The organism is Bradyrhizobium sp. AZCC 2176, from assembly GCF_036924645.1.
Classification (GTDB): Bacteria; Pseudomonadota; Alphaproteobacteria; order Rhizobiales; family Xanthobacteraceae; genus Bradyrhizobium.
On sequence record NZ_JAZHRX010000001.1, the window covers coordinates 5,538,715 to 5,595,134 of the forward strand.

A 56,420-nucleotide genomic window follows, 5' to 3' on the forward strand; every position below is an offset into this window, starting at 1 on the left:
TGGCGGTGACGACCAATCTCAACATCAATTTCCTGCGCAAGGGCCTGCCGGGCCAGGACGTGCTGGCCGCGGCGCGTCTCCTGAAGCTCGGCAAGCGGCTGGCGGTCGGCGAGGTCAATCTGCTGTCGGGCTCGTCGCCCGATCCGATCGCTCATGTGACGGCGACCTACTCCATTCCAAATACATAGGGTTTTGAACGGTATTATTGCACCATATTTTTAAACTATTGTTTTTGCTAGATTAATTTACGCGAATTGGCGTTGACGGAAACGGCGTCGTTCTCTAGAAACCCGCCAGTTCGGCGCATCTGGCGCCGATTTCCATTTTCACGGATTCCTCATATGAAAACCTATTCGGCAAAGCCCGCCGAGGTGACGAAGAAGTGGGTGCTGATCGACGCCAAGGGTCTGGTCGTCGGCCGGCTCGCCACCCTGGTCGCCATGCGCCTGCGCGGCAAACACCTTCCGACCTACACGCCCCATGTCGATTGCGGCGATAACGTCGTCATCATCAACGCGGCGCATGTCGTGCTGACCGGTCGCAAGCGCGACAACAAGGTCTACTACAAGCACACCGGCTTCATCGGCGGCATCAAGGAACGCACCGCGAAGTCGATCCTCGAGGGTCGTTTCCCGGAGCGTGTGGTCGAGAAGGCCATCGAGCGCATGATCCCGCGCGGTCCGCTCGGCCGTGTGCAGATGGGCAATCTGCGCGTCTACCCCGGTCCCGACCATCCGCATGAAGCCCAGCAGCCCGAGAAGGTTGATATCGCTTCGATGAATCGCAAGAACATGAGGGCCGCATAAGATGTCGGATACCATGCAGTCGCTCGACCAGTTGGCGTCGCTGAAGACGGCCGCTCCGGAAGCGCCGAAATACGTCAAGAAGGTCGACAAATACGGCCGCGCCTATGCCACCGGCAAGCGCAAGGACGCGGTCGCCCGCGTCTGGATCAAGCCGGGCGCCGGCAAGATCGTGGTCAACACCCGCGAAGTCGAAGTCTATTTCGCCCGTCCGGTGCTGCGGATGCTGATCCAGCAGCCGCTGGTCGCGGCCGCACGCGCCGGCCAGTACGACGTCATCTGCACGGTCGCCGGCGGCGGTCTGTCGGGGCAGGCGGGTGCGGTGCGTCACGGCATCTCCAAGGCTTTGACGAACTTCGAGCCGGATCTGCGCGGCGTCCTCAAGAAGGGCGGCTTCCTGACCCGCGACTCCCGCACCGTGGAGCGCAAGAAGTACGGCCGGGCGAAGGCGCGCAAGTCGTTCCAGTTCTCGAAACGCTAATCGCTTCACTAAAATTGCAGCGGATTGCTGCATCAACAGACGAGAAAAGGGGCGCCGGTGGCGTCCCTTTTTGCTTACTATTTAGTGATGGGTTACCACGGATTTTCGTGAAAACTTGCTTACCCGCGCAAACGGAATTGGAACACGGCACTTCTAGTGTCCATTTTGGAATGGCGCGAAATTGCATTTCAGTGTGCGCCGAACAAGTTGCATCACACGCGTTCGGGTGAGCCCATGTCGTTTGATACTTCCACGTTATATCTGTTTGCCACCATGGTCGCAGGCATGCTCGGGGCCATGCTGGTGCTGTTCGGCAGGCAGGAAAACATTCCAGCCTTGAAGTGGTGGGGGACGGCCTATCTGCTTGGCGCATCGTCGGTAGCAGTCTGGACTATCGGCGGCGCCACACTCGGCGAGCCGCTGTTGCTGGCGCTGCATGCGCTCGGCTTCGTGGCCTGCGGCATGGTCTGGAGCGCTTCGCGCGTATTCCACGGCCGCAAGCCCAATCTGCCGGGGCTGTCCTTTGGCGCGATCGTCTGGGTCGGCACGGTGCTGGCTCTGCCATCGTTGAATCCCGCCATGCGGCTGATCGCCGGTGCGGCGATCGTCGCAATCTATGCGGGGCTGACGGCTTCGGAATTGTGGAGCGAACGGCGGCGGACGATGCACAAGCGCTGGCCGACGATTGCGGTGCCCGTGATGCATGGTTGCGTGCTGGCGCTGCCGATCCTGCTCGGCAGCCTCCTGCGCCCGCATGACGAAACCTTCACCAGCAGCATCTGGGTGACGGCGTTCTCGATCGAGTTGATTTTGTACGCGATCGGCACGGTGTTCGTCATCTTCATGCTGGTGTCGGACCGCGCCGTGACGGTGCACAAGACCGCGGCGTCCGTCGATCCCCTGAGCGGAATGCTGAACCGCCGCGGTTTTTCGGAAGCCTGCAATCGGGTGATCGAACGCGAGGCGGTCGCAGGGCGGCCTGTCACGGTGATGATTTTCGACATCGATCATTTCAAGAGCATCAACGACCGCTTCGGCCATCCCGCGGGCGACGAGATCCTCAAACTGTTCTCCACCGTCGTGGTCAGCAATTTGCGCATCAGCGACCTGTCGGGGCGGATCGGCGGCGAGGAGTTCGCGGCGTTGTTGGCGTGTTCGCTCGACGAGGGCGTGATCGTGGCCGAGCGCGTGCGCGAGGCGTTCGAGGCGTCCAATATTGTCTGCGAGCAAGGTCCGGTCGACACCACCGTCAGCATCGGCGTCGCCGGCGGTCCGGCCGGCACGGAGCTCGACGTGTTGCTGGCGGCGGCCGATACCGCGCTCTATCAGGCCAAGCGCGGTGGCCGTAACCGGGTCGAGGCCGCCGAAGAGCTGCCGCTGTCGCTGGAGAACTGGCGGCGCAAGACTGCGGGCCGCGCGGCGTCGCCGCGCCAGGTGACGGCTGCGACCTGAACGCTTCGACCGAACAAGGCGATATCTGCGGAGCTTGATCTGTCGCTTTCGGCGGCGATCACAGCGGAAACGACGCGCGGTAACCTCCCGTTTACCATTCCGTCCATATCATCTGCGGCATGGATTCCACACGCAGACGAAACCCGCAGGCTGCCCTGATGTCGCTCGAAGCGGCCGCAGCCTCCGCCCGTGGCGGTTTTGCCTGCCGGTTCTCGACCTCGGAAGAATTCGAGATGGCGCTCATCACGGAGCGCCGTGCGCAGGGGCGTTATGATCAGCGCAGAATGCGCTGGCCTGCCATCATGTTCATCGGCTGTGCACTGATGGTAGCCGGCGCGGTGCTGCTGTTCGGCTAGCTGCTGATCCTTTATTTCGCCAACGGATCGGGGCGTATCTGAATATGCACCGCCCGCGGCTTTGAGCCCTTGCCGCCTTCCATCAGCCAGGGTGTGCGGTCGCCGCTCGAACTCCACAGCCCGCGGCCTTTCCAGCCCGCGCCCGGATCGTCGATGCGCCCGTCGAGGCCCTTGGCGAAAAAGCCGAGCGGATAGGGGATGCGCAGCATCACCATCTGGCCGTCCTTGAAGGCAACGAAGCCGTCGTTGAGGTTGGCGGTAGAGATCGGGATGTTTTCACCGAGGCCGACCGTGTTGTGGTGATCGACCCAGGTATAGTAGCTGGCCTCCGCGCTCGAGCTCTCGAACCCTTCGAAGCCGGGGCCAGGATATTTGAAATAGGAGAAGCCCTCCGGGCAGTGGTTGCCGGTCGCGTTCGGTCCGTTCAGCGGGTTCTTGCACTTGCTACGATCGAAGCGGATCAGGCTGCCGTTCGAGCCCGAGCCCCAGAGCACGCCGTTCTTGTCGATGTCTCCGCCGCGGACGCCGATGCCTTCCTTCGGAATGGCGTAGAATTCCGAGAGTTTGGTCTTGGGATCGAAGCGCATGAAGCCGGGTTGGCCGACGAACACGTTGACGGTGTACCAGACCGAGCCGTCGGTCGGATGCGGCATCACGGCGTAGGGGCCCGAGCCCGCGATCCGCATGTCCTTGTCTGCCTCTGCCGGCTTGCCCGGCTCGGTGTATTCGTCGACCTTGCCGTTGCCGTTGGTATCGAGAACGAACGGCGCCCAGCCCTGCGCCTTGATGGCGTCGCCGGTTTCGTCCCATAGCCTGGTGTTGATCCAGCCGGCGACCGGTCCGGTCCCCGACGTCCAAAGCGTGTCATCGGCATCGTAGCCGAACTGCGGGTGATGGGTGCCGAAGCAGGTATCGATGAAGCTGTACTTCTGGGTCTTGGGATCGAACACCGTCACTTGCCGTCCCGATCGTTCGAGCGGAAACGCCTTGGCCGACGGGTGGTCCGAACCCTTCCGGCAGTAAGCCGGATTTTCGATGCCGCGCACCGCCGCCGCCAGCCAGACGCGGCCCTTCTTGTCGAGCATGCTGTTGTGATTGTTGGCCCGCTGGCTCCAGATCTTCTCTTCGCCCCAATAGGCCGAGGGGCTGACCGGATTGAGCACCGCGGTGCCATGGAGCGGCGGGCCGAACGATTCCGGCGCATTGGGATCGGCGACCGGCATCTTTGAGAACGTCACCTTGTGCGTCTTCGGATCGAGGATCGGCATGTCGTCGGACGAGTATTCGTTCGCGCCGTAAAGCGGGCCGTAGGCGTTGACCGTCGGATTGCGCCGGTCCGAGGAAATCAGATCGTGGACGAAATGTTTCTCGGTCGCCCATTCCCACGACGAGATGACGACGTTGCGCTCGATGCCTGTCGGCCGCGGCGGTTTGGACTTCGGCAGTTCGCCCTTGGCGACCCGGTCGGTCCAGTCGCCGAAATACTTGAACGGCACGCCGCCAAGCTGGCCCGCCAGCCGGTTCACCATCCATTCCCCGGTCTGGCCCGAGGAGACGCGGCGCATCCAGGCTTCCTCGCCCGATTTGATTTCGCCGAACGCGCCCGGGATCGTGCGCGTGGATTCCTGGCCGAGCTGATGGCAGCCGATGCAGTCGACATTGTTCATCCGCTGGCGCCAGATGTCCTGCGTGATCTCTTTCGGGATGTCGGTCGTCCCGCCGAAATCCTTTGCCGGCGGAATCTTCATCATCGTGTACCAGTAGATCGCCGAGTAATAATGGGCCGCTGCCGCCTCGTTCGGCGCCGGGACTGCCGCAAGATTGACCTGCTGGCCGGGCTTGGCGCGCAGCTTGGGCGAATCCACCAGCCCGTAGCCGCGCACCCAGACGGCGTAGTTGACGTTCGGCGGCAGGTCCGGGATCACATAGCGGCCCTGGTCGTCGGTGACGACGATCTTGGCGAATTTTGTCGGCAACTCATTCGTTTCCGCAATCACCCAGACGCCTGCCTCCGGCCCGTTCGGTCCGAGCACCACGCCGCCGATATCGTCACTGTCGATGGCGACGGCCGCCGGCTGTTGCGCATGCGATGGCGCTTTCATCGAGCCGAGCACACTAATCGCCGCAGCCAGGGTGAAGGAGAACAGGATCCGACCGAGATTCATGGTTTCTCTCCCCGTGACCGTGAGCTTGTCGCTCGTTGTTTGGCGCAAGCCTACACCAGACCAGGTTGCGGCGGGAGCATGTCACTCGCGCGATTTCCTCACGCTTACGGCATCGAACGCCGCCACCCTGCATCGCAGCAACGCATATGCATCTGTCTTTTGCTTTTTGGGCGGCTGGGTTAGACACGGCAACTCTCATGGGAAGGCGTAATCCGAATGATCACCGAAATCGCACAAATCGACGTCAAGCCGGGCACCGAGAAGGATTTTGAAGCGGCCGTCGCCAAGGCCCGCCCGCTGTTCCTGCGCGCCAGGGGCGGCAAGGGGTTCGAGCTGCACAAATCGATCGAGAAGCCGCAGCGTTACCGGCTGATGGCGCAATGGGAGACGCTGGAAAACCACACCGTGGATTTTCGCGGCTCCGAAGACTTCACCGCCTGGCGCGCTTTGGTCGGGCAGTATTTTGCTGCTCCTCCCGAGGTCGAGCACACCGAGACGGTGTTGACCACGGCGGACTGAAGCCATCAGCCGGCCGTGATCGCGGCAGGCATCGCTTCCGCCTTGAAATGGTCGATCATCACCTTGGTGATCGCCATCAGCGGCAGCGCGAGCGCCAGCCCCCAGATCCCGAACACGACGCCGAGCAGGATCTGGAACGCAAACAGCGTCGCGGGTGGAATGTCCAGCGCCTGGCGCTGGATGATCGGCGTCAGCACGTAGCTTTCCAGCGCGTGCACGCCGAGAAACAGGATGAAGGCGGAGAGAGCAGCGACCCATCCCGAGGCAAGACTCGCCAGCACCACGATCAGGCCGCCGAGGATGGCGCCCACCGTCGGGATAAAGGCGAGAAGCCCTGCCTGAATGCCCAGGATGAACGAGCTCTGGATGCCGATGATCGAAAGTCCGATCCAGGTCACCAGAAACACCGCGACCATGGTGATGATCTGCGCGATCAGCCAGCGCTCCAGCGTCTCCCCGATCCGGTCGACGATCGCGACGGCGCTCGTGCGGTGTCTGGCCGGCGCCATGAACAGCAGTCCGTCGCGGTAGACGCCAGGCTGGGTCGCGAAGGCTATTCCCAGAAACAGCACGATGAAAAAGTTTCCGACTGCGCTGGCGGTACCCAGGATCAGTTTCAGGCTCTGGCTGAAGATCGCCCCGCCGCTGGCCGCAATCGTGCCGGCGCTGGGAAGCGCGTGGGGCGTTGGCGTTGCGCTCGAGGCTGCTGGCGCCGCGCTTGAGGTCGCCGGTGCGGCATCATCCGATTGCGAGGACAGGGTGCCGAAGTCGAAGAAACTCGTGTCGATGCCGTTCCTTTCCAGAAAGCCCTTGACGTTGACGAGTTGCGATTTGAGCGTGTTGCTCAACGCGGTGGTCTGCTGGGCGATCGTGGTGCCGCCGAGAAAGACGATGCCCGACAGCATGCCCGCGACCATCAGGCAGACGACCGTCAGCCGCAGCGCATGCGGCAGCCGCACGACGCGCCCGAGCAGGTTGCTCATGGCATTGAGGGCGACGCCGAGCAGGACGCCGGAAAATATCAGAAACAGCGTCGCGGCGAAGTGCCAGGTGAACGCGAGCAGGGCGGTGAACAGCACGACGCCGATGCCGCCGACCGATATCGCCCACGCCAGATCGCCGCGGGCCTGAAGGCGATTGTCACCTGTCACGTTGATTCCTTCTCGCGAGACATTGCCCGGGCAGTCTTTGGCCAAAACATCGCCGGGATCAAGCGGGCGCGCACGCGCTGGTTTGACGCTGCCGCACCCGGTATGCCAAGCGGTGAGTGAATCTGATATGGCGGGCCGGTGAGGACGAGATGAATTTCAAATGGTTCGGCCCGCTTGCGCTCCTGGCGGCGCTCGTGATCGGCGACCAGATCAGGATCAACCGGCCGGCCCACAAATATCGCCTGACGGTCGAGGTCGAAACGCCGCTGGGGCAGCGATCGGCCTCCGGCGTGATGGCCGTCCATCCCGATCGCAGCTACACCCGCCGCGGCCAGACCCGCACCCTCGGCGAGGCCGTTTTCGTCGAGCTCGGGCTGGGCAAGAACCTCGTCGCGCTGCTCGCGCATGTCGACAACAAGCTCGTCCTTGACGACATGAATTACGTGGCCCTGCGCGCCTACAACGCGGCCGCCGGCAAGCGCGTGCCGTTCAGCGAGATGAGCCGGTTGACTGGAATCGTGCCGGTCAAGGGCGAACTGGTCCCGGTGCTTGTCAGCTTTGCCGATCCGGCCGCGCCCGGCACCGCACGGGTAGTGCCGCCCGACGATGTCGAAACGGTGCTCGGCAAGGGCTATCGTCTCCACGCGATCACCGCCGAAGTCGTGCCGAACGGATACTGGCCGCTCGATTTCGGCGGCATGCTGGGCGAGCCGGCGACGCGCGGAATCCAGGCGAAATTGCCGTGGCTCAGTGGCGCCGGCGATTCGGCGGCTGCGGCGCTGCGGGCGGCGGGTTTGCCCGGGGTCGAGGCGATCGACGCCGGGGAGGCTTTCACGCGAAAATAGCAGGGCAGCTCCGCTGAAGCTCTGCGGATATTGATCCGCAGCCGCGCCGCAGGCATTATCCTGCGCAATCATGGCCCAACCCGGAATATCCTTGCACAGGACGATGACAGCGGATTTTTTCCGATGAGACGGCCCGTGGTCGGGGTGATCGGGAACGCCTATCGCGTCGAAAATCGTTTCCAGACCCAGATGGTCGGAGAGCGCAATTTGCGCGCGGTCACTGACGTGGCGGGGGCGCTGCCGCTGATGTTTGCAGGCTCGCCCGAAATTACCGACATCGGTGCGCTGCTCGATGTCGTCGACGGAGTGATCCTGACCGGCGCTCGCGCCAATGTTCATCCCACCCGCTTCAAGACCGAACCGCATGAGAAGCACGAGCCCTACGACATCCACCGCGACGACGTCGCGCTGGCGCTGGCGGAGGCCTGCGTCGCCCGCGGCGTGCCGATCTTCGGCATCTGCCGCGGCCTGCAGGAGATGAACGTCGCCTTCGGCGGCTCGCTGCACCCGGAAATCCGCGAGATCCCCGGCCGCATGAACCACCGCATGCCGCGGCTGGAGAACGGCGAAATCCATCCCGACCCGACAGTCGTATTCGCCGACCGCCACGACGTCCACCTGACGCCCGGCGGCACGTTTGCAAACCTGCTCGGCTGCGAGACCATTCGGGTGAATTCGCTGCACGGGCAGGGCATCCTCGAACCCGGCCAGCGCATCGTCATCGAAGGCATCGCCGAAGACGGCACCATCGAAGCGATCCGGATCGCAGACGCGGCGAGCTTTGCGCTCGGTGTCCAGTGGCACGCCGAGTACGACCCGCAGCGCAACCCGATCAACCGAAAGCTGTTCGAAGCGTTCGGTGCGGCGCTCAAGGCGCACAAGCGGGCGGCGTAGGCACCGTGAACGATCATGTTTGTCGTCCACCATAAATGTGAGTTGTTGAAGAAAAGCCGTCGACCAGCCTTCCAAGACGACATCCGCCGCGGCGTATGAGTCCCCGACGTGCAATTGCACATCTGAGATCGCGCTTCGCTTGTCCGGGACGACGGGATGGAAGTAGCGCGCCTCAATTTTCAAACTACCAACTGACATGATTACGCGATCTCGCGGCGCATTGCGTCCGAGGTTTGCACTTGAACTGTACCCTCTCGTTCAGAGGGCGCAGGGAAGACCGGGTGCTTGCTGCACCCGCGGTCTCGCGTGCGATTTGCGCAAACAAAACTGCACACGAGCATACAGGGCAGCGGGAGCATTCCGGCCTTCCCTGCGCAATGGCTTTACGGCTTACTTCGTGCTCTTCCCGGAGAACGGCTCTGTTGCCTCCGTCGCCAGCGGGACACTTCCCGCCAACTTAACGCCAGCACCGCGGCGCCCGAACCACACGACTTCGCCGTACGCCTCCGGCGCGTACGTCTAGCGCGCCATCAGCGTCCATCGCATCTCACCGCACGTTCGTGACGATCGCGAGCCGCCCCTCAATCGGGTGAGACGGGCGGAGTTATGCGGCTGATTTGGGTGAGAACGAAAGCAGAATATTTTTGCGCAAAGGGCTGGACAGACTTTTGGTGATTTGCCCGACAAGTGAAAACAGGCCGGATCACGAACTATCCACGTCATGCGAGCCAACGGGTCGCGCGAATGCGCGCCCGATGACAGCCTCCGCGAAGCAATGCATCCTTCCTTCGCGGCGAGATGGATTGTTTCGGTCGCTTCGCCCCCTTGCGCAAACGCTTGGCGTTTGTCGCAGGCAATGACGGTGGATATAGTTTCGCATTCTCACGACGTGATAGTTGAAGCGCGCCCTGTCATTTCTGCTATCGTCTTGCACAACAGCATGGCCGGTCAACGGCCTCAGTACCGGGAGGATGCGATGCGGGACCGCCATTGGTCGAGACGCGACCTGCTGAAGGCATCGACGGCTTCCGCTGCAAGCCTCCTATTGGCCGCGCCGCTGAAGGCCGCGGCGCCGTCGGCGGAGGACGTGACGCCGGCCCTGATCGAGGCCGCTGCGAAGGAGGGCAAGCTTTCGTTTTATTCGGCGCTTGAACTTAATACCGCCGAACGTCTGGCGCGGACTTTTGAGGCGAAATATCCTGGCATTGCCGTGCGGGTCGAGCGCTCCGGCGCGGAGCGGATTTTTCAGCGCATCGGGCAAGAGCAGGGCAGCGGCATCAAGGCCGTCGACGTCGCCAACTCGACCGATCCCGCGCATTATCTCGAATGGAAGAAGAACGACTGGCTGGCGCCTTACCTTCCGCGCGAGGTGGCGCAGCATTTTCCGGCCGATCATATCGACCCGGACGGCATGTACGCGACGTCCTGTGCCTGGACCGAAGCGATCGGCTACAACACCAATCTCGTCAAGCGCGAGGAGGCGCCGAAAAGCTATGCCGACCTGCTCGACCCGAAATGGACGGGCAAGATGGTCAAGGCCCATCCCGGCTATAGCGGCGCCATCCTGACCGCGACCTTCCTGCTGGCGCGCGACCTCGGCTGGCCGTATCTGGAAAAACTGGCACGGCAAAAGATCATGCAAGTACAGTCGGCCGCCGATCCGCCCAAGAAGATCCTGCTCGGTGAGCGCGCCGTCATGGCCGATGGTAACGACTATAACCTGGTGCTCCTGAAGGATCAGGGCAAACCGGTCGAGGTGGTGTATCCTGCCGAAGGTTCGCCGCTGATCATCGTTCCCTCGGGGATTTTCCGCAGCGCGCCAAATCCGAATGCGGCAAGGCTTTTCCAGAGCTTCTTCTTCAGCGCCGAGGCACAGCAGATGCTGGTCGATGTCTTCGCGCACCGCTCGTTCCATGGGCAGGTCAAGGAGAAGGGCGAGCACGTTCCGCTTTCCAGCCTGAAACTGCTCAAGGCCGACCCCGCCCAGGTGCAGGCGCAAAGCGAGGAGATCAAGGCGCGCTATGCGAAGACCTTTGGCGTTTGAGAAGATCTGCGGCGTCTGAGCTGGCGCAGGCCCGGAATCCATTTCACCACCTGGTCTGCGGCTCGATGGATTCCGGGCTGGCGCTTCGGGCGCCCTCAGGTGCGCAATTGCGCACTGGGGAATGACAACTGAATATGCGTTCGCGCTCTCGCGACATGTACTGCCCGAGGTTTGCCTAAAATTTCCCGCCCATCTTGTTCAGAGGGGCGCGGGGAAGACCGGGTGCGCGCTGCAGCCGCGATCTCGCGTGCCATTTGCGCATAAGAAAACGCACACGAGCAGGTTCAGCGGAAACACTCCGGCCTTCCCTGCGCAATGGCTTTACGGCCTGCTTCGTGCGCTCCCCGGTGAACGGCTCTTTTGCCACCGTCGCTGCGCAAAGATGAATCTGCGCAACTTGACGCCAGCACCGCAGGAAAATCAAATGCAGCGCGTACTCTCTCGATATCGTCCCTGATGTCGCTGCGCACACCCGGGCTTGTATGGGGTAGTAGTTGTCAAGGGGATTGATCGATCAGGGCATGGCTTTGCCTTTGGCATGTTCGGTGGAGGGCGATGCGCCCTTTGATCCCGATGGATAGCCGCTGCGCCGGACGCAGCCACCGTCAAGGTTGGCCGCAGGCCACCGCCGGAGGCGGCGCGGAGCGGCCTTGACGGTGGCGAGGCCGGAGCAAAGCTTTCGGATCGGGACGTTTCGAGGCGCGCGATTGACGGCTTGACGTGATGTCCGGGACTGGGCCGTGACGTCGTTATGCGGCCAACACCGCATCAACTTGTATCCGGTCGGGTGTGGTGGCCCGAACCCTGATCTTTCATGCACGGGTGAAGGTAAGGCCCAGAAGAGACGGGACCCATCTACGAAAGCGGAATCCGAAGACCCAAGCCCGGGTTCGGTCACACGTCTGTCCTGGGTCACGTCGGTCGTCATTGGCGCACCGGCGTTGCTTAAAAGCTCGGACGCATGACGGCGCCACTCGGCACGAGGCCGGTCTCCAGATAGCGCCAGAAGGCCACCATCAGCTTGCGCGCCAGCGCCACGATGGCGATCTTGCGGATGCGGCCCTTGAGGTTACCAACCCGCTCGCGGAACCAGCGGCTCAGCTCGGTGTCGGGCTGATGCCTCAGCCACAGCCAGGCGAGCTCGATTGCGGTGGTTCGCGCACGGCGGTTGCCAGCTTTGCTGATGCCCTGTTGTCGACGGCGGGCGCCGCTGTCGTAGGGCACGTCGGTTAGTCCGACGCAGCTGCCGAGCTGACGGCGGTTCTTAAAGTCACGGTAGAAGACCTCGTTGGCCAGGAGCTGGGCGATGTGCGGGCCAATCGCCTTGAGTTGGGCAAGCTGAACCGCCTTCGCCTCTGCCGAGTCCTTTGCCGGGGTCCGATGCGCGGCCGCATTCGCTGCCTCGAGCCCCGTGATCTGCTTGTGCACCAATACCAGCCGCTCATGCTCGCGACGGATCTCGTCCTTCAGCCGTGGCGGCAGAACGCGGCCATCGCCGGTACGCATCGCATCCAGACTCGCCAAGAAGCCCGGCTTCAGGGGCATGACATCGCGGATGCCCTGGCCATGCAGCAGCCCCTTGATCCGGTTGCTGTGCCCGGTGCGCTCCTGCAGCAGCCGCTCGCGCTCGCGCGTACGCCGCTTGCGATCCTCGTCCTCAGGCGTGGGAACCCGAACCATGCTGCAAACCCGCGGTTCGCCGCGCAGGTAAGCCAGAAACGAGCGCATCAACTGCGCCAAGTCGATCCGATCGGTCTTGGCCCGCCGTGCCCGCCGGTTCACCTCGATGCTCGACGCATCGATCTCGTGATTGAGCACCTCGTTGTCGGCCAGCCAGCGGTGCAGCCAATGACCGTCGAGACCGGCTTCATAGCACGACAGAATACGAACCAGCTTCCCCGTCTGCTCCGCCTTCGATCGAGCCTTGACCAGCAAAGCTGCCAACGCCGCCAAGTCGCCACCGTCAATCCGGTAACGGCTCATCTTCTCGGTACCGGGCAGCATGATGCCTAGCTGCCATTTCGCCTTGCTCAGTTCGAAAGCAACGTAAACTGTGGCATACTTGCAGCCGGCGGGTGTGTCAGCGTGATCTGTGCACATCGTGGATCCTCTGGGTGAGTGGGTGGTCGCAAACTCAACTTACCCCCTGACCACCTGCCACCCCATAGGATCTACGCTTGCTGCATCGCAGGCCGTGGCGAAGCGCGATTGCTTTGACGCTGCATTAACGCAAACCCAGGCTTTGCAGGAGCGACGGTGTCTGGGCATTTTGCGCTGACGGCGCCTGTGTTCGGGCGTCCGGTACGGCCGGGACCTCGACCCGTGCATTTTGCTCTTCCTGGACCCTTGCTCGATGATTTCGCTGGGTTCGGCTCTCTGCTCGCGCATTGTGCACGGACCGGGCCCGTCGATGTTTTTTCGTTGGCTGGGCCTGAACTGGGGCATCTTGCGCAACCTGCACTGGGGCAGCTTGCGCGGGCTGTACGGGCGCGACCTGTGCCCGTGAATCTTCCTTGGCCGCCCAGGCTTCGAATTCCTTCAACAAGGCTTCGGCTGGCGGCTGACCGATCTCGGTTTGTTTCTGATCGGCAGGTTCAAAAGCTGCAGCAATTTCGTCGCGCGCCGGCGCGTCGTCGCTTGTCGTCGTCGGCAAATCCTGAGTGCCGGCGATCGATTGAATTGCTGGCACCGACGGAGCGGCGTCAGGCTGAGGCGCGGGTTTTTCGACCCACGTAGCCGTGACGTTCTCAACGAGCGCGACTGGATCTCCCACCGACAGGATCGCGATGCCGATCGCTGTCGCCGTTACAGCCCAAATGCTCGTCTTCAAGATTCGCGACGAGATAACCCCTATGTCCCAAGTCTTCCCGATATCCAGCGGCTCGGTTTTTTCCGCATACTCGGAGAGAAAGATAGGAGAACGATCTGGCTGGAAACCGTCTTTTGTCGCCATTGGGGGATGCCGCCTCTTATTGTTCTCATGGACCGGTACCCGGCTAGCGAGGTCTAAAAGCGACAATCGCCGCCACGATTTGGGAGAAGTCTTGGTTTCAATGGGATTTGGGAACCGCAAGATCACGCGGAAGCCCAATTTGCTTTGAGCAAGAGCAGAAATGACCGCCACAAAAGCAAAAGGCGCCCCACAAGGAGCGCCTTTCGCATTTGTCGGCCAGTGTGCCGGTGGAAAATCCGCCGGCGATCACGGCGAACAATACATCTCAGACTCGACCAGGTGCGGGGTCATCTCAAAGCGCTCGACTTCGGTCATCTTCAGTTTCGATGAAGTCGTCGTCGAACACGCCGCCATGCTTGAGGAAGGCGCGGTCCTTGTCGAGATTTTCCACTGGTTCACCAGCGATGATGTCGTCACCGGGCACGACGTGCGGGCGCAGCGGCCGGCCGCAGCTCCAGTGTGGATACGCCTGCCGCAATATTCACGCCCGTCTGCCCCTGCACGGATGCCGGCTGCATGATGACCCTGCGGTCCGGGCCTCCAACCAGGACGTTGGCACTCGCTCCGGCGCCGACCGTGCCGCCGGCGGTCGCACCCGTATGGGTTCCCGCCAATGCCCCCCGGCCCAACGTGGTCGGCGCAAAAACCGCCCAGGCCATCTGGCCGCCGGTCGTGGCACCGATGTCGAGGCCAAGCGTGCTGACGGTGCCCTCATAAGCGTCGCGCGCCCTGCCTCTCGCCGAGGCATAGATGCAGCTCAGTTGCCGCTGTCCCCCGACAACGAGGCCGACACCGGGCGCTATGTTGCAGGTGAGCGTGCCGACCCTCGTCCGCCCGGTGTCCTGAGCGGTGGCCGGCGCCATGGCGAGGGCGAGCGCCAGGGCGGCGCATGTGGTTGCGAGACTATTCAATGCTGTTCTATTCAGGGTTGCTTTGTTCATGGGCGTCCCTCCGTCGACGCATTCTGGTGGACCCCCTCAACGCGCATGGCGAGGTTCCTGTTCCAGGTCGCGTCCCGGGCCATGAGGGCCTTACAGGCGGGTAAAACAGGTTTCCGGGCCATATGAGCAGAATTCGCGGCGGCATTTCGGCCGTATGAGCACGCGAACAGGGCGGCCGAAACGCCTGACTTTCCTTCGCAAAAACAAAAGGCGCCCCCCGCAAGGAGCGCCTTTCGCTTGTTCGACGGTGAACCGGGCGGCGCGAGCGCCGCGCGAGATCACTGCGAATAATACATCTCGAACTCGACCGGGTGCGGGGTCATCTCAAAACGCTCGACTTCGGTCATCTTGAGCTCGATGAAGCTGTCGATGAAGTCATCGTCGAACACGCCGCCGTTCTTGAGGAAGGCGCGGTCCTTGTCGAGATTTTCCAGCGCCTCGCGGAGTGAGCCGCACACCGTCGGGATCTGCTTCAGCTCTTCCTTCGGCAGGTCGTAGAGGTCCTTGTCCATCGCAGGACCCGGATCGATCTTGTTCTTGATGCCGTCAAGGCCGGCCATCAGCATCGCGGCGAAGCCGAGATAGGGGTTGGCCATCGGGTCGGGGAAGCGGACTTCGACGCGCTTGGCCTTCGGGTTTGCCGTGTAGGGAATGCGGCAGGAGGCCGAGCGGTTGCGCGCGGAGTAGGCGAGCAGCACGGGGGCTTCATAGCCCGGGACCAGGCGCTTGTAGGAATTGGTCGACGGGTTGGTGAAGGCGTTGATCGCTTTCGCGTGCTTGATGATGCCGCCAATGTAGTGCAGGCAGATCTCGGAGAGGTCGGCGTATTTGTTGCCGGCGAACACCGGCTTGCCGTCCTTCCAGATCGACTGGTGGCAGTGCATGCCCGAGCCGTTGTCGCCATAGACCGGCTTCGGCATGAAGGTGGCGGTCTTGCCGTAGATGTGGGCGACCTGGTGGATGCAGTATTTGTAGATCTGCATCTGGTCGGCCATCAGCGTCATGGTGTCGAACTTCATGCCGAGCTCGTGCTGGGCGGAAGCGACCTCGTGGTGATGCTTTTCGACCTTGACGCCCATCTTGGCCATCGCGCCGAGCATTTCCGAGCGCATGTCCTGCACCGAGTCCTGCGGCGGCACGGGGAAGTAGCCGGCCTTGGTGCGGATGCGGTGACCGAGGTTGCCGCCTTCATATTCGGTGTCCGAATTGATCGGCAGTTCCGAGGAGTCGAGCTTGAAGCCGGTGTTGTAGGGCGTGGTCTGGTAGCGCACGTCGTCGAACACGAAGAACTCGGCCTCGGGGCCGAAGAACACGGTGTCGCCGACACCAGACGATTTCACCATCGCCTCGGCCTTCTTGGCGATGCCGCGGGGGTCGCGGTTGTAGGGCTCGCCGGTGGTCGGTTCCAGCACGTCGCAGACGATGACCATGGTGGTCTCGGCGAAGAACGGGTCGATCGTCGCGGTCACGGGGTCGGGCATCAGGCACATGTCGGATTCATTGATCGCCTTCCAGCCGGCGATCGAGGAACCGTCGAACATCTGGCCTTCAGCAAAGGTATCTTCTTCGATCATGCTGACGTCGAAGGTCACGTGCTGCCACTTGCCGCGCGGATCGGTGAAGCGCAGGTCGACGTATTTTACGTCGTTGTCCTTGATCGATTTCAGGACGTCTTTGGCGGTCTTCATGAATACCTCTTTTGGCTGCGGGACGGTTTCCAGGAATCTAGCGACAACGAGACTTCGCAGACGATCGGTTGAGGTATCGCGAACGAAATCGGGCCGCCGAGGCAGCCCTTTTCTTGTTTTTCAGTCGCAAAATTCGGATAGCACCCGGCTTAGATAGCGTCCAGCCCGGATTCTCCGGTTCTGATCCGGATCGCTTCCTCGATGTTGGAGACGAAGATTTTGCCGTCGCCGATGCGCCCGGTCTGGGCGGCGCGGCGGATTGCATCGATCGCCTTCTCGACCAGTTCGTCCGAAATCACGATCTCGATTTTCACCTTGGGCAGGAAGTCGACGATGTATTCCGCACCGCGATAGAGTTCGGCGTGTCCCTTCTGCCGGCCGAAACCCTTGGCTTCGGTGACCGTGATACCCTGCAGTCCGACCTCCTGAAGCGCCTCTTTCACCTCGTCGAGCTTGAACGGCTTGATGATGGCTTCAATCTTCTTCACTGAGCGCCTCCCGGGCATTTCCAAATTGCAGTAGCTTCGATGTCGCGCGAGGCGCCGTCTGGTTTGATCCTTGCTTCCGGCAAAAGCCGGATTGCTCATAATTGCCGCGAACTGCGACGATCGTGAGCTCGGTTTTCCAACCGGCTTCCTCAAAAGCAGGGTCTATGCCAAGTTGTTAATGCGGCTGATTTCGGAACGTTATCAGACTTTTAACAGGCAGGTGAAAGAGGTTGCGCCGGACGCGGCATGATACCGAAGCCCGTAAAATAGGCAAACAGATCAATTTGTGGGCAGGAGAGGTGGCGCGGGCCGAGGGGGCAACGGCGATATGCCTCCAGAAAAGGCTGACGGATCGAGGATTCGGCATGGAAGTTTTGACCACGACTGAGATGGAACGTGCCGACCGGCTGACGATCGCGGCCGGCACGCCCGGCTTCGCGCTGATGATGAGTGCAGGGCAGGCCGTGGCGGAGGCCGCGATGGATCTCGTCGAGGAAGGCCCGATCGTGGTGGTCGCCGGCCGTGGCAACAATGGCGGCGATGGTTTCGTGGCGGCCGCCGAACTCGCCGCGCGCGGCCGTGACGTCTCGGTCATCCTGCTATGTGAGCGCGACAGCCTGCAGGGCGATGCCGCACTCGCTGCGCGCGGCTGGAAATATCCGGTGCTGCCGTTCAACCCGCAGGCGATCGGCAAACCCGCGCTGATCATTGATGCGCTGTTCGGCGCCGGCCTCAATCGGCCCATCAAGGGCGATCCGCTTGAGGTGATCGAGGCGGTCAACGCCAACGGCGCGCCGGTGCTCGCGGTTGACCTGCCGAGCGGGATCAACGGCACCTCCGGCGCCGTGATGGGCGCTGCGATCAACGCCGTGGAGACCGTGACCTTCTTCCGCCGCAAGCCGGCGCATCTGTTGATGCCGGGGCGCAAGCACTGCGGCCGGGTCCGCGTCGCCGATATCGGCATCGATCCGGGCGTGCTCGAGGAAATCCGGCCGCAGACGTTCGAGACCGTTCCGCAGAGCTGGCAGAAATCCTTCCCCGTGCCTGACATCGACGGCCACAAATATGCTCGCGGCCATACCGTCGTGCTGTCGGGGGAACTGGCATCGACCGGGGCGGCGCGGCTTGCGGCGCGCGGTGCGCTGCGGGCGGGTGCCGGGCTGGTGACCGTAGCCTCGCCGCGCGACGCGCTCGCGGTCAATGCCGCGGCGCTGACGGCGGTCATGGTGCGCGCGATCGACAACGTGATCCAGTTTGCCGAACTGCTCGACGACAGGCGGCTCAATTCCATCGTGCTGGGGCCAGGCGCCGGCGTCAGCGCCCGGACGCGCGATCTCGTCCGCACCGCGCTGTCGGCGAAACGCGGCGTCGTGCTCGACGCCGATGCGCTGACGAGTTTTGCCGAAGCGCCCGAGCGGTTGTTTGAGCAGATCAGGGCTGCCGGGGACGCCCACGTCGTCCTGACCCCGCATGAGGGCGAGTTTCCGCGCCTGTTCAGCGACATCAGCAACAAGCATCCCGGCCGCTCCAAACTGGAGCGGGTGCGCGACGCCGCCGAACGTTCCGGCGCGGTCGTGCTGCTGAAGGGACCGGATACGGTGGTGGCGTCGCCCGGCGGGCGCGCCAGCATCGCCTCCAACGCGCCGCCCTGGCTCGCCACCGCCGGCGCCGGCGACGTGCTGGCCGGCATGATCGCAGGGATGCTGGCGCAAGGCGCCCCGGCGTTCGAGGCCGCCTGCATCGGCGTCTGGATGCACGGCGAGGCCGCGCGCGAGGCGGGACCGGGCCTGATCGCGGAAGACTTGCCGGAAGTGCTGCCCGCGGTGTTCCGCCGGCTCTATGATGAGTTCGGGATTGAGTATTAGGCAGCTCGAACTCGATGATATGGACGCCGCGGCGCGCGTTCACCGGCTCGCCTTCGACCACGCGCTGGCTTGGCTCACCGGACTGCATACCCCTGACGAAGACCGGTGGTTTTACCGCGAGCGGATGTTCAAGACTTGTATGCTTTGGGGCACTTTCGATCGCGACGTCATAACGGGCATGATCGCCTTCCATGACGACTGGATCGAACAACTATATGTACTGCCGGAGGCGCAGGGGCGGGGCATTGGCACCGAATTGCTCGATGTCGCGAAACGCGCCTCCGAGCGCCTGCAGCTCTGGACCTTTCAGCGCAATGCGAGGGCGCGACGCCTTTACGAAGCGCGGGGGTTTGCGCTCGTCGAGGAAACCGACGGTGCCGGCAACGAAGAAAAGGAACCGGACGCGCGCTATCTCTGGACGCGCCCGTAAGGCGACGCGTTATCCGACCAGATACTTCGCCACCGCCGTCTCATCCCACTCCAGCCCGAGGCCGGGGCCCCGCGCAGTCACCGTGCCATCGACGATCTCGGCGGGCTTGGCGAGGATCACGCTGGCGAAATCGAGGAATTCCAGCCAGTGGGCGGTCGGCGTCACCGCCAGCATATGGGCGCTGGCCTCCGCAAACAGGTGGCTCGACATTGGAATGTTCGCGGCTTCCGCTTGCGCTGCGACCTGCAGCCAGCCGGTGACGCCGCCGCACTTCATCAAATCGGGCATGATGAAGTCGCTGGCGCCGGCTTCGATTGCCTCCGCAAAGCCGCGCGGGAACCACCAGTTCTCGCCGGCCTGAATAGGTATCGGCGACGTCTCGCGCACTTTTGCGTGGCCTGACAGGTTTTCCTGCGGCACCGGCTCCTCGATCCAGTGAAGGTCGTAGGGTTCGAGGCGGGCGATCCGCCGCACAGCTTCCGCGGGATCGAGCGACTGGTTGAAGTCGATCATCAGCGCGACATCGGGACCGATCAGCGCGCGCACGCCCTTGACCACGCGCTCGTCGTTGGCGGCATCGCCGTCGCCGCCCTTGATCTTGATGCCGCGAAAACCCTGCTCCAGCGAGCGGCGCAGCGCCTTTTCGTCGGCCACCGGATCAACCACGCCATAACTGTCATAGGCCTTGATCGGTTTTGCCGAGCCGCCGAGCAACTCGGCCACCGGCCGACCGGCGATCTGGCCGAGCGCATCCCAATAGGCCATGTCGAGGCCGGACACTGCCATGCCGACCAGGCCCTGCCAGCTGAGCAGGCGGAATTTGGCGTCCATCGCCGCCATCAAGTCGCAGGGCGCGATCGGCTTGCCGATCAGTTCTCGCCCGATCTCCTCGATCAGATGGACCAGCGGCTTCAGCGTCAGCCTGGCGTAGGCGAAAATATAGGAATGGCCGGTAATGCCGTGATCGGTCTCGACATCGATCAGGACCAGCGGCCCCACATCGATCACGCCAAAGGCGTTCTTCACGGGGCGCGCGAGCGGCACGACGACGCCTCGCGCCTTGACGCTGCGGATGGCGGGAATGGGCTTGCTCATGGCGTCCTCCTCACTCGACAGCGTACCACCGCACCAGCCGCGGCGATGCCCAATCGGTGGCGACGGATTCGATCAGGTAGCGCCCGGCATGTTCGGCCAAAAAGGCGATCCGCTGGGTCTGGCCGGGCTCGATCGCCAGCGTATCCAGCCAGAACGGCTTCCAGCCGTCATCGAGCCGGTCGAGCAGCCGGAAATGATGACCGTGGAGGTGGAACACGGTGGCGATGGCGGCGCGGTTGGTCAGCGCCAGCACCACGGTGCGACCGGTTTTGGCGCGGAAGGCGGGGGCGGCTGTAGCGGCAAAGCTGGCCGGCGTCACCCAGTCGCCCTGGGGGCCGCCGAGCGCCAGATCGACCCGGGTGGCGTTCTTGAGGTCGAGCCGTTCGGGGAGGCCGTTGGAGGGCAGTGGCGGGGCCGGTGGCAGCGGGTCCGGGCGGATCGGTGGAGCGTGAGAGACGGAGTATTTGCCGATGAGGCGGGCTTCCTTGCCGTCATGCAGGAGGATTGGAATTTCAGTGCCCGCCGCCGCCGTTATGTCGATGAAGGCGTCGACCCGTCCACCCGGCGCCAGCACCAGCGCACCGTTACGGGCCTGGAATGGCTCGGACGGTTGGCTGTCGATGGCCATTACGCGGACCTCAAGCCCCTCCAGTTTGATAGCAATAACAGAGCGTTGGCAGCCACTGATGATCCGAAGCCTGACCCGTTCGTTGATCCGGGCTGAGAGATCGATCAAAATCTGACCGTTAATCGTATGGACTGGCACGGTATCCTTGGGATCGATCCCCGGTGCCACTGCGGTTCCGTCGGGCCTGACCCGCCAGTCCTCAATTACGAGAACCTGCTCCCGGTCGATCGCGGCAGGTTCGGTTTCCCGGACGATCAATGGTCGAGCCCGTGACGGGTGCGCTTGGCCATCGCCAAGCAGCCCGGATTCGCAGAGGAAGGTCCCGGCATGGCGCAGCGGTAGTTGCACGGCCTCCTTGCCGCCTGCTGCGATCGGTGGCCGTCCCGTGAGCGGTTCGATGGCCGAGACGCCATCGATTCCCCGCCAGTTGAGAACGGCGGACACCGGCAGCCCATTGCCAAAGTCGACCGCGACGGTGTCGCCGCGCTTGAAGGTGATTTCAGGCCCCTGCAGCGACCAGACCGGCGTGGCCGCACTTGCCGGGCGTAGTGCGAGGCTGTCGGGCCTGGCCTGCAATACCAGTGATGGCTGGCCTTGAGGGTTTGCTTGAGGATTTGCTTGAGGATTTGCTTGGGCCCGGCCTGCCACGGGCAACGTCGGGGCCAGCGCGACCGCCCCCAAACCGGCCATCAGCGCGCGTCGATTCAGCGCGAATTCGGGGCTTGCCATCGGACCGACCCGGACCATTTTTGTTGTATCTGTCCTAGCTGTGACGCCTTGCCCCGGCGCTGTCAAAAACAGCCATTTTTTTGCTGCGGAGGTGTAGGCTCATGTTATAAGCCCGCCGCCCGCGGCATCGCGGCCGGATATGGATGCTGTTCACGCGGGCGTGGCGGAACTGGTAGACGCGCTGGATTTAGGTTCCAGTGACGAAAGTTGTGGGGGTTCGAGTCCCTCCGCCCGCACCAAGCGCTCTATCCAAGCGTTTGCATGACGAATACTGGAGGGCCTGCATCCCCGTCGGGGGACGCCAGGGCCAGCCGAACCACCGGCGCAGGCTGCACAAGGCCACGCCTCGAATATTTGACACTGCCGGGCCTATCTGGCCCGGCGCAAGCGGAAGAAGATTGACACCATGCAGGTCACCGAGACCCTCGCCGAGGGATTGAAGCACGAGTTCAAGGTCAGCGTTCCCGCATCGGATCTCGATGCCAAGGCGGACGCCAAGCTGGTCGACCTGAAGGACAAGGTGAAGCTCAACGGCTTCCGTCCCGGCAAGGTGCCGGTCAGCCATCTGAAGAAGGTGTATGGCCGCTCCGTCATGGCCGAGACCATCGACCAGACCATCCGCGACACCAACACGCAGATCTTCACCGACCGCGGTTTCCGCCTCGCGACCGAGCCGAAGATCACCATGCCGACCGAGCAGAAAGAGGTCGAGGAGCTGCTCGCCGGCAAAACCGATCTGACCTACACGGTGGCGATCGAGGTGGTGCCGACGATCCAACTCGCCGATTTCAAGACCTTCACGGTTGAGAAGCCGGTGGTCGAGGTGACCGATGCCGAGGTCGATGAGGCGATCAAGCGCATCGCCGACCAGAATCGTCCCTATGCCGCGAAGGCCGAGGGTGCCAAGGCCGAAACCGGCGATCGCGTCACGATCAGCTTCAAGGGCTCTATCGATGGCGTGCCGTTCGACGGTGGCACCGGCGAAGGAATCCAGGTCGTGATCGGCACCGGACAATTCATTCCGGGCTTTGAGGAACAGCTCGTCGGCATCGGGACGGGCGAAACCCGTACGCTGAAAGTGTCATTCCCGAAGAACTACGCCAGCGAGAAGCTCGCCGGCCAGCCAGCCGAGTTCGAGACCACGGCAACCCTGATCGAGGCGCCGGGCGAGACCAAGATCGACGACGAGTTTGCAAAAACGCTGGGCCTGGAATCGCTCGACAAGCTGAAGGAAGCCGCGCGTGAGCGTCTGGTTGCCGAATTCGCAAGGGGCGACGCGGCAGCGCGTCAAGCGGGCGCTGCTCGATCGTCTGGATGACAGCCACAAGTTCGAGGCGCCGCCGTCGCTGATCGAGGAAGAGTTCAACCTGATGTGGAACTCGATCAAGGCCGAGATGGAATCGAGCGGCAAGACCTTTGCCGACGAGGACACCACCGAAGAGGCGGCCAAGGACGAGTACAAGAAGATCGCCGACCGCCGCGTCCGGCTCGGCCTCGTGCTGTCGGAAATCGGCGAGAAGAACAAGATCACCGTGACCGATGACGAAGTCAGCCGCGCGGTGATCGAGCGGGCGCGTTCGATGCCCGGCCGCGAAAAGGAAGTCTGGGACTACTATCGCAACAATGCCAATGCGCTGGCCCAGCTTCGTGCGCCGATTTATGAAGACAAGGTGGTCGATTTCATCCTCGAACTGGCCAGCGTGACCGAGAAGAAGGTCTCGCGCGAAGACCTGTTCAAGGAAGACGACGAAAAGAGCGCAGCCTGACCGGTTTGGTCAGCTGACGTTAATGATGAACGGTGAAAGCGGCGTGGTGACGGAACCCGTCGCTATGAGATCGCCTGCGAATCAGCTTGAACTCGTCGAGTTCGGCTCGCGATTGCCCCGGTCTTGTCGCCGGGAAATTGGCTCATATCTGTGAGCGGCTTGCAATTGCGAGTTCTGAGTTGAAGTCCTGCATCACGGGACGTTCGTCCGCCCGCGGCAATCATGCCAGCCCTCGATTGGCGGCCTTGCCGATGGATGTTCGCCCCCGCCGAATAACTAACTAACCCTCTAACTAACCCTTGGGGTGACTAATGCGCGATCCCGTTGAAACCTACATGAACCTCGTGCCCATGGTGGTCGAGCAGACCAACCGCGGCGAACGCGCCTACGATATTTTTTCGCGGCTTTTGAAGGAGCGCATCATCTTCGTGACTGGTCCGGTCGAAGACGGCATGTCGACGCTCACCGTCGCGCAGCTCCTGTTCCTCGAGGCGGAAAATCCCAAGAAGGAAATCTCGATGTACATCAACTCGCCCGGCGGCGTGGTGACATCGGGGCTTGCGATCTACGACACCATGCAGTTCATCCGTCCGCCGGTGTCGACGCTGTGCACCGGGCAGGCGGCCTCGATGGGCTCGCTCCTGCTCGCCGCCGGCGAAAAGGACATGCGCTTCTCGCTGCCCAATTCGCGCATCATGGTGCATCAGCCGTCCGGCGGCTTCCAGGGCCAGGCCACCGACATCATGCTGCATGCGCAGGAGATACTGAATCTCAAGAAGCGCCTCAACGAGATCTATGTGAAGCACACCGGCCAGACCTACAAGGCGATCGAGGACGCGCTGGAGCGCGACAAATTCCTCACCGCCGATATGGCCCGCGATTTCGGGATCGTCGACAAGGTGATCGACAAGCGTCCCGAAGAGGTATCGCCGGTGAAAACCCTGTAAGGTAACGGATAGCGACACCCCGCGTTGACCTTAACGGTTGGTTGAATCGGCAAATGTGGCCGAAAGCCGCGTGCCCATGCCCGCGCATGGGCCTAAAGTTCCGCTTTCGTGCCGGTTTTGCTGCGTGGCGGTTGCGCAACGCTCGGACGATTTCGTGAACTTCTCCCCGTGCGAACGCCACAAATCACGGTATTGTCACGGATAGCCATTCCGGCCCCGATTAGCGAATTCTTGATAGTCGGGTGTCAGCATGGTTGGCTGTGTGGGATGGGTTAAGATCGCGGGGGATTCGAGAAACCGTGATTCGCACGGTGCGTAATTGAGTTAGGGTCTTTTCTGGTACGGAATTTGCTCTATCTACCTTGAGGTCCGGTGTGAGTGCCGGAATGGGTCGATCGGGTAACGGATCGAACGGCGGACGGAGACAAGAATGAGTAAGGTTGGCACGAGCGACTCCAAGAACACGCTGTATTGCTCGTTCTGTGGAAAGAGCCAGCACGAAGTCCGCAAACTGATCGCGGGTCCGACCGTATTCATCTGCGACGAATGCGTCGAACTCTGCATGGACATCATCCGCGAGGAGAACAAGTCTTCGCTGGTGAAGTCGCGCGACGGCATTCCGACGCCGAAGGAAATCTGCAAGGTGCTGGACGACTACGTGATCGGCCAGAGCCATGCCAAGAAGGTGCTCTCGGTCGCCGTCCACAACCACTACAAGCGGCTCAATCACCAGACCAAGCACAACGACGTCGAACTCGCGAAGTCGAACATCCTGCTGATCGGTCCGACCGGTTCGGGCAAGACGCTGCTGGCGCAGACGCTGGCGCGCATTCTCGACGTGCCGTTCACGATGGCGGATGCGACGACGCTGACCGAAGCCGGTTACGTCGGTGAGGACGTCGAGAACATCATCCTGAAGCTCTTGCAGTCGGCCGACTACAATGTCGAGCGTGCGCAGCGCGGCATCGTCTATATCGACGAAATCGACAAGATCAGCCGCAAGTCCGACAATCCGTCGATCACCCGCGACGTGTCGGGCGAGGGCGTGCAGCAGGCGCTTCTGAAGATCATGGAAGGCACGGTCGCCTCCGTGCCACCGCAGGGCGGTCGCAAGCATCCGCAGCAGGAGTTCCTGCAGGTCGACACCACCAACATCCTGTTCATCTGCGGCGGCGCTTTCTCAGGCCTCGAGAAGATCATTTCCGCGCGTGGACGCTCGACGTCGATCGGTTTTGCCGCCCAGGTCCTGGCGCCCGAAGATCGCCGCACCGGCGAAATCTTCCGCCACGTCGAGCCGGAGGACCTCCTGAAGTACGGCCTGATCCCGGAATTCGTCGGCCGTCTGCCCGTGGTCGCGACGCTGGAGGATCTCGACGAGACCTCGCTGAAGAAGATCCTGACCGATCCGAAGAACGCGCTGGTGAAACAATACCAGCGGCTGTTCGAAATGGAGAATATCGAACTCACCTTTGCCGACGAGGCGCTTGGTGCGGTCGCGCGCAAGGCGATCGAGCGCAAGACCGGTGCGCGCGGACTGCGTTCGATCCTCGAAAGCATCCTGCTCGAGACCATGTTCGATTTGCCGGGCCTGGAAGGCGTCGAAGAGGTCGTGATCTCGCGCGAAGTTGTCGAGGGAACTGCCCGTCCGCTCTACATCTACGCGGACCGTTCGGACCGGGCCGTCGAGAGCAGCGCCAGCGCCTGATACCGTCAGGCCGGCCAGAACTCACAACTTCCAATCATGCGGCTGCCGAACGATTCGGCGGCCGCTGTGGCGTAAGCGTTTTTCGCGCGTCTGATCCGCAATTTGCGGTCATTTTCCGTGACTTGACACCCCCATACCCGATAGCCACCTAATGCGAATGGTGGCGGAAATCACGTTCGAGATTCGTCGCAATATCATCCGGTGAGAGACGGCAGCGAAGGCGGCCGGGCGATCCGGAACTCCCGGCACCTTGTGGCGGTTGCGCTGAGCGAAGCGGACTGCGTGCAAGGGGGCAAAACAGAAGGAATAGGCCATGACAACCCCCAAAACCCGGCCAACAATCGTTCTCGGCGAAAGCCATTCGTATCCGGTGCTGCCGCTCCGCGACATTGTCGTTTTTCCGCACATGATCGTGCCGCTGTTCGTCGGCCGCGAGAAATCGATCCGCGCCCTCGAAGAGGTGATGAAGAACGACGCGCTGATTTTGCTCGCGACGCAGAAGAACGCGTCCGACGATGATCCAAGCCCGGATTCAATCTACGAGGTCGGTACGCTCGCCAGCGTGCTGCAGCTCCTGAAGCTTCCCGACGGCACCGTGAAGGTGCTGGTCGAAGGGCTCGAGCGCGCGCGCGTGCAGAAATATTCCGACCGCACCGAATATTACGAGGCGACCGCAATCGCGCTCGCCGACACCGACGCCAATTCGGTTGAAGCCGAAGCCTTGGCGCGGTCGGTCGTGTCCGACTTCGAAAGCTATGTGAAGCTGAACAAGAAGATCTCCGCCGAAGTCGTCGGCGTGGTTCAGGCGATCACGGACTTTGCCAAGCTGAGCGATCAGGTCGCGCAGCACCTGGCCGTCAAGATCGCCGATCGCCAGGGCATCCTGGAGACGTTGTCCGTCACGCAGCGCCTGGAGAAGGTGCTGGGCCTGATGGAGAGCGAGATCTCGGTGCTGCAGGTCGAGAAGCGCATCCGCTCGCGCGTCAAGCGCCAGATGGAGAAGACCCAGCGCGAATATTACCTGAACGAGCAGATGAAGGCGATCCAGAAGGAGCTCGGCGACGACGAAGGTCGCGACGAGCTGGCCGATCTGGAAGAGAAGATTGCCAAGACCAAGCTTTCCAAGGAAGCGCGGGAGAAGGCGCAGCACGAACTGAAGAAGCTGCGCCAGATGTCGCCGATGTCCGCGGAAGCAACCGTCGTGCGCAACTATCTCGACTGGCTGCTGTCGATCCCGTGGAACAAGAAGTCCAAGGTCAAGAAGGACCTGGAGCAGGCGCAGGCCGTGCTGGACAGCGATCACTACGGGCTCGAGAAGGTCAAGGACCGCATCGTCGAGTATCTCGCGGTGCAGTCGCGCGCCAACAAGCTGACCGGACCGATCCTGTGTCTCGTCGGGCCTCCCGGCGTCGGCAAGACCTCGCTCGGCAAGTCGATTGCGAAGGCGACGGGCCGCGAGTTCGTGCGCGTGTCGCTCGGCGGCGTGCGGGACGAAGCCGAAATCCGCGGTCACCGCCGCACCTATATCGGCTCGATGCCCGGCAAGATCATCCAGTCGATGCGCAAGGCGAAGACCTCGAATCCGCTGTTCCTGCTGGACGAGATCGACAAGATGGGCGCCGATTTCCGCGGCGATCCGTCGTCGGCGCTGCTCGAGGTCCTCGACCCCGAGCAGAACTCGACCTTCAACGACCACTATCTGGAGGTCGACTACGATCTGTCGAACGTCATGTTCATCACGACCGCGAATACGCTGAATATTCCCGGGCCCCTGATGGACCGCATGGAGATCATCCGGATCGCCGGCTACACCGAGAACGAGAAGGTCGAGATCGCGCGCAAGCACCTGATCCCGAACGCCATCTCCAAGCATGGCCTCGATTCAAAGGAATGGTCGATCGACGACGATGCGCTGCTCTTGATGATCCGCCGCTACACCCGCGAAGCGGGCGTGCGTAATCTGGAGCGTGAGCTCTCCACACTCGCCCGCAAGGCGGTGAAGGAGCTGATGATCTCCAAGAAGAAGTCGGTCAAGGTCACCGAGAAGACGCTCGAAGACTTCCTCGGCGTGCCGAAGTACCGCTTCGGCGAGATCGAGAGCGAGCCGCAGGTCGGCATCGTCACCGGCCTGGCCTGGACCGATGTCGGCGGCGAGCTGCTGACCATCGAAGGCGTCATGATGCCCGGCAAGGGCAAGATGACGGTCACGGGCAACCTGCGCGACGTGATGAAGGAGTCGATCTCGGCGGCGGCGTCCTACGTCCGCTCGCGGGCGATCAACTACGGCGTCGAGCCGCCGCTGTTCGACCGGCGCGACATCCACGTCCACGTTCCGGAGGGAGCAACCCCGAAGGATGGTCCGTCGGCGGGCGTCGCGATGGCCACCGCGATCATCTCGGTCATGACCGGCATCCCGGTCAGGCACGATGTCGCGATGACCGGTGAGATCACGCTGCGTGGTCGCGTGCTGCCGATCGGCGGCCTGAAGGAGAAGCTGCTCGCGGCCGCGCGTGGCGGCATCAAGACGGTGCTGATCCCCGAGGACAACGCCAAGGATCTCACGGAGATTTCCGATGCGATCAAGGGCGGCATGGACATCGTCCCTGTTGCACGGCTCGATGACGTCGTCGCCAAGGCGCTGGTCCGTGCGCCGGTGCCGATCGTCTGGGAAGAAGACACCAAGGTGCCGGTCAAGACCGACGCCGCGGACGAAGCGGCCGGTGGCCTGACCGCTCACTGATCCCGATCAGTCACCACTGATCTATCGGCTGGAAAATGATAAAGCGGCGCCTTCGGGCGCCGTTTTTGTTTGTGTGGGTCGAACCTCCGTTGGCCATGCGGAGTTGAAGGAGATGGAAATCGACGGGCAATGCCACTGCGGGCGGGTGACCTATCGAGCCGATATCGACCCTGCGAAAGTATCGATCTGTCACTGCACCGATTGCCAGAACCTGACGGGTTCACCGTACCGGGTGACGGTGATCTGTTCCGAAGAACAGATCCGCATGACGGGTGCGCCGGCGAAGATTTACGCGAAGACCGGCGACAACGGCCGCACGCGCTTCCAGCATTTTTGCGAGGGTTGTGGTTCCCCGCTGTTCACCAGCGGCGATGGCGGGCCGGACGATTGGGGCATCCGCTGGGGCAGCATCCGCCAGCGCGATGAGCTCAAGCCGGCGCGGCAAATCTGGTGCCGCTCGGCTGCGCCATGGATCAACGACATCGCCGGATTGCCGGGGCGGCCGGGCGACTAGGGTTTCCGAACATGCGGGGGTATCCGACCCTTGCACCGAAGGGGGCCACAGGGCTAAACAGGCGGCTCAAGGGCGGCTAGCTCAGCTGGTTAGAGCATCTCGTTTACACCGAGAGGGTCGGGAGTTCGAATCTCTCGCCGCCTACCAGCCTTCGCGCTGACGCGCTACGGCTCGGCAAGCCGGCCAATCGAAAGTTTACGCGCAATGGACGCCCCGACAGGTCACGATCAAAACGCCGACCAGGTCGCCTACTGGAACGGTCCCGCTGGCCAGCGCTGGGCCGCGCGGCAGGCAGAGCAGGATGTCGTGCTCGGGCCGGTCGCCGACCTCGTGACCGATCGGGCGAAGCTGAAGCCGGGCGAGCGTGTCATCGATGTCGGCTGCGGCAGCGGTGCCACGACGATCGCATTCGCGCGGGAGGTCGCGCCATCAGGCCATGTGCTCGGCGTCGACGTATCCGGCCCGATGCTGGAGCGGGCGCGGCAGGCTGCGCCGAAGGAACTTCCGATCGACTTCGTTCTGGCGGATGCCACCGTCTATCCGTTCGAGCCGGCCAGTTTCGATGTGCTGGCCTCGCGGTTCGGCGTGATGTTCTTCGCCGATCCCGCGCTGTCGTTTGCCAACATACGCAAAGCACTACGCCCGTCGGGCCGGCTGGCGTTCGCCTGCTGGCGCGAGCCGCGCGAAAATCCGTTCTTCATGGCGCCGCTTGCGGCCGCCTACAAGCACGTGCCGAAACTGCCGCAGCAGGGGCCGGAAGATCCCGGGCCATTCGCATTCGCTTCCGAGGCGCGCGTGCGCCGGATTCTCGGCGCGGCGGGCTTTACCGGCGTCGAGATGGAGGCGTGTCCGCTGCTGCTGGATTCCGCGATCGGCCGCGGCCTCGATGGGGCGGTGCAGGGCGCACTGGAGATCGGTCCGGTGAGCCGGGCGCTGGAGGGCCAGCCGGAGGAACTTCGCAGGGCCGCCGCCAATTCGATCCGCGAAGCGCTGATGCCGTTCGCCAAGGGCGACGCGGTGCTGCTGCCGGCGTCGGTCTGGATCGTGACGGCCAGGGCGTCGTAATTTCAAACGGCGCAGTCTACGCCCGCTCTTCCCAAATCATCGCCAGGTGCACAATCGTCTCCGCCGCCTTTTCCATGTCCTGGCGGCTGACCCATTCCAGCCGCGAGTGGAAGGCGTGTTCGCCGGCGAAGATGTTGGGGCAGGGCAGGCCCATGAATGACAGCCGCGAACCGTCGGTGCCGCCGCGGATCGAACTGCGCACGGGTGTCAGCCCCGCACGCCTGATCGCCTCAATGGCGTAGTCGACGGTTTCGGGGTGGCGATCGATCACCTGCTTCATGTTGCGGTATTGCGCCTTGACGTCCATCCGGTACGTCGAGCGCGGATAGTCCTTCATCACCTCTTTGACGATGCCTTCGAGCAGCGCTTCCTTTTCCCTCAATCCCTCGTCGGTGAAATCGCGCACGATGAAGCCGATAGTGGCTTTCTCGAGCTCGCCCTTGATGCCGATCGGATGCAAAAAGCCTTCCTTCCCTTCGGTCGTCTCAGGCGAGCAGGTGTTCCTGGGCAGGCGGTCGATGATGGCGGCCGCGATCTTGATCGCGTGCTCCATCTTGCCTTTTGCAAAGCCGGGATGGGTCGAGACGCCCTCGATGGTGATGGTGGCGCCGTCGGCCGAAAAGGTTTCGTCCTCGATATTTCCTGCGGTTTCGCCGTCCATCGTATAGGCGAAGTCGGCACCGAGTTTTTTCAGGTCGACCTTGTCGACGCCGCGACCGATCTCCTCGTCGGGCGTGAACAGGATCTTGATGGTGCCGTGCCTGATTTGTGGATTTTGAATCAAAAACCGCGCCGCATCCATGATCTCGGCGACGCCGGCCTTGTTGTCGGCCCCGAGCAGCGTGGTGCCGTCGGTGGTGATGATGTCGTGCCCGATCTGGTCGGCGAGCGCGGGATGGTCGGCGGCGCGGATCACCTGCGTGGGATCAGCCGGCAGCACTATGTCGCCGCCGCGATAATTCCTGACGATCTGCGGCCTGACGTTGGCGCCGCTGCAGTCCGGAGACGTATCCATGTGCGAGCAGAAGCAGATCACCGGCACCTTTTTGTCGGTATTGGCCGGGATCGTCGCATAGACATAGCCATGCGCGTCGAGATGGGCGTCTGCGAGCCCCATCGCCTGCAACTCCGAAGCCAGCACGCGACCCAGATTCTTCTGCTTCTCGGTGGAAGGGCAGGTCGGCGAGGCCGGATCGGACTGGGTGTCGATCACGACATAGCGCAGCAAGCGCTCGGTAACATCGTGGGTGAAGGTGATGGGAGAGGCCAGCATGACGATCCGGAACAGATGAGCACGGGAAGCGCTCTATAACAGAAAAGCATCATTCCGGGGCACCAGCCGGAATGACGCTTTTGCTGCAATCAGTGGTAAGCGTCGGTCAGACGGCTTCCTTGAGTTCCTTGGCGGCGCGGAAGGCGACTTTCTTGCTGGCCTTGATCTGGATCGGCTCGCCGGTGGCGGGATTGCGCCCGGTGCGGGCGGCGCGCTTGCGGACCTGGAGGATGCCGAGGCCCACGATACGAATGCGCTCGCCCTTCTTCAGGTGCTTTGCAATTTTGCCAACCATGTCGGTCAGGATCGCCTCGGCGGCTTTCTTCGACAGGTCATGTTCCTCGGCCAGCGCCGCTGCCAGATGTTTGAGTGTGATGGTGGCTGGAGTCGCTGCTTTCTTCGCCATATCTGGCCCTCCTTGTTGGTTGAATGGCTCAAGCGCGTTCGTTCGATACCGGTCCGTGCCCACCGGGGTTCCCATACAACCAGAGCGGGGAGGATTTCAAGAAATCCAGACGTAGCAGGCCTTAAACGATTCGCCCGATCGCTGCCTGCGCAGTTTAGCCTGAAAACAGGCCATTATCTGCACCACAATCGCAGAAGCGCCCGTCTGGCGCAGGGATTCGCAACGTCCTTGACTAAGCGGGGGCGGGCCTTTATGCCCTCGGTTCTGCGCGGATCAGAACATGATTACGGCATCCGCGGGAGTAGCTCAGTTGGTTAGAGCGCCGCCCTGTCACGGCGGAGGCCGCGGGTTCGAGTCCCGTCTCTCGCGCCATTATTTCAATGGCTTGATACCGATCTCTTCACAACCAGCCGCAAACAAAAAGGCCGCCCGAAGGCGGCCGTTTTATTCCATTGAGTTTGTTCGACTTAACGGACCGTCGAGGTGTTCGCGCTGGTGATGACCACTGCCTTGCCGGCCTTCACAACTTGGGCAGTCTGGCTGTACTCCGAACTTGTCCGAGCCGAGATGCCGAAAGCGGCAACCGCGATGCCAGCCACGAGAGCGACAACCACGATCTTCAGGTGGGTAGAGCGATCCGCTGAGTGAATGGAGTGGTTCATGTGATGCCTCCCGGACGCCTTTGACGTCCTGTGTTGGCTAGCGATGTACGCCCTATCTGTTTCAGGATGGTTTCGCGGTTTCGGCAAAATGGTTTCATTCGGCCGGTTTTTGGCCGGTTTTCCGCCGAATATCCGTGATGTATATCACATACAGATCGCCCGGCCGACAGCGACGCGGGCCGTGAGGACGCCGGCTGGGATTAAAACGATAATAAAAACAAGGGGAAGGGGCCCGGCTTTCCGGATCAACTCGCCCGCCGGATATCGGCGCGTATCGATCGTGCCGCCCAGATGAACAACAACGCTCCGACCGTGGTCGTGACCGCAGCCGACAGCAGCGAATACCGCACGGCTTGGGTGCCAAAATCGTTCTTCAGCGCGTCGTTGAGCATGCCGACCGCGAGCGGCCCTATGCGTTCGTTCTTGCTGAAGAGATCGGCAACGATCGACTGCGAGGCGGGTGTGCCACCGGGCTCGCCGATGCCGACGCCGATACGTGCCAGCGCCAGCGTCGCCACGCTCGAGGCCATGCCGCAGAAAACCGTCATCGCGCTCCAGAATGCCAACGCGATCGAGACGATGTTGCGGCGGTTGAAGCGGTCGGCGAGGCGCGCGATCGGGATGCCGAGCAGCGAATAGAACAGCACGAAGCCGAAGCCCGCCAATAGGCCCATCGTGGTGTCGCTGAGCGCAAACTCCTTTTTGATCGGCTCGATCAGGACGTTGAAAATGGTGCGGTCGAGGAAGTTCAGCGCATAGATGACGGTCAACAGCGCCAGCACGTAATATCGCCGGATCGAGGGCTTTGCGGCGGCTTCGGTTCGTAAGGCCGCCTGTGGTGCGAGATCGACCATGGTTTCCCCCTCGATATTTTTCTTGTTGGACGTGCCGGCTCACGCCTCGCGTATGAAATTCCCCGCCTCGAATTCGACCGGCGCCGCGTTTGAATCAAAGGAAACGCCGATCGGATCGCGGCCGGCGGCAATCGCCTCGAGCTGATCGCTCAGCATCCGCCGGATCATCAGGATGCCGCGGTCGCTCTGGCCAAAGTGTTCTTCCGAGTGCAGCGTCACCGGCCCTGGCCGACCTGCGCTTCGTAATCGCCGGGAAATTGCTGGTGCTCGCGTTCGGTCATGTCCCACCAGAACTTGCCGTTGAATTTGGAGCGCATCCGTCCGATGTCGCCCGAATTCTTCACGCGGCCCGCGACATAGATGCGGAAGGTCGTGTCGTCGATCGGCAGCGTCCAGCCGATCGGTGGCGTCGGCAACAAGTCCGACCGGGTGCCAGTAGCGCCGCAGCAACTCGCCCATCGGCGTGCCACGGCCGACCGAGGTCAGCTCGGTCCGGGTGGTGGACGGCTTCATGGCATAGCCGGTCCCGAGATCGCGATCCCGCTGCGTAATGGTCATGCCGCTTCCTCCCGCCACGGCTTTTGGCGCCATGGTCGTTTGATCTCCGAGTGAAAAATAGATCGATGACAATGTCAACGATTTTAATGTCGTATCGCTCGATTGACTTGTCCGATAGCGATCGCGACTGACCTTGGCATCGGCCCGCTTTGTTGGCAGAGGTTGGGGATGAGCCAGAAGTCGGGCAAGCAGACCTCGCCTCCGCCCGCTGCGGGGAATGACGAGGCATTGGCGCCGATTACCGTGATGATGTCGTCGCGGCTGATGGTGCTGGCCAACCTGCTCAAGCGCGGCGCGATCCTGCGCTACAAGCGGCTGGCGGGGCTGTCCTCGGTGGAGTTCGGTTTGGTCGCCTCGCTGGGCCGGCGGCCGCCGATGAGTGTTGTACGGCTGGCGGAAGCGGTCGGCATGGACAAGGGGCAGATCAGCCGGGCGCTGGCGGAACTGGTCTCGCGCAAGCTGGCGGCCAAGGAGGTCAATCCAAGGGACAACCGCGAGACGCTGGTTTGCCTGACCAAAGCGGGACTGGCGGCTCATGACACCATTGTGGCAGGCGCGCAGGAACGCAATCGGCGCCTCCTGGAACAGCTCAGTAAGGACGAACTCAAGGTGCTGCTCGACCAGATCGACCGCCTGACCGACACGGCCGCCCAGATGCTCGCGGACGAGAAGGATTTGAACTGAAATTCGGCACCTTGCGGCGCGGCGCGCGTTGGTTAGGCGAGGCAGGAACGCAACACTTTTTCGGGTTCTGCCGGTGCGCCAAGGGCAGGCGAGGCCGTCAAGATGGCTTGTCTTGCGCCCTCTGTTGCGCTGCGCTAAGCCAAGAATAATTCCAATCAACGAATCTGCGGCCAAATCCGCAGGAAAAGGCACCGCCGATGACCGGCATCCTGCAAAATTACCTTCCGCTTGTGGTGTTTATCGGGGTGGCAAGCCTGATCGGTTTGGCGCTCCTGATCGCCCCGTTCCTGGTCGCGTTCCAGCAGCCGGATCCGGAAAAGCTGTCCGCCTATGAATGCGGATTCAACGCATTCGACGACGCCCGCATGAAGTTCGACGTCCGCTTCTACCTGGTCGCGATCCTCTTCATCATTTTCGACCTTGAAGTGGCGTTCCTGTTCCCGTGGGCGGTCGCGTTCGGCAAGCTCGGTGCCACCGGCTTCTGGTCCATGATGGTGTTCCTCGCCGTCCTCACGGTCGGCTTTGCTTATGAGTGGAAGAAAGGCGCGCTCGAATGGGACTGAGCCCGACAGCAACAGGTTCTTCGCCTGATATTGCGCAGGCGCCGAAGGGCATTCTCGATCCCTCGACCGGCAAGCCGGTCGGGGCCAATGACCCGTTCTTCCTCGAGGTCAACCACGAGCTTTCCGACAAGGGCTTCTTCGTCGCCGCCGCCGACGACCTGATCACCTGGGCGCGCACGGGCTCGCTGATGTGGATGACCTTCGGCCTGGCCTGCTGCGCGGTCGAGATGATGCAGGTGTCGATGCCGCGCTACGACGTCGAGCGCTTCGGTTTCGCGCCGCGCGCCTCGCCGCGGCAGTCGGACGTCATGATCGTCGCGGGTACGCTGACCAACAAGATGGCGCCGGCGCTGCGCAAGGTCTATGACCAGATGCCGGAGCCGCGCTACGTGATCTCGATGGGCTCGTGCGCCAATGGCGGCGGCTACTATCACTATTCCTACTCGGTCGTGCGTGGCTGCGATCGCATCGTGCCGATCGATATCTACGTGCCCGGATGCCCGCCGACGGCGGAGGCGCTGCTCTACGGCATACTGCTGCTGCAGAAGAAGATCCGGCGCATCGGGACCATCGAACGCTAAGGTTTTAGGCAATGGACGACGGTAAGCTCGACGCTCTTGGGCAGACGATTGTTAGCGCGCTTGGCGGCGCGGCCAGCGCCCATGCGGTCGCGTTCAACCAGCTCACCGTCACGGTCGAGGCGGGCAAGATCGTCGAGGTGATGAAGTACTTGCGCGACGATCCTGCCTTGCGCTTCGTCAATATCGTCGACGTGACGGCGGTCGATTATCCCGGCCGCGAGAAGCGTTTCGACGTGGTCTATCATCTGTTGTCGCCGACGCTGAACGAGCGCATCCGCATCCGCGCCGAGGCCGATGAGACCACGCAGGTGCCCTCGATCATCGACGTGTTTCCCGGCGCCGACTGGTTCGAGCGCGAGACCTACGACCTTTACGGCGTGATCTTCACCGGCCATCCCGACATGCGGCGGCTGCTGACCGATTACGGCTTCGACGGCCATCCGCTGCGCAAGGATTTCCCGCTCACCGGCTTTGTCGAGGTTCGCTACGACGACCAGGAGAAGCGGGTGCTCTACGAGCCGGTCCGGCTCAACCAGGAATTCCGCAAATTCGATTTCCTCTCGCCATGGGAAGGCGCGGACTATCCGCTGCCGGGCGACGAGAAGGCTGAGCCGAAGGCCTGACGATCATGAATGAACAGAATCTGCGAAATTTCACGATCAATTTCGGACCGCAGCATCCGGCAGCGCACGGCGTTTTGCGCCTGGTGCTCGAGCTCGACGGCGAGGTCGTTGAACGCGTCGATCCGCATATCGGTCTCTTGCATCGCGGGACCGAGAAGCTGATCGAGGCGAAGACCTATCTGCAGGCGATCCCTTATTTCGACCGGCTCGACTACGTCGCGCCGATGAATCAGGAGCATGCGTTCTGTCTCGCCGCAGAAAAGCTGCTCGGCATCACCGTGCCGCGCCGCGGGCAGTTGATCCGCGTGCTCTATTGCGAGATCGGCCGCATCCTGTCGCATCTGCTCAACGTCACCACGCAGGCGATGGACGTAGGCGCCTTGACCCCGCCGCTGTGGGGTTTTGAAGAGCGCGAAAAGCTGATGGTGTTTTATGAGCGTGCCTCCGGCTCGCGCATGCACGCGGCCTATTTCCGCGTCGGCGGCGTGCACCAGGACCTGCCGCAAAAACTGATCGACGATATCGATGCCTGGTGCGATCCGTTCCTGCAGGTGGTCGCCGACCTCGACACGCTTCTCACCGGCAACCGCATCTTCAAGCAGCGCAACGTCGATATCGGCGTGGTGTCGCTGCAGCAGGCCTGGGAGTGGGGCTTCTCCGGCGTGATGGTGCGCGGCTCGGGCGCGGCCTGGGACCTGCGCAAGGCGCAGCCTTACGAGTGCTATGCCGAGATGGATTTCGACATTCCGATCGGCAAGAACGGTGATTGCTACGACCGCTACTGCATCCGCATGGAAGAGATGCGCCAGTCCGTGCGCATCATGAAGCAGTGCATCGCCAAGCTGCGCGCGCCTGATGGGCAGGGCCCGGTCGTGGTCGAGGACAACAAGATCGCGCCGCCCCGCCGCGGCGAGATGAAGCGCTCGATGGAAGCCCTGATCCATCACTTCAAGCTCTATACCGAAGGCGTGCGCGTGCCGGCCGGCGAAGTCTACGCCGCGGTCGAGGCGCCCAAGGGCGAGTTCGGCGTCTACCTGGTTTCCGACGGCTCCAACAAGCCGTACAAGTGCAAGATCCGCGCGCCGGGCTTTGCCCATCTGCAGGCGATGGACTTCATCTGCCGCGGCCATCTGCTCGCCGACGTCTCCGCCATTCTCGGCTCGCTCGACATCGTGTTCGGAGAGGTCGATCGGTGATGGCGCAGGCGCCCATCCAGTTTGACCGGGCTTCGGGCGCGCTCATAGGAGCAAACGCGTGGGAGCGTTTGGCTGCGGTTGCGCTGGTGCTGGGGTCGAAGGTGGCGTCGAATTTTTCGCACCGCGGCTACAACATGTGCGCCAATCTGTTGCGTACGACGCTGCCGGAGCGCGGCATCCAGATCAAACTCAATCCCGACGCTACCTTCGAGTTTCCCTATGGCGACGGCTACTGGAGCAAGCTGCTCAACCGCACCTACAGTTACGAGAACGAGCTCGAATTGCTGTTTCTGGACTCCGCCGACGTCGACTACACGCTGCTCGATTGCGGCGCCAACTACGGCTATTGGTCGGTCCTGGTGTCGAGCAGGCCGTTCGGTTCGCACAAGGCGATCGCGATCGAACCGTCGGGGCAGAATTTCCCAAAACTCGCCAACAATGCCAAAATCAACGGCAATCGTTTCGAGGCGATGAAATGCGCGATTGGTGCTGCGCGCGGTACTGCGCGGCTGTCCGGCACCAAGCATGAGGCCTTCAGCATTGCCGGCGACCAGTCGGCCGGCGAGGAAGTGCCGGTCATTGCGCTCGACAATTTGCTGGACGACGGCAAGATCGCGCCCGACGGCAAATATCTGATCAAGCTCGACGTCGAAGGCGTCGAGATCGAGGCCATGAAGGGCGGCGCGCGGCTGATGCAGGCCGATAGCGTGCTGCTGTGCGAGGAGCACGGCAACGATCCTGAGCATACCGTGTCGCGCTACATCCTCGACCAGACCCCGCTGAAGCTGATCGTCTACGATCCGCGCAGCCATCGCCTTGAAACCGTGACCGACCTCTCGATTTTGGACCGGATCAAGGTTTCAACCCATGTCGGCTACAACGTGTTCGGCACCGCAAGCGCATTCTGGCTCGCCCGGATCGATGCGCTCAATGCGAAAGCCGGGCGCAGCGTGCAATGAGAGACTGAACGATGTCCGTCCGCCGCCTCGCCCCGAAGGAATTGCAGCCCGCGAGCTTTGCGTTCTCGGAAGAGAACCTTGCCTGGGCCAAGGCGCAGATCACAAAGTATCCGCCGGGCCGGCAGGCATCGGCGGTGATCGCGATCTTGTGGCGCGCGCAGGAGCAGCATGAGGGATGGGTTTCGGAAGCGGCGATCCGCGTGGTCGCCGACCTGCTCGATATGCCCTACATCCGCGTGCTGGAAGTCGCGACCTTCTACACCATGTTCCAGCTCCAGCCGGTCGGCAAGAAGGCCCATGTGCAGGTATGCGGCACCACGCCGTGCCGCCTGCGCGGCGCCGGCGACCTGATCGAGGTGTGCCAGAGCCGCATCCATCACGATCCCTTCCATCTGTCGAAGGACGGCAATTTCAGTTGGGAAGAGGTCGAGTGTCTCGGCGCCTGCGTGAATGCGCCGATGGTACTGATCTGGAAGGATACCTACGAGGACCTGACCAAGGAAAGCTTTGGCAAGGTGCTGGACGGCTTTGCGTCCGGCAAGCCGCCGAAGCCGGGACCGCAGATCGACCGCCAATTCTCGGCACCCGTGGGTGGGCCGACGACGCTGAAGGAATCCACATGAGGCGTGGCGGCACATGGCCCCTGATCGGGCAGGGAAAGGTCAGCGCGATGAAAAACTGGCGCTATATCGGCATGCACGCCGTCGCGGCGGCTGCGTTCATATTTCTGCTGCAGCGTTACGGGCTGAACGCAACGCTCGAATCCAGCGTGTTGTGGGCGCTGACCTTCGGCGGATGCGCCGCAGGCCTTGCCTACGCGCAGTCCAATCGTTGATCCGCTAGGAAGCTTCAAGTCATGCTCGACGACAAGGATCGCATCTTCAAGAACCTCTACGGCCTCCACGATTGGGGGCTGGAAGGCGCGCGCCGCCGCGGCGCGTGGGACGGCACCAAGGCGATCATCGACAAGGGCCGCGATTGGATCATCAACGAGATGAAGGCTTCCGGCCTGCGCGGCCGCGGCGGGGCGGGATTCCCGACCGGGCTGAAATGGTCGTTCATGCCGAAGGAATCCACCGACGGCCGGCCGAGCTATCTCGTGGTCAACGCCGACGAATCCGAACCCGGCACCTGCAAGGACCGCGAGATCATGCGGCACGATCCGCATCTGCTCGTGGAAGGCTGTCTGCTGGCGAGCTTCGCGATGGGCGCGCATGCCTGTTACATCTATGTGCGCGGCGAGTTCATCCGCGAGCGCGAGCATCTGCAGGCCGCGATCGATCAGGCCTATGACGCCAAGCTGGTCGGCAAGGACAATCTCAATGGCTGGCCGTTCGACATCTATGTCGCCCACGGCGCCGGCGCCTATATCTGCGGCGAGGAAACCGCGCTGCTGGAGAGCCTCGAAGGCAAGAAGGGCCAGCCGCGGCTGAAGCCGCCATTCCCGGCCAATGTCGGCCTCTATGGCTGCCCGACCACCGTCAACAACGTCGAGTCCATCGCGGTGGCCCCTGACATCCTGCGGCGCGGTGCGGCGTGGTTCGCCGCCATCGGCCGGCCGAACAATGTCGGCACCAAGCTGTTTTGCGTCTCAGGCCATGTCGAGCGGCCCTGCAACGTCGAAGAGGCGATGGGGATTCCGTTCCGCGAGCTGATCGAGCGCCATTGCGGCGGCATTCGCGGCGGCTGGGACAATCTGAAGGCCGTGATTCCCGGCGGCTCGTCGGTGCGCATGGTGCCGGCCGAGCAGATCATCGACACGCCGATGGATTTCGACAGCCTCGGCAAGCTCCGCTCCGGCCTCGGCACCGCCGCCGTCATCGTGATGGACAAGTCGACCGACCTGATCCGGGCGATCGCGCGCATCTCCTATTTCTACAAGCACGAGAGCTGCGGCCAGTGCACGCCGTGCCGCGAAGGCACGGGCTGGATGTGGCGTGTCTTGACCCGCATGGCCGAGGGCCGCGCCCACAAGCGCGAAATCGACATGCTGCTCGAAGTGACCAAGCAGGTCGAAGGCCACACCATCTGCGCGCTCGGCGACGCCGCGGCGTGGCCGATCCAGGGTTTGATCGCGCATTTCCGTCACGAGATCGAGGCACGCATCGACCAGTATTCGCACAAGGCCGATATCGACGATGCCGGCGTGCGCGATCCCGTGAATATGGTCGCGGCGGAGTGATCGCGATGTCGCAACCGAGCTTCTGGTGGCAGAGATACGGGACGCTGGCGCAGATGGCGCAGGCGGCCGTGGCGCTGCTCGGCTTTGTTGCGATCCTGTTCCAGATCAACGAGATCCGCACCAACAACCGCGCCGCCAGCGCGCGTCAGGCATTTCTGGGTTACACCGACCTGGCGTTCAAGAATCCGAAATTCGCGCAGCCGGACTATGAGAAGATCAAGGCCGCCGGCCGCGACGAGCAGGTCCAGTACGAGAGCTTTGTCACGTACTTCCTCTACGCCTGTGAGGAAGCGATCGGCGCGTTCGCCGGAAAGCGCGAGTGGCTGGCGTCCTGCGATTACGATTTGAAGCCGCATCTGCCGTTCCTGTGCGAGAAGAACGCGGCGCAGCCGGCCTATCTCGCGACTTATGGCACCGAGACCCAGCGATGGATTAAGACGTCGCTGAAGACCGCCAGCGTTACACCGCCAGACTGCAAGCTGGGAAACCTTTGAGACAGCAATGACCAAACTGATCATCGACGGCAAAGAGATCGATGTGCCTGCGGAGTTCACGCTGCTGCAGGCGTGCGAGGCCGCGGGCGCCGAAATTCCGCGCTTCTGCTACCACGAGCGGCTGTCGATCGCCGGCAATTGCCGGATGTGCCTCGTCGAAATCAAGGGCGGCCCGAAGCCGGTTGCAAGCTGCGCCTGGGGCGTGCGTGACTGCCGGCCCGGCCCGAAGGGCGAGCCGCCGGAAATTTCGACGCGTTCGCCGATGGTGAAGAAGGCGCGCGAAGGCGTGATGGAATTCCTGCTGATCAACCACCCGCTGGATTGCCCGATCTGCGACCAGGGCGGCGAGTGCGACCTGCAGGACCAGGCGATGGGTTACGGCGTCGACACCTCGCGCTATGCCGAGAACAAGCGCGCGGTCGAGGACAAGTATCTCGGCGCGCTGGTGAAGACCTCGATGAACCGCTGCATCCAGTGCACGCGCTGCGTCCGCTTCTCCGCCGAAGTCGCCGGCGTCCCGGAAATGGGCGCGACCGGCCGTGGCGAAGACATGGAGATCACGACCTATCTGGAGCAGGCGCTGTCCTCCGAGCTGCAGGGTAATCTCGTCGACATCTGTCCGGTGGGCGCGTTGACCTCGAAGCCGTACGCGTTCGCCGCACGTCCGTGGGAGCTCGGCAAGACGCAGTCGGTCGACGTCATGGACGGCGTCGGCTCTGCGATCCGCGTCGATACCCGCGGCCGCGAGGTGATGCGGATCCTGCCGCGCATCAACGAGGCCGTGAACGAGGAATGGATTTCCGACAAAACCCGTCACGTCGTCGACGGCCTGCGCACGCAGCGGCTCGACCGGCCCTATATCCGCGACAACGGCAAGCTCCGCGCGGCGTCATGGCAGGAGGCTTTTGCAGCGATAGCAGCCAAGGTCAGGATGAGCGACGGCAAGCGGATCGGGGCCATCGCCGGCGATCTCGCTGCGATCGAAGAGATGTTCGCGTTCAAGGATCTGCTGAGCCAATACGGCTCCGTCAATCTGGCGGTGCAGGGCGGCGACGCCTTCGACGCCAAGGCGGGACGCGCGACCTGGATCTTCAACCCGACCATTGCCGGGATCGAGCACGCCGATGCGCTGCTGATCATCGGCGCCAACCCGCGCAAGGAAGCCGCTGTCCTCAACGCGCGCATCCGCAAGCGCTGGCGCACGGGCCAGCTTAAGGTCGGCTTGATCGGCGCCAAGGCCGACCTCACCTATGACTGCGACTATCTTGGCGCGGGCACGGATACGCTCAGCGAACTCGCGAGCGGGAAGCATTCCTTTGCCGAAGTGCTGAAGGGCGCCAGGAACCCGATCGTGCTGGTCGGTGCCGGTGCGCTGGCGCGGCATGACGGCGCGGCGGTGCTGGCGCTGGCAGCCAAGGTCGCCGCGGGTGTCGGCGCGCTCAAGGACGGCTGGAACGGCTTTGCCGTGCTGCAGGATACGGCCTCGCGTGCGGGCGCGCTCGATATCGGCTTTGCGCCCGGCAAGGGCGGTCTCAGCCTGGCGCAGATGACGACTTTCGGCACACTCGACGTGCTGTTCCTGTTGGGGGCCGACGAGGTGAAGGTGCCGGACGGCACGTTCGTGGTCTATATTGGCACCCATGGCGACCGCGGCGCGCATCGCGCCGACGTCATCCTGCCGGGCGCGGCCTATACCGAGAAATCCGGCCTCTACGTCAATACCGAGGGCAGGGTGCAGATCGCCAGCCGCGCCGCGTTCCCGCCCGGCGAGGCGCGCGAGGACTGGGCGATCGTCCGCGCGCTGTCGGACGTGCTGGGCAAGAAGCTGCCCTATGATTCCCTCGGGGCATTGCGCCAGGCGCTGTTCAAGGCCGTCCCGCATCTGATGCGGATCGACCAGATCGAATCCGGCAAGGCCGATGACGTCAAGGCGCTGGCGGGCAAGAAGGGCGGCAAGGTCGACAAGACCCCGTTCAAGAGTTCGGTCGAGGATTTCTATCTGACCAACCCGATCGCGCGGGCTTCCGCTGTCATGGCGGAATGTTCCCGGCTGGCGTCCGGGAAAATGCTGACGGCAGCGGAGTAAGCGTGACCTGATGGCTGATTTCTTCGCAAGCTCGTTCTGGACCGGCTTTCTCTGGCCGCTGATCATCATGGTCGCGCAGAGCCTGCTCTTGCTCGTCGTGCTCCTGATCGCGATCGCCTACATCCTGCTCGCCGACCGCAAGATCTGGGCGGCGGTGCAGATCCGCCGCGGCCCTAACGTCGTCGGCCCCTGGGGCCTCCTGCAATCCTTCGCGGACCTTCTGAAGTTCGTGCTGAAGGAGCCGATCATCCCGTCCGGCTCCAACAAGGGCGTGTTCCTGCTGGCGCCGCTGGTGTCCTGCGTGCTGGCGCTGGCTGCCTGGGCCGTGATCCCGATGGATCTCGGCTGGGTGATATCGGACATCAATGTTGGCGTGCTCTACATCTTCGCGATCTCGTCGCTGTCGATCTACGGCATCATCATGGCCGGCTGGTCGTCGAACTCGAAATATCCGTTCCTGGCTGCGCTCCGCTCCGCGGCGCAGATGGTGTCCTACGAAGTCTCGATCGGCTTCGTCATCATCACGGTCTTGCTGTGCGCCGGCTCGCTCAACCTTTCGGCGGTGGTGGAAGCGCAGAACACCCGCGGCTTCGCCAGCCTGATCGGGCTGCCGCAGCTCACCATCCTGAACTGGTATGTGTGGCCGCTGTTCCCGATGTTCGTGGTGTTCTATGTCTCGGCGCTGGCCGAGACCAACCGTCCGCCATTCGACCTGGTGGAAGCGGAATCCGAACTGGTCGCCGGCTTCATGGTCGAATACGGCTCGACGCCGTATCTCTTGTTCATGCTCGGCGAATATGTCGCGATCACCACGATGTGCGCGATGGCGACGATCCTGTTCCTTGGCGGCTGGCTGCCGCCGGTGGCGCTGCCGCCATTCACCTGGATCCCGGGCGTGGTGTGGTTCGCGCTGAAACTGTTCTTCATGTTCTTCCTGTTCGCGATGGCGAAGGCGATCGTGCCGCGCTACCGCTACGATCAACTGATGCGGCTCGGCTGGAAGGTGTTTTTGCCGTTGTCGCTGGCAATGGTGGTGATTGTGGCCGGGGTGCTGCAGTTCGCCGGCATTGCGCCGAAATGAGGCCGTCATGAGTGTCAACGTCAACGCAACCGCCCGAGCGCTTCTCTTGAGCGAATTCGTATCGGCGTTCTTTCTCGCCATGCGCTATTTCTTCAAGCCGAAGCCGACCATCAACTATCCGTTCGAGAAGAACCCGATCTCGCCGCGCTTCCGCGGCGAGCATGCGCTGCGCCGCTACCCCAACGGTGAGGAGCGCTGCATCGCCTGCAAGCTGTGCGAGGCGATCTGCCCGGCGCAGGCGATCACCATCGAGGCCGGCCCGCGCCGCAACGACGGCACCCGCCGCACCGTGCGCTACGACATCGACATGGTGAAATGCATCTATTGCGGCCTGTGCCAGGAAGCCTGCCCGGTCGATGCCATCGTCGAGGGACCGAATTTCGAATTCGCGACCGAGACCCGCGAGGAACTCTATTATGACAAGGCGAAGCTGCTCGCCAATGGCGACCGCTGGGAGCGCGAGATTGCGAAAGCAATTGAACTCGACGCGCCGTACCGGTGAGGTGAGGGCATGATCCGTCACACTATATCCACGTCATTCCGGGGCGCGCGAAGCGCGAACCCGGAATCTCGCGCCACGATCTCCAGATTCCGGATTCGCGGACTGCGTCCGCGCTCCGGAATGACGGGAGCGGGCCGATGATCCTTCCCGCGCTGTTCTTCTATCTGTTTGCCGGCGTCTGCGTGGCGTCGGCGGTGATGGTGATTGTGTCGCGCAATCCCGTGCACTCGGTGCTGTATCTGATCCTGGCGTTCGTCAATGCGTCCGGGCTGTTCATTCTGATGGGCGCTGAGTTCCTTGGAATGATGCTGATCGTCGTCTATGTCGGCGCGGTTGCGGTGCTGTTCCTGTTCGTGATCATGATGCTCGACGTCGACTTCGTCGAGCTGCGCGAAGGCTTCATGCAGTATTTGCCGATTGGATTGGTGATCGGCGGCATCTTCATGTTCGAGCTTCTGCTGGTGGTCGGCGGTTGGGCGATCAACCCGTCCGTCACCAAGTCCATCACGGCGGCGATCCCGGCCAATGTCAACAACACCGAGGCGCTCGGGCTGGTGCTCTATACGAAGTACATCCACTACTTCCAGATCGCCGGCATGGTGCTGCTGGTGGCGATGATCGGCGCCATCGTGCTGACGCTGCGCCACAAGGCCAAGGTCAAGCGGCAGGATATCAACGTGCAGAACGCGCGGACGCCGGAGCTCGCGATGGCCGTGCGCAAGGTCGCGTCCGGGCAGGGGCTGCAGGATGCGGACGCGGCGGAGTGGGTGAAATGACGATCGGTCTGGGACACTATCTCGCGGTCGGCGCCATCCTGTTCACGCTCGGGATCCTCGGCATCTTCTTGAATCGCAAGAACATCATCGTCATCCTGATGTCGATCGAGCTGATCCTGCTCGCGGTCAACATCAACCTGGTGGCGTTCTCGACCTTCCTCGGCGACATCGTCGGCCAGGTGTTTGCGCTGCTGGTGCTGACGGTTGCCGCCGCTGAAGCTGCGATCGGTCTTGCCGTGCTGGTGGTCTATTTCCGCAACCGCGGTTCGATCGCGGTTGACGACGTCAATCTGATGAAGGGCTAGGGCGCGGCTATGGTTCAGGCAATTGTCTTTCTGCCGCTGCTGGGCGCCATTCTGGCCGGCCTGATTGCGATCTTCGGCGCGCATGCGCGCAACCCGAGCGGCGATGAGGTCAAGCATCACGACCACGGGCATCACGATCAAGGCCTTGGCGATCACGCGCACGCCGCTGAAGCTCATGATGAACATGGCGATCACGGCCATGACGTCCATCACGTCTCGGAGCCGCCGGCTCAGGGCTCGCGCGCCGCCGAGCTGATTACGACAGGGCTTCTATTTGTATCCGCAGCGCTGTCTTGGGTGACGCTGGTCGACGTCGGCTTCATGCACCATGACGCCCGGATCGCGCTGTTCCCCTGGATCAATTCCGGTGATCTGCAGGTGGCGTGGGCGCTGCGCGTCGATACGCTGACCGCGGTGATGCTGGTGGTGGTCAACACCATCTCCTCGCTCGTGCACCTCTATTCCATCGGTTACATGGACGAGGACCCGCACCGGCCGCGCTTCTTCGCCTATTTGTCGCTGTTCACCTTCGCGATGCTGATGCTGGTGACGGCGGACAATCTGGTCCAGCTCTTCTTCGGCTGGGAAGGCGTCGGTCTCGCGAGCTACCTGCTGATCGGCTTCTGGTACCAGAAGCCGTCGGCGAATGCCGCGGCGATCAAGGCCTTCGTGGTCAACCGCGTCGGCGATTTCGGCTTCGCGCTCGGCATCTTCGCCATCTACATGCTGCTCAACTCGACCGATCTCGAGACCATCTTCGCCGGCGCCCCGGGGCTATCAGGCAAGACCATCGACTTCTTCGGCTGGCATGCCGATGCGCTGACGCTGACCTGCCTGTTGCTGTTCATGGGCGCGATGGGAAAATCGGCCCAGTTCCTGCTGCACACCTGGTTGCCGGACGCGATGGAAGGCCCGACGCCGGTCTCCGCGCTGATCCACGCTGCGACCATGGTGACCGCTGGCGTGTTCATGGTGGCGCGGCTGTCGCCGCTGTTCGAGCTCGCGCCGAATGCGCAGGCCGTCGTCATGTTCTTCGGCGCCACCACCGCGTTCTTTGCGGCGACCGTCGGTCTCGTCCAGAACGACATCAAGCGCATCGTCGCCTACTCGACCTGTTCGCAGCTCGGCTACATGTTCGTGGCGATGGGGGCGGGGGCCTATTCGGTCGGCATGTTCCATCTGTTCACGCACGCCTTCTTCAAGGCGCTGCTGTTCTTGGGGTCCGGCTCGGTGATCTACGCGATGCACCACGAGCAGGACATCCGCAACATGGGGGGCTTAAAGGACAAGATCCCCTACACCTACAGCGTGATGGTGATCGGCACGCTGGCGCTGACCGGCTTCCCGCTCACGGCCGGCTATTTCTCCAAGGACGCGATCATCGAGTCCGCCTACGTCGCGCACAATCCATTCGCATACTACGGTTTCGCGTTGACGGTGATTGCGGCCGGCCTGACCTCGTTCTATTCGTGGCGGCTGATCTTCAAGACGTTCCACGGCGAGCCGCACGACCAGCACCACTATGAGGCCGCGCACGAATCGCCGATGTGGATGCTGGTCCCGATCGGCGTTTTGGCGGCCGGCTCGATCCTGGCCGGTTTCCCGTTCAAGGAAGTATTCGCGGGCCATGGCGTCGAAGAGTTCTTCCGCGAGTCGCTCAAGATGCACCCGCATATCATCGACGAGATGCACCACATTCCACAGGCGATCGCGTTCCTGCCGACGGTGATGATGGTCGTGGGCTTCCTGGTGTCGTGGCTGTTCTACATCCGCCGGCCGTATCTGCCGGTCGAACTCGCCAACCAGCACCAGATGCTCTACCAGTTCCTGCTCAACAAATGGTACTTCGACGAGCTCTATGAGGTCATCTTCGTCCGTCCGGCGAAGTGGCTCGGCCGCTTTCTTTGGAAAAAGGGCGACGGCTTCGTCATCGACGGCTTCGGCCCGGATGGCGTGTCGGCGCGCGTGCTCGATGTCACCCGCAATGTGGTGAAGATTCAGACCGGCTATCTCTATCACTATGCCTTTGCGATGCTGATCGGGGTCGCGGGGCTGATCACCTGGTTCATGTTCGGCTTGGGGGCCCAGTGATGACAACCTGGCCGATTCTTTCCGTCGTCACCTTCCTGCCGATCATCGGCGCGCTGGCGATCTATCTCACCCGCGGCGAGGACGAGGCGGCGCGGCGCAATGCGCGCTGGATCGCGCTGTGGACCACGCTGGTCACCTTTGCGGTGTCGCTGATCCTGGGCTGGCGCTTCGACGCCGCCAATCCGGATTTCCAGTTCGTCGAAAAGGCGAACTGGCTCGCCAGCGGCATCACCTATCACATGGGCGTCGACGGCATTTCGCTGCCGTTCGTGATCCTGACCACCGCTTTGATGCCGTTCTGCATCATCGCGAGCTGGAAATCGATCACGGTGCGCGTGCGCGAATACATGATGGCGTTCCTGCTTTTGGAGACGCTGATGGTCGGCACGTTTTCGGCGCTCGACCTCGTGCTGTTCTATCTGTTCTTCGAGGGTGGCCTGATCCCGATGTTCCTGATCATCGGCGTCTGGGGCGGGCCGCGCCGGGTCTACGCGTCGTTCAAGTTCTTTCTCTACACGCTGCTCGGCTCGGTGCTGATGCTGCTCGCCATCATGGCGCTGTACTGGAATGCCGGCACCACCGACATCCCGACCCTGATGCATACCGCCGTGCCACGTAGCTTGCAGACCTGGGCGTGGCTGGCGTTCTTTGCCTCGTTCGCCGTGAAGATGCCGATGTGGCCGGTGCACACCTGGCTTCCCGATGCGCACGTCGAGGCGCCGACCGCAGGCTCGGTGATCCTGGCCGCGATCCTGTTGAAGATGGGCGGCTACGGTTTCCTGCGGTTCTCGCTGCCGATGTTTCCGCTGGCCTCGCATGATTTTGCGCCGCTGATCTTCTCGTTGTCGGTGATCGCCATCGTCTACACCTCGCTGGTGGCGCTGATGCAGGAGGACATCAAGAAACTGATCGCCTATTCGTCGGTGGCCCATATGGGCTTCGTCACCATGGGCATCTTCGCCGCGACCACGCAGGGCGTGGCCGGCGGCGTGTTCCAGATGGTGTCGCACGGCATCGTCTCCGGCGCGCTGTTCCTGTGCGTCGGCATCGTCTACGACCGCATGCATACCCGCGAGATCACGGCCTATGGCGGCCTCGTCAACCGGATGCCGCTCTACGCGCTGGTGTTCATGGTCTTCACCATGGCCAATGTCGGTCTGCCCGGCACTAGCGGCTTCGTCGGCGAATTCATGACGCTGCTCGGCACCTTCAAGGTCTCGATCCCGACCGCGACCTTTGCCACGCTCGGCGTGATCCTGTCGGCCTGCTATGCGCTGTGGCTCTATCGCAAGGTGGTGTTCGGCGCGCTGACCAAGCCGTCGCTCGCCAGCATCAAGGATCTGACCCTCCGCGAGAGTCTGACCCTGTTCCCGCTCGTCGCGCTGACGATCCTGTTCGGCGTCTATCCGAAGCCGGTGCTCGACATGTCGGCGGCCTCGGTCCAGCAACTCGTCAACAATTACAATGCCGCCGTGACTGCCGTGAAGGCAGCCGCGCTGGTCCAGTAACGCAGCGTTTTCAAGCGAAGTGGGAACCGGTTCGCATGAAGGAAACGCGTCAAGGAAATAAAGCGCCATGAGCTTTTCCAGTGCAGGTTATCAGTTGCTGCCGGTGCTGCCGGAGCTGGTGCTGGCCGTCGGCGCCATGGCGCTGTTGATGCTGGGCGCCTATCGCGGCGAGGGGACGACCAGACTGGTCACCAGCCTTGCGGTGGTGCTGCTGGTCGTGACCGGCGTGCTGGAGTTGATGCTGCCGGCCGGCAAGCTCGCGACCTTCGGCGGCAGCTTCATTGTCGACGATTTTGCCCGCTTCCTGAAAGTCCTTGCGATCATCGGCTCGGCGGTGACGCTGATCCTGTCGACGGAGTTTTTGTCCGACCCGTCGCGGCGCATTTTCGAATATGCGATCCTCGTGCTGCTCTCCACGCTCGGCATGATGGTGCTGATCTCGGCCGCCGACCTGATCATGCTCTATCTCGGGCTCGAACTGATGAGCCTTGCGCTCTACGTGGTCGCTGCCTCTAACCGCGACAACGCCAAGTCCACCGAAGCCGGGCTGAAGTATTTCGTACTCGGCGCGCTGTCCTCGGGCATGCTGCTATACGGCGCTTCGCTGATCTACGGCTTCACCGGCACGGTCGATTTTGCCGGCATTGCGGCTACGGTGAAGACCGGCAGCGTCGGCATCGTCTTTGGCCTGGTGTTCCTGCTGGCCGGGCTCTGCTTCAAGGTATCCGCCGTGCCGTTCCACATGTGGACGCCCGACGTCTACGAGGGGGCGCCGACGCCGGTCACGGCGTTCTTTGCCTCGGCGCCGAAAGTCGCAGCGCTCGCCGTTTTCACCCGCGTGACCTTGACCGCGTTCCCCGGCATCGTCCCGCAATGGCAGCAGATCCTCGTGTTTGTCGCGATCGCTTCGATGGCGCTGGGTTCGTTCGCCGCGATCGGACAGAGGAACATCAAACGCCTGATGGCCTATTCGTCGATCGGCCATATGGGCTTTGCGCTGGTAGGGCTCGCGTCGGGCACGGTGGAGGGCGCGCAGGGCGTGCTGGTCTACATCGCGATCTATGTCGCGATGACGCTGGGCTCCTTCGCCGTCATCCTGACTATGAAGCGCAACGGCCAGCCGATGGAGCAGATCAGCGATTTCGCCGGGCTGTCGCGCACCAACCCGCTGCTGGCGTTTTTCTTCGCCATGCTCTTGTTCTCGCTGGCCGGCATTCCGCCGCTCGCGGGCTTCTTTGCCAAATGGTACGTGTTCGTGGCCGCGATCAAGGCGGGCCTGTTCACGCTCGCCGTAATCGGGGTGCTCACCAGCGTCGTGGGTGCATTCTACTATCTCACCATCATCAAGGTGATGTATTTCGACGAGCCGGTCGGCAAGATCGAGCCGATGCGGATCGAACTGCGCACGGTGCTGGCGGTCGCGGGCATCTTCAACATCTTCTTCTTCGTCTATCCGGGGCCGCTGGTCAGCGTCGCCACGGTGGCCGCGAAGTCGCTCTTCCCAGGATGACCTTCTCGCTCGGTCCCAAAGCCATATCGGCGGGCTACCGTCTCGCCGCCTTCGACCGCATCGGTTCGACCAACGCCGAAGCCATGTCCCGCGCCCGCGATGGCGAGCGCGCCCCGACGTGGTTCGTGACGACCGAGCAGACCGCCGGCCGCGGCCGCCGGCAGCGCGCCTGGATCGCGCCGCGCGGTAACCTCGCCAGCAGCATCCTCGAGGTCATGGACGTGTCGCCCGGCGTCGCGGCCACCCTGGGCTTTGCCGCAGGGCTTTCGCTGGAAAGCGCCCTGCAGAAGCTCAGCATCGAAGCCAATTTGCGCCGTGCCGGCGCGGCGCCGCTGAAATACGCCCTGAAATGGCCCAACGACGTCATGGCGGATGGGCAGAAGCTCGCCGGCATCCTGCTGGAGGCCGAGGCCCTGGCCGGCAGTCGCCTGGCCGTGGTGGTCGGCATCGGCACCAACGTCATTGCTGCGCCTGAGGGCACGCCGACGCCGGCGACCTCGCTGGCCGCGCTCGGCGTTCAAATCGGCGCCGACGAGCTATTCGCCGCGCTCTCCGACGCCTGGGTCGACTTCACCGGCATCTGGGACAATGGCCGCGGCTTTGCCGACATCCGCAAGGCGTGGCTGGAACGGGCCTTTGGCGTCGGCGAGCGGGTCGCGGTCCAGACCGGAACCGCGAAGATAGAAGGCACGTTCGATACGATCGATGATACCGGCTGCCTGATCGTCCGCACGGCGGAGGGCAGGCGCATGCCGATCACAGCCGGAGAAGTCTATTTCGGCACCGCGGCATCAGTGGGAGCGGCCTGATGGCGCGGCCGGATGAACTGACCTTTGCGCCGCTTGGCGGCGTTGGCGAGATCGGCATGAACTTGTCGATCTACGGGCTCGGCAACCGCCACCAGCGTTCCTGGCTCGCGGTCGATCTCGGCGTCTCCTTCGGCGACGAGGAACATCTGCCGGGCATCGACCTGATCATGCCCGACATCCGCTTCCTGGAGAAGGAGCGCAACAATTTGATGGGTCTGGTGCTGACGCACGCCCACGAGGATCATTTCGGCGCGATTATAGATCTCTGGCCGAAGCTGCAATGCAAGGTCTATGCAACTAAATTCAGCGCCGCTTTGTTCGAGGCCAAATGCGCCGCCGAGCGCAATCCGCCGAAGATACCGGTAACGGTGGTGCCGTCGGGCGGCCGCGTCGAGCTTGGGCCGTTCACCGTCGAGTTCATCCCGGTCGCCCATTCGATCCCGGAATCGCATGCGCTGGCGATCCACACCCCGGCCGGCACTGTGCTGCACACCGGCGACTGGAAGATCGACCCGACGCCGATCATCGGTCTTCCGACCGACGAGCGGCGCCTGCGCGAACTCGGCGATGCCGGCGTGCTGGCGCTGGTCGGCGATTCCACCAACGCGGTGCGGGACGGGCGCTCGCCCTCGGAGACCGAGGTCGCCGCCACCATCACCAAGCTGGTGATGGCCGCCAAAGGCCGGGTTGCCGTCACCACCTTTGCCTCCAACGTCGCCCGCCTGAAAGCGGTGGCGGACGCCGCCAAAGCCGCCGATCGCGAGGTGGTCGTGGTCGGCCGCGCTATGGAGCGCGTGGTGCAGGTCGCCCGCGAGACCGGCTATCTCGAGGGCGTGCAGAATTTCCGCGGCGCCGATTATTATGGGCATTTCCCGCCGGACAAGGTGCTGGCGCTGTGCACCGGCAGCCAGGGCGAGCCGCGCGCGGCACTGGCCCGGATCGCCAATAACGACCACCCGCAGGTGACGCTGAACAAGGGCGACAGCGTGATCTTTTCCTCGCGCACCATCCCCGGCAACGAGAAGGCGGTCGGCGCCATCATCAATGGCCTGGTGGTCCAGGGCATCGAGGTCATCACCGACCGCACTGATCTGGTCCACGTCTCCGGCCATCCGCGCCGCGACGAGCTGCGCGACATGATCTCATGGGTACGCCCGCAGATCTTGATCCCCGTCCATGGCGAGGCGCTGCATCTGTCGGAGCACGCCAAGCTGGCGCGTGCCGCCGGCGTCCCGAAGGTGCTGACGTGCCGGAACGGCGACCTGATCAAGCTTGGGCCGGGCGACCCTGGAATCATCGACGAATTGCCGTCGGGACGGATCTACAAGGACGGCGCGATCCTGGAGGATTCAAAATCCCGCGCCGTGGTCGAGCGGCGGCGGATGGGGTTTGCCGGCTGCGCCTTTGTCGCCCTCGCCATGACCGACAAGGGCGAATTGGCCGACGATCCCGAGGTTGATCTGGTTGGCATCCCCGAGAAGAATGCGGCCGGCGAGGTGATCGACGAGATCGTGTTCGATACGGTGGTTTCGACGGTGGAAAACCTGCCGCGGGCGCGGCGGCGCGATGCGGACGCTACGGCTGAATCGGTGCGCCGCGCGGTGCGTGCGGTCATCAGCGAGAACTGGGGCAAGAAGCCGATTTGCCTCGTTCATGTGCTGACGGTTTGAGGTAAAAGCACTTCTAACCGGGCGGACGTGCCGGGAAGATGCAGCGAAGCGGGAGTGGAGTGTCATGCTGGGCCGGCTCAATCACGTTGCGATCGCGGTCAAGGATGCGGAAAAGGCCGCCAAGATCTATGGCGCCGCATTCGGCGCCGAAATCTCCGGCGCCGTGCCGCTGCCGGAGCATGGCGTCATCACCGTGTTCGTGACCTTGCCCAACACCAAGATCGAGTTCATCCAGCCGCTCGGCGAAGCTTCGCCGATCGCCAAGTTCGTCGAGCGCAACGCCGACGGCGGCATCCATCACATCTGCTACGACGTGCCCGACATCATCGCCGCGCGCGACAGACTGATCAGCGAGGGCGCGCGCGTGCTCGGTGACGGCGTGCCGAAGATCGGCGCCCACGGCAAGCCGGTGCTGTTTTTCCATCCGAAGGATTTCTCCGGCGCACTTGTCGAAATCGAACAGGCGTGAACCCTGATGGCCTATAGCGTCTCCACCGCGCTTGCGATCTACTTCGTGCTCTGGTGGGTCGTGCTGTTCACGACGCTGCCGTTCGGCGTCCGCAGCCAGCATGAGGACGGCGAGGCCGCGCCCGGCACCGATCCCGGCGCGCCGGTCATGGCGCGGATGGGCTGGAAGCTGCTCTGGACCACGCTGATCTCGGGCGTGGTTTTCGGCATCGGCATGTGGGCCTATCACCAAGGCTATCTCAATATCGAGCGACTGTCGAAGCTGATGGGGCTGCCGTTCTGACATTTCGATCTGGGGGAGAGGAATGACCGTTCAACGCATCCTGATAGCGCTTGTAGTCTTGCTCGCGGCCGGCCTTGCCGGATCGTTCTACGTGAACTGGAAGATGCTCGGGCAGCTTCGCACCGTAAAAGCCTTCGTCGAGGGCTCGGTCTTCGCCGACGCGGTCGCCGCGTGCGAGAGGGCGCAGAGCACCACCCCGTTCAAATGGACCGGCGGCAAGCAGACCGCCGTAATCGGCGTGAGTTCGGTCAAGCTCAACAAGGACACGATCATCCCGAGCTACACGCTTGTCGCCGACAGCGTCTATTGCGACTATGATCCGTTCAAGAAAAAAGCCGATATCGGCTCGAATTTCCTGGAACGGGAGTGAACCGCGCCTCCCGCACCGGCATTGGGGGCAGGGGGATGAGTTCACAGCATCGATCGTCGGCTGGTCCACGGCCGGACGAATACCGAATTCTTCATGAAGCCGATCTGCGGGATTACCTCGCGGGGCTACCGGCGGTCGCGGCCCGGCTTGGCGGCGCACCCGCTTCCTGGACGATCAGCGAGGTCGGCGACGGCAACCTCAATCTCGTGTTCATCGTCAAGGGGACCGCGAGCGGCATCGCCGTCAAGCAAGCGCTGCCCTATGTGCGGCTCGTCGGCGAGAGCTGGCCGTTGCCGCTGTCGCGCGCGCATTACGAATATCTGGCGCTCACGCATCAGGCGCGGCTGGCGCCCGGTTTGGTGCCGGCTGTGCTGCACCACAACGAGGGGCTCGCGCTCGTTGTTATGGAGTTGCTCGAGCCGCATATCATCATGCGCAAGGGGCTGATCGCGGGCACGCTCTATCCGCGCTTTGTCGGGGACATCGCGACCTTTCTGGCACGCACGCTGTTTTTCTCTTCCGACCTCGCGATTCCTGCTGCCGGGAAGAAGGAGGGAATTGCGGCGTTCGCCGGCAACCACGCGCTCTGCAAGATCACAGAAGACTTGATCTTCACCGATCCCTATCGCGTGGCCGAGCAAAACCGCTGGACACAGCCCTGGCTCGACGCGACAGCGGCCGCCTTCCGCGAAGACCTCGACCTCCACGCGGCGATCTCGCGGCTGAAACTGAAATTCCTGAACGCACCGGAAGCGCTGATTCACGGCGATCTCCACACCGGCTCGATCATGGTGACGGAAGGCTCGACCGTCGTGATCGATCCCGAGTTCGCGTTCTACGGACCGATGGGATTCGATCTCGGCGCGGTCATCGGCAATCTCCTGATGAGCTATCTGGCCTCCGCCGGTCATGAGCGTTCGCCGAGCGAACGGCGGCTGTTTGAGGTGTGGGTGCTGGAAACGATCGAAAACGTCTGGACCGAGTTCGCCCGCGAATTCCTCGAGCTCTGGCGCACGGAAGCTCACGGCGACGCCTACCCCAAGGCGCTGTTTCCCGGCGCGGCCGGTGCGGCGCGCCTGGAGGTCGAGCGACTGGCCTATATGGCGCGGCTGTTCGGCGACACCGTCGGATTTTCGGCCGCGAAGATCATCCGTCGCATTCTCGGGCTGGCGCACAATGCCGATTTCGAACTGATCGAGGATCCAAAGCAGCGGGCCATTTGCGAGGCTCGGAGCCTGCGTCTGGCGCGCGCGATGATGGTGGAGACGGCGTCGTTCGGCAGCATCGGCGCCGTGACGAAAGCGGCGCGGGCAGTTCGCGACTGGCAGCCTGATTTCGCCTGATCGGTTCGCCCCGCTTGCGGCGTGGTGCACTGCTGATCCGGGGTCCATGTGTCGGGACGTGGGTCCCGGCTCTCCGGCGCAGCGCTATGCCACCGCCCGTTCGCGTAATTTCTGCGCATAGACGTTGATGATGAGCGCCGCCAGCAGGATTAGGCCGCGGATCAGGATCTTCAGGAAACTGTCGATGTTGACATGGTCGAGCCCGTTGTTGAGCACGCCGAGCACGAACAGGCCGACAATGGTGTTGCCGATGCCGCCGCGGCCGCCGAACAGGCTGGTGCCGCCGACCACGACGGCGGCGATCGAATCCAGAAGATAA

Annotated in this window: 53 protein-coding genes, 3 tRNA genes and 4 pseudogenes (2 of these 60 only partly in view); 44 read left to right on the forward strand and 16 right to left on the reverse strand. The window is 62.9% G+C overall.

What is annotated here, in order from left to right; all coding sequences use genetic code 11:
- From V1288_RS26015 to V1288_RS26035, 5 genes are all read left to right on the forward strand, one after another.
- On the forward strand, positions 1–188 hold the final stretch of the coding sequence (locus tag V1288_RS26015; RefSeq protein ID WP_057849436.1) for a PaaI family thioesterase. Its footprint begins 241 nt before the window's first position; 188 of the gene's 429 nt are visible here — the last part of the coding sequence; its start codon lies beyond the left edge, outside the window; the stop codon is at positions 186–188.
- Between the two features lie 153 nt (positions 189–341).
- Entirely contained in the window at positions 342–806 is a 465-nt protein-coding gene (rplM, locus tag V1288_RS26020; protein ID WP_334359753.1) for a 50S ribosomal protein L13, read from the forward strand.
- Position 807: 1 nt separating this feature from the next.
- Positions 808–1,284, forward strand: a complete 477-nt coding sequence (rpsI, locus tag V1288_RS26025; protein ID WP_108513524.1) for a 30S ribosomal protein S9 — start codon at positions 808–810, stop codon at positions 1,282–1,284.
- A gap of 234 nt (positions 1,285–1,518) precedes the next feature.
- The gene (locus V1288_RS26030; RefSeq protein WP_334359754.1) at positions 1,519–2,736 is read left to right on the forward strand and encodes a GGDEF domain-containing protein; all 1,218 of its coding nucleotides are present in this window, start codon (positions 1,519–1,521) and stop codon (positions 2,734–2,736) included.
- A 119-nt stretch (positions 2,737–2,855) separates the two neighbouring features.
- Positions 2,856–3,092 carry a hypothetical protein gene (locus tag V1288_RS26035; protein WP_334359755.1) on the forward strand — a complete coding sequence of 79 codons (237 nt, stop codon included), beginning with the start codon at positions 2,856–2,858 and terminating at the stop codon, positions 3,090–3,092.
- Positions 3,093–3,103: 11 nt separating this feature from the next.
- Here the strand turns inward: V1288_RS26035 and V1288_RS26040 are convergent, their stop codons facing one another.
- Positions 3,104–5,257, reverse strand: coding sequence for a carboxypeptidase regulatory-like domain-containing protein (locus V1288_RS26040; protein WP_334359756.1), 2,154 nt, complete (start codon positions 5,255–5,257; stop codon positions 3,104–3,106).
- A 216-nt stretch (positions 5,258–5,473) separates the two neighbouring features.
- Here V1288_RS26040 and V1288_RS26045 point away from each other — a divergent pair, with 216 nt between their 5' ends.
- On the forward strand, positions 5,474–5,776 hold the full coding sequence (locus V1288_RS26045) for an antibiotic biosynthesis monooxygenase family protein (RefSeq protein ID WP_334359757.1): 303 nt from the start codon (positions 5,474–5,476) through the stop codon (positions 5,774–5,776).
- Positions 5,777–5,781: 5 nt separating this feature from the next.
- Here V1288_RS26045 and V1288_RS26050 read toward each other — a convergent pair whose 3' ends face one another.
- Positions 5,782–6,933 carry an AI-2E family transporter gene (locus tag V1288_RS26050; RefSeq protein ID WP_334361405.1) on the reverse strand — a complete coding sequence of 384 codons (1,152 nt, stop codon included), beginning with the start codon at positions 6,931–6,933 and terminating at the stop codon, positions 5,782–5,784.
- 143 nt (positions 6,934–7,076) lie between these two features.
- Here V1288_RS26050 and V1288_RS26055 point away from each other — a divergent pair, with 143 nt between their 5' ends.
- The 3 genes from V1288_RS26055 to V1288_RS26065 all read left to right on the forward strand — a co-directional run bounded on the left by V1288_RS26055 (position 7,077) and on the right by V1288_RS26065 (position 10,710).
- Complete coding sequence (locus V1288_RS26055; protein ID WP_334359758.1) at positions 7,077–7,772, forward strand: hypothetical protein; 696 nt, start codon at positions 7,077–7,079, stop codon at positions 7,770–7,772.
- A 123-nt stretch (positions 7,773–7,895) separates the two neighbouring features.
- Complete coding sequence (locus V1288_RS26060; RefSeq protein ID WP_334359759.1) at positions 7,896–8,666, forward strand: gamma-glutamyl-gamma-aminobutyrate hydrolase family protein; 771 nt, start codon at positions 7,896–7,898, stop codon at positions 8,664–8,666.
- Between the two features lie 976 nt (positions 8,667–9,642).
- Positions 9,643–10,710, forward strand: a complete 1,068-nt coding sequence (locus V1288_RS26065; protein WP_334359760.1) for an extracellular solute-binding protein — start codon at positions 9,643–9,645, stop codon at positions 10,708–10,710.
- Between the two features lie 945 nt (positions 10,711–11,655).
- Here V1288_RS26065 and V1288_RS26070 read toward each other — a convergent pair.
- From V1288_RS26070 to V1288_RS26095, 6 genes and pseudogenes are all read right to left on the reverse strand, one after another.
- A complete protein-coding gene (locus tag V1288_RS26070; protein WP_334359761.1) occupies positions 11,656–12,810 on the reverse strand; it encodes an IS110 family transposase in 1,155 nt (384 codons plus the stop codon).
- A 124-nt stretch (positions 12,811–12,934) separates the two neighbouring features.
- Positions 12,935–13,663, reverse strand: a complete 729-nt coding sequence (locus V1288_RS26075) for a hypothetical protein (protein ID WP_334359762.1) — start codon at positions 13,661–13,663, stop codon at positions 12,935–12,937.
- Positions 13,664–13,909: 246 nt separating this feature from the next.
- Positions 13,910–14,060: pseudogene (gene glnA, locus V1288_RS26080) on the reverse strand (glutamine synthetase); the annotation flags it as partial.
- A gap of 16 nt (positions 14,061–14,076) precedes the next feature.
- The gene (locus V1288_RS26085; RefSeq protein WP_334359763.1) at positions 14,077–14,604 is read right to left on the reverse strand and encodes a DUF992 domain-containing protein; all 528 of its coding nucleotides are present in this window, start codon (positions 14,602–14,604) and stop codon (positions 14,077–14,079) included.
- Positions 14,605–14,882: 278 nt separating this feature from the next.
- Positions 14,883–16,292 carry a type I glutamate--ammonia ligase gene (gene glnA, locus V1288_RS26090; RefSeq protein WP_334359764.1) on the reverse strand — a complete coding sequence of 470 codons (1,410 nt, stop codon included), beginning with the start codon at positions 16,290–16,292 and terminating at the stop codon, positions 14,883–14,885.
- Positions 16,293–16,441: 149 nt separating this feature from the next.
- Positions 16,442–16,780: a P-II family nitrogen regulator gene (locus tag V1288_RS26095; protein ID WP_027537227.1), complete on the reverse strand. Its 339-nt coding sequence runs from the start codon at positions 16,778–16,780 to the stop codon at positions 16,442–16,444.
- Between the two features lie 365 nt (positions 16,781–17,145).
- Here V1288_RS26095 and V1288_RS26100 point away from each other — a divergent pair, with 365 nt between their 5' ends.
- Positions 17,146–18,645 carry an NAD(P)H-hydrate dehydratase gene (locus V1288_RS26100; protein ID WP_334359765.1) on the forward strand — a complete coding sequence of 500 codons (1,500 nt, stop codon included), beginning with the start codon at positions 17,146–17,148 and terminating at the stop codon, positions 18,643–18,645.
- Positions 18,623–19,075 (forward strand): GNAT family N-acetyltransferase, encoded by a 453-nt coding sequence (locus V1288_RS26105; protein WP_334359766.1) that lies wholly within the window; start codon positions 18,623–18,625, stop codon positions 19,073–19,075. Before V1288_RS26100 ends, V1288_RS26105 begins: the two co-directional genes overlap by 23 nt.
- A 9-nt stretch (positions 19,076–19,084) precedes the next feature.
- Here the strand turns inward: V1288_RS26105 and V1288_RS26110 are convergent, their stop codons facing one another.
- Both V1288_RS26110 and V1288_RS26115 read right to left on the reverse strand, forming a co-directional pair.
- The gene (locus V1288_RS26110; RefSeq protein ID WP_334359767.1) at positions 19,085–20,170 is read right to left on the reverse strand and encodes an enolase C-terminal domain-like protein; all 1,086 of its coding nucleotides are present in this window, start codon (positions 20,168–20,170) and stop codon (positions 19,085–19,087) included.
- Positions 20,171–20,180: 10 nt separating this feature from the next.
- Positions 20,181–21,527: a multicopper oxidase family protein gene (locus V1288_RS26115; protein WP_334359768.1), complete on the reverse strand. Its 1,347-nt coding sequence runs from the start codon at positions 21,525–21,527 to the stop codon at positions 20,181–20,183.
- Between the two features lie 154 nt (positions 21,528–21,681).
- On the opposite strand from V1288_RS26115, the gene V1288_RS26120 reads away from it, so the two are divergent.
- From V1288_RS26120 to V1288_RS26155, 8 genes and pseudogenes are all read left to right on the forward strand, one after another.
- Positions 21,682–21,766 (forward strand) — tRNA-Leu (locus V1288_RS26120).
- A gap of 167 nt (positions 21,767–21,933) precedes the next feature.
- Positions 21,934–23,293: pseudogene (gene tig / locus V1288_RS26125) on the forward strand (trigger factor).
- A gap of 311 nt (positions 23,294–23,604) precedes the next feature.
- Positions 23,605–24,240, forward strand: coding sequence for an ATP-dependent Clp protease proteolytic subunit (locus V1288_RS26130; RefSeq protein WP_334359769.1), 636 nt, complete (start codon positions 23,605–23,607; stop codon positions 24,238–24,240).
- A gap of 430 nt (positions 24,241–24,670) precedes the next feature.
- The gene (clpX, locus tag V1288_RS26135) at positions 24,671–25,945 is read left to right on the forward strand and encodes an ATP-dependent Clp protease ATP-binding subunit ClpX (protein WP_028345767.1); all 1,275 of its coding nucleotides are present in this window, start codon (positions 24,671–24,673) and stop codon (positions 25,943–25,945) included.
- 313 nt (positions 25,946–26,258) lie between these two features.
- A complete protein-coding gene (gene lon, locus V1288_RS26140; protein WP_334359770.1) occupies positions 26,259–28,685 on the forward strand; it encodes an endopeptidase La in 2,427 nt (808 codons plus the stop codon).
- Positions 28,686–28,797: 112 nt separating this feature from the next.
- Entirely contained in the window at positions 28,798–29,199 is a 402-nt protein-coding gene (locus tag V1288_RS26145) for a GFA family protein (RefSeq protein ID WP_334359771.1), read from the forward strand.
- A gap of 70 nt (positions 29,200–29,269) precedes the next feature.
- Positions 29,270–29,346, forward strand: a tRNA-Val gene (locus V1288_RS26150).
- Positions 29,347–29,403: 57 nt separating this feature from the next.
- Entirely contained in the window at positions 29,404–30,264 is an 861-nt protein-coding gene (locus V1288_RS26155) for a class I SAM-dependent methyltransferase (protein ID WP_334359772.1), read from the forward strand.
- Positions 30,265–30,280: 16 nt separating this feature from the next.
- Here V1288_RS26155 and pepT read toward each other — a convergent pair whose 3' ends face one another.
- Complete coding sequence (pepT, locus tag V1288_RS26160; RefSeq protein WP_334359773.1) at positions 30,281–31,537, reverse strand: peptidase T; 1,257 nt, start codon at positions 31,535–31,537, stop codon at positions 30,281–30,283.
- A gap of 106 nt (positions 31,538–31,643) precedes the next feature.
- Complete coding sequence (locus V1288_RS26165; protein ID WP_212419163.1) at positions 31,644–31,943, reverse strand: HU family DNA-binding protein; 300 nt, start codon at positions 31,941–31,943, stop codon at positions 31,644–31,646.
- Between the two features lie 295 nt (positions 31,944–32,238).
- Between V1288_RS26165 and V1288_RS26170 the strand changes: the two genes are divergently transcribed.
- Positions 32,239–32,315 (forward strand) — tRNA-Asp (locus tag V1288_RS26170).
- 95 nt (positions 32,316–32,410) lie between these two features.
- Here V1288_RS26170 and V1288_RS26175 read toward each other — a convergent pair.
- The 3 genes and pseudogenes from V1288_RS26175 to V1288_RS26185 form a co-directional block, all read right to left on the reverse strand.
- Positions 32,411–32,605 carry a hypothetical protein gene (locus V1288_RS26175; protein ID WP_334359774.1) on the reverse strand — a complete coding sequence of 65 codons (195 nt, stop codon included), beginning with the start codon at positions 32,603–32,605 and terminating at the stop codon, positions 32,411–32,413.
- Positions 32,606–32,994: 389 nt separating this feature from the next.
- Positions 32,995–33,459: pseudogene (locus tag V1288_RS26180) on the reverse strand (MFS transporter); the annotation flags it as partial.
- Positions 33,460–33,498: 39 nt separating this feature from the next.
- A pseudogene (locus V1288_RS26185) lies at positions 33,499–33,860 on the reverse strand (aromatic ring-hydroxylating dioxygenase subunit alpha); the annotation flags it as partial.
- A gap of 325 nt (positions 33,861–34,185) precedes the next feature.
- Here V1288_RS26185 and V1288_RS26190 point away from each other — a divergent pair.
- From V1288_RS26190 to mtnK, 24 genes are all read left to right on the forward strand, one after another.
- Positions 34,186–34,701 carry a MarR family winged helix-turn-helix transcriptional regulator gene (locus V1288_RS26190; RefSeq protein ID WP_334359776.1) on the forward strand — a complete coding sequence of 172 codons (516 nt, stop codon included), beginning with the start codon at positions 34,186–34,188 and terminating at the stop codon, positions 34,699–34,701.
- Positions 34,702–34,898: 197 nt separating this feature from the next.
- Entirely contained in the window at positions 34,899–35,264 is a 366-nt protein-coding gene (locus V1288_RS26195) for an NADH-quinone oxidoreductase subunit A (protein ID WP_057856661.1), read from the forward strand.
- Positions 35,255–35,845 (forward strand): NuoB/complex I 20 kDa subunit family protein, encoded by a 591-nt coding sequence (locus V1288_RS26200; RefSeq protein ID WP_409410770.1) that lies wholly within the window; start codon positions 35,255–35,257, stop codon positions 35,843–35,845. Before V1288_RS26195 ends, V1288_RS26200 begins: the two co-directional genes overlap by 10 nt.
- 11 nt (positions 35,846–35,856) lie before the next feature.
- The gene (locus V1288_RS26205) at positions 35,857–36,468 is read left to right on the forward strand and encodes an NADH-quinone oxidoreductase subunit C (protein ID WP_334359777.1); all 612 of its coding nucleotides are present in this window, start codon (positions 35,857–35,859) and stop codon (positions 36,466–36,468) included.
- Positions 36,469–36,473: 5 nt separating this feature from the next.
- Entirely contained in the window at positions 36,474–37,664 is a 1,191-nt protein-coding gene (locus tag V1288_RS26210; protein ID WP_334359778.1) for an NADH-quinone oxidoreductase subunit D, read from the forward strand.
- Positions 37,664–38,623 carry an FkbM family methyltransferase gene (locus V1288_RS26215; RefSeq protein WP_334359779.1) on the forward strand — a complete coding sequence of 320 codons (960 nt, stop codon included), beginning with the start codon at positions 37,664–37,666 and terminating at the stop codon, positions 38,621–38,623. The genes V1288_RS26210 and V1288_RS26215 overlap by 1 nt, the downstream gene beginning before the upstream one ends.
- Positions 38,624–38,634: 11 nt before the next feature.
- Positions 38,635–39,246 carry an NADH-quinone oxidoreductase subunit NuoE gene (gene nuoE, locus V1288_RS26220; protein WP_334359780.1) on the forward strand — a complete coding sequence of 204 codons (612 nt, stop codon included), beginning with the start codon at positions 38,635–38,637 and terminating at the stop codon, positions 39,244–39,246.
- Positions 39,243–39,458, forward strand: coding sequence for a hypothetical protein (locus V1288_RS26225; RefSeq protein WP_334359781.1), 216 nt, complete (start codon positions 39,243–39,245; stop codon positions 39,456–39,458). Before nuoE ends, V1288_RS26225 begins: the two co-directional genes overlap by 4 nt.
- A 21-nt stretch (positions 39,459–39,479) precedes the next feature.
- Positions 39,480–40,805: an NADH-quinone oxidoreductase subunit NuoF gene (nuoF, locus tag V1288_RS26230; protein ID WP_334359782.1), complete on the forward strand. Its 1,326-nt coding sequence runs from the start codon at positions 39,480–39,482 to the stop codon at positions 40,803–40,805.
- A 5-nt stretch (positions 40,806–40,810) separates the two neighbouring features.
- Entirely contained in the window at positions 40,811–41,299 is a 489-nt protein-coding gene (locus tag V1288_RS26235) for a hypothetical protein (protein WP_334359783.1), read from the forward strand.
- A gap of 7 nt (positions 41,300–41,306) precedes the next feature.
- The gene (nuoG, locus tag V1288_RS26240; RefSeq protein ID WP_334359784.1) at positions 41,307–43,385 is read left to right on the forward strand and encodes an NADH-quinone oxidoreductase subunit NuoG; all 2,079 of its coding nucleotides are present in this window, start codon (positions 41,307–41,309) and stop codon (positions 43,383–43,385) included.
- 10 nt (positions 43,386–43,395) lie between these two features.
- The gene (gene nuoH / locus V1288_RS26245) at positions 43,396–44,466 is read left to right on the forward strand and encodes an NADH-quinone oxidoreductase subunit NuoH (protein ID WP_334359785.1); all 1,071 of its coding nucleotides are present in this window, start codon (positions 43,396–43,398) and stop codon (positions 44,464–44,466) included.
- A 7-nt stretch (positions 44,467–44,473) separates the two neighbouring features.
- Positions 44,474–44,968, forward strand: a complete 495-nt coding sequence (nuoI, locus tag V1288_RS26250; protein ID WP_028345787.1) for an NADH-quinone oxidoreductase subunit NuoI — start codon at positions 44,474–44,476, stop codon at positions 44,966–44,968.
- Positions 44,969–45,105: 137 nt separating this feature from the next.
- Entirely contained in the window at positions 45,106–45,744 is a 639-nt protein-coding gene (locus V1288_RS26255) for an NADH-quinone oxidoreductase subunit J (RefSeq protein WP_334359786.1), read from the forward strand.
- Complete coding sequence (gene nuoK, locus V1288_RS26260) at positions 45,741–46,049, forward strand: NADH-quinone oxidoreductase subunit NuoK (RefSeq protein WP_334359787.1); 309 nt, start codon at positions 45,741–45,743, stop codon at positions 46,047–46,049. The genes V1288_RS26255 and nuoK overlap by 4 nt, the downstream gene beginning before the upstream one ends.
- 9 nt (positions 46,050–46,058) lie before the next feature.
- A complete protein-coding gene (nuoL, locus tag V1288_RS26265) occupies positions 46,059–48,140 on the forward strand; it encodes an NADH-quinone oxidoreductase subunit L (RefSeq protein ID WP_334359788.1) in 2,082 nt (693 codons plus the stop codon).
- On the forward strand, positions 48,140–49,648 hold the full coding sequence (locus tag V1288_RS26270) for an NADH-quinone oxidoreductase subunit M (RefSeq protein WP_334359789.1): 1,509 nt from the start codon (positions 48,140–48,142) through the stop codon (positions 49,646–49,648). The genes nuoL and V1288_RS26270 overlap by 1 nt, the downstream gene beginning before the upstream one ends.
- 67 nt (positions 49,649–49,715) lie before the next feature.
- Positions 49,716–51,158 (forward strand): NADH-quinone oxidoreductase subunit NuoN, encoded by a 1,443-nt coding sequence (gene nuoN, locus V1288_RS26275; protein ID WP_334359790.1) that lies wholly within the window; start codon positions 49,716–49,718, stop codon positions 51,156–51,158.
- Positions 51,155–51,967 (forward strand): biotin--[acetyl-CoA-carboxylase] ligase, encoded by an 813-nt coding sequence (locus tag V1288_RS26280; RefSeq protein ID WP_334359791.1) that lies wholly within the window; start codon positions 51,155–51,157, stop codon positions 51,965–51,967. The genes nuoN and V1288_RS26280 overlap by 4 nt, the downstream gene beginning before the upstream one ends.
- Entirely contained in the window at positions 51,967–53,637 is a 1,671-nt protein-coding gene (locus tag V1288_RS26285; RefSeq protein WP_334359792.1) for a ribonuclease J, read from the forward strand. The genes V1288_RS26280 and V1288_RS26285 overlap by 1 nt, the downstream gene beginning before the upstream one ends.
- Positions 53,638–53,701: 64 nt before the next feature.
- Positions 53,702–54,106 (forward strand): methylmalonyl-CoA epimerase, encoded by a 405-nt coding sequence (mce, locus tag V1288_RS26290; protein ID WP_334359793.1) that lies wholly within the window; start codon positions 53,702–53,704, stop codon positions 54,104–54,106.
- Positions 54,107–54,112: 6 nt separating this feature from the next.
- Positions 54,113–54,388 carry a DUF1467 family protein gene (locus tag V1288_RS26295; protein WP_334359794.1) on the forward strand — a complete coding sequence of 92 codons (276 nt, stop codon included), beginning with the start codon at positions 54,113–54,115 and terminating at the stop codon, positions 54,386–54,388.
- 22 nt (positions 54,389–54,410) lie between these two features.
- Positions 54,411–54,758: a hypothetical protein gene (locus V1288_RS26300; RefSeq protein ID WP_334359795.1), complete on the forward strand. Its 348-nt coding sequence runs from the start codon at positions 54,411–54,413 to the stop codon at positions 54,756–54,758.
- A gap of 35 nt (positions 54,759–54,793) precedes the next feature.
- The gene (gene mtnK, locus V1288_RS26305) at positions 54,794–56,101 is read left to right on the forward strand and encodes an S-methyl-5-thioribose kinase (protein ID WP_334359796.1); all 1,308 of its coding nucleotides are present in this window, start codon (positions 54,794–54,796) and stop codon (positions 56,099–56,101) included.
- Positions 56,102–56,185: 84 nt separating this feature from the next.
- On the opposite strand, the gene V1288_RS26310 is transcribed toward mtnK, so the two are convergent.
- A protein-coding gene (locus tag V1288_RS26310) for an ABC transporter permease (RefSeq protein WP_442893987.1) crosses the window boundary here: on the reverse strand, positions 56,186–56,420 show its 3' end. 803 nt of this gene lie beyond the right edge of the window; only the last 235 of its 1,038 coding nucleotides appear in the window; its start codon lies beyond the right edge, outside the window; its stop codon occupies positions 56,186–56,188.

Bases quoted from the DNA above. Each gene is read 5' to 3' on its own strand.
- V1288_RS26105 (WP_334359766.1), top strand. From the start codon at position 18,623: ATGAGTTCGGGATTGAGTATTAGGCAGCTCGAACTCGATGATATGGAC.
- V1288_RS26145 (WP_334359771.1), top strand. From the start codon at position 28,798: ATGGAAATCGACGGGCAATGCCACTGCGGGCGGGTGACCTATCGAGCC.
- V1288_RS26175 (WP_334359774.1), bottom strand. From the start codon at position 32,605: ATGAACCACTCCATTCACTCAGCGGATCGCTCTACCCACCTGAAGATC.
- V1288_RS26235 (WP_334359783.1), top strand. From the start codon at position 40,811: ATGTCGCAACCGAGCTTCTGGTGGCAGAGATACGGGACGCTGGCGCAG.
- V1288_RS26070 (WP_334359761.1), bottom strand. From the start codon at position 12,810: ATGTGCACAGATCACGCTGACACACCCGCCGGCTGCAAGTATGCCACA.
- V1288_RS26110 (WP_334359767.1), bottom strand. From the start codon at position 20,170: ATGAGCAAGCCCATTCCCGCCATCCGCAGCGTCAAGGCGCGAGGCGTC.
- V1288_RS26060 (WP_334359759.1), top strand. From the start codon at position 7,896: ATGAGACGGCCCGTGGTCGGGGTGATCGGGAACGCCTATCGCGTCGAA.
- V1288_RS26225 (WP_334359781.1), top strand. From the start codon at position 39,243: ATGAGGCGTGGCGGCACATGGCCCCTGATCGGGCAGGGAAAGGTCAGC.
- nuoL (WP_334359788.1), top strand. From the start codon at position 46,059: ATGGTTCAGGCAATTGTCTTTCTGCCGCTGCTGGGCGCCATTCTGGCC.
- V1288_RS26085 (WP_334359763.1), bottom strand. From the start codon at position 14,604: ATGAACAAAGCAACCCTGAATAGAACAGCATTGAATAGTCTCGCAACC.
- nuoK (WP_334359787.1), top strand. From the start codon at position 45,741: ATGACGATCGGTCTGGGACACTATCTCGCGGTCGGCGCCATCCTGTTC.
- clpX (WP_028345767.1), top strand. From the start codon at position 24,671: ATGAGTAAGGTTGGCACGAGCGACTCCAAGAACACGCTGTATTGCTCG.
- pepT (WP_334359773.1), bottom strand. From the start codon at position 31,537: ATGCTGGCCTCTCCCATCACCTTCACCCACGATGTTACCGAGCGCTTG.
- V1288_RS26055 (WP_334359758.1), top strand. From the start codon at position 7,077: ATGAATTTCAAATGGTTCGGCCCGCTTGCGCTCCTGGCGGCGCTCGTG.
- V1288_RS26115 (WP_334359768.1), bottom strand. From the start codon at position 21,527: ATGGCAAGCCCCGAATTCGCGCTGAATCGACGCGCGCTGATGGCCGGT.
- V1288_RS26255 (WP_334359786.1), top strand. From the start codon at position 45,106: ATGATCCTTCCCGCGCTGTTCTTCTATCTGTTTGCCGGCGTCTGCGTG.
- V1288_RS26195 (WP_057856661.1), top strand. From the start codon at position 34,899: ATGACCGGCATCCTGCAAAATTACCTTCCGCTTGTGGTGTTTATCGGG.
- V1288_RS26040 (WP_334359756.1), bottom strand. From the start codon at position 5,257: ATGAATCTCGGTCGGATCCTGTTCTCCTTCACCCTGGCTGCGGCGATT.
- V1288_RS26130 (WP_334359769.1), top strand. From the start codon at position 23,605: ATGCGCGATCCCGTTGAAACCTACATGAACCTCGTGCCCATGGTGGTC.
- V1288_RS26295 (WP_334359794.1), top strand. From the start codon at position 54,113: ATGGCCTATAGCGTCTCCACCGCGCTTGCGATCTACTTCGTGCTCTGG.
- nuoF (WP_334359782.1), top strand. From the start codon at position 39,480: ATGCTCGACGACAAGGATCGCATCTTCAAGAACCTCTACGGCCTCCAC.
- V1288_RS26100 (WP_334359765.1), top strand. From the start codon at position 17,146: ATGGAAGTTTTGACCACGACTGAGATGGAACGTGCCGACCGGCTGACG.
- nuoH (WP_334359785.1), top strand. From the start codon at position 43,396: ATGGCTGATTTCTTCGCAAGCTCGTTCTGGACCGGCTTTCTCTGGCCG.
- V1288_RS26215 (WP_334359779.1), top strand. From the start codon at position 37,664: ATGGCGCAGGCGCCCATCCAGTTTGACCGGGCTTCGGGCGCGCTCATA.
- V1288_RS26205 (WP_334359777.1), top strand. From the start codon at position 35,857: ATGGACGACGGTAAGCTCGACGCTCTTGGGCAGACGATTGTTAGCGCG.
- nuoI (WP_028345787.1), top strand. From the start codon at position 44,474: ATGAGTGTCAACGTCAACGCAACCGCCCGAGCGCTTCTCTTGAGCGAA.
- V1288_RS26200 (WP_409410770.1), top strand. From the start codon at position 35,255: ATGGGACTGAGCCCGACAGCAACAGGTTCTTCGCCTGATATTGCGCAG.
- mce (WP_334359793.1), top strand. From the start codon at position 53,702: ATGCTGGGCCGGCTCAATCACGTTGCGATCGCGGTCAAGGATGCGGAA.
- mtnK (WP_334359796.1), top strand. From the start codon at position 54,794: ATGAGTTCACAGCATCGATCGTCGGCTGGTCCACGGCCGGACGAATAC.
- V1288_RS26270 (WP_334359789.1), top strand. From the start codon at position 48,140: ATGACAACCTGGCCGATTCTTTCCGTCGTCACCTTCCTGCCGATCATC.
- V1288_RS26155 (WP_334359772.1), top strand. From the start codon at position 29,404: ATGGACGCCCCGACAGGTCACGATCAAAACGCCGACCAGGTCGCCTAC.
- V1288_RS26035 (WP_334359755.1), top strand. From the start codon at position 2,856: ATGGATTCCACACGCAGACGAAACCCGCAGGCTGCCCTGATGTCGCTC.
- nuoE (WP_334359780.1), top strand. From the start codon at position 38,635: ATGTCCGTCCGCCGCCTCGCCCCGAAGGAATTGCAGCCCGCGAGCTTT.
- V1288_RS26075 (WP_334359762.1), bottom strand. From the start codon at position 13,663: ATGGCGACAAAAGACGGTTTCCAGCCAGATCGTTCTCCTATCTTTCTC.
- V1288_RS26190 (WP_334359776.1), top strand. From the start codon at position 34,186: ATGAGCCAGAAGTCGGGCAAGCAGACCTCGCCTCCGCCCGCTGCGGGG.
- nuoG (WP_334359784.1), top strand. From the start codon at position 41,307: ATGACCAAACTGATCATCGACGGCAAAGAGATCGATGTGCCTGCGGAG.
- rpsI (WP_108513524.1), top strand. From the start codon at position 808: ATGTCGGATACCATGCAGTCGCTCGACCAGTTGGCGTCGCTGAAGACG.
- V1288_RS26300 (WP_334359795.1), top strand. From the start codon at position 54,411: ATGACCGTTCAACGCATCCTGATAGCGCTTGTAGTCTTGCTCGCGGCC.
- glnA (WP_334359764.1), bottom strand. From the start codon at position 16,292: ATGAAGACCGCCAAAGACGTCCTGAAATCGATCAAGGACAACGACGTA.
- V1288_RS26165 (WP_212419163.1), bottom strand. From the start codon at position 31,943: ATGGCGAAGAAAGCAGCGACTCCAGCCACCATCACACTCAAACATCTG.
- nuoN (WP_334359790.1), top strand. From the start codon at position 49,716: ATGAGCTTTTCCAGTGCAGGTTATCAGTTGCTGCCGGTGCTGCCGGAG.
- V1288_RS26280 (WP_334359791.1), top strand. From the start codon at position 51,155: ATGACCTTCTCGCTCGGTCCCAAAGCCATATCGGCGGGCTACCGTCTC.
- V1288_RS26045 (WP_334359757.1), top strand. From the start codon at position 5,474: ATGATCACCGAAATCGCACAAATCGACGTCAAGCCGGGCACCGAGAAG.
- V1288_RS26210 (WP_334359778.1), top strand. From the start codon at position 36,474: ATGAATGAACAGAATCTGCGAAATTTCACGATCAATTTCGGACCGCAG.
- V1288_RS26030 (WP_334359754.1), top strand. From the start codon at position 1,519: ATGTCGTTTGATACTTCCACGTTATATCTGTTTGCCACCATGGTCGCA.
- V1288_RS26285 (WP_334359792.1), top strand. From the start codon at position 51,967: ATGGCGCGGCCGGATGAACTGACCTTTGCGCCGCTTGGCGGCGTTGGC.
- lon (WP_334359770.1), top strand. From the start codon at position 26,259: ATGACAACCCCCAAAACCCGGCCAACAATCGTTCTCGGCGAAAGCCAT.
- rplM (WP_334359753.1), top strand. From the start codon at position 342: ATGAAAACCTATTCGGCAAAGCCCGCCGAGGTGACGAAGAAGTGGGTG.
- V1288_RS26065 (WP_334359760.1), top strand. From the start codon at position 9,643: ATGCGGGACCGCCATTGGTCGAGACGCGACCTGCTGAAGGCATCGACG.